This is a genomic window from Azospirillum argentinense (genome assembly GCF_000632475.1).
GTDB classification, from domain to species: Bacteria; Pseudomonadota; Alphaproteobacteria; order Azospirillales; family Azospirillaceae; genus Azospirillum; species Azospirillum baldaniorum.
The window spans coordinates 610459-663991 of record NZ_CP007793.1 but is presented as its reverse complement, the minus strand read 5'-3'; the positions used below and the strand labels follow the sequence as shown (position 1 = coordinate 663991).

Sequence of the window (53533 nt, the reverse complement as noted above, 5' to 3'; positions counted from 1 at the left end):
ACGCTGCGGGTCCCGCGGGCGGCCTCCTGGACGTTGCGGACGATCTCCTGGGTGGCGCTGGTCTGCTGCTCCACCGCGGCGGCGACCGTGATGACGATGTCGTTGATGCTGCCGATGGTGGCGCCGATCCCGCTCAGCGCCTCGGCGGAACCGCGCGCCACCTCCTGGATGCTGGCGATCTGGGAGGAGATGTCCTCGGTCGCCTTGGCCGTCTGGTTGGCGAGGTTCTTGACCTCCTGCGCGACCACGGCGAAGCCCTTGCCGGCCTCCCCGGCGCGAGCCGCCTCGATGGTTGCGTTCAACGCCAGCAGGTTGGTCTGCCCGGCGATGCTGTTGATGAGCTGAAGCACCGCGCCGATCTTCTGGGCGGCGTCGACCAGACCGTTCACCGTGGTGTTGGTCCGCTCCGCCTCGGCCACCGCGCCGCGGGCGATCTGCGAGGACTGGGCGACCTGCCGGCTGATCTCGCCGATGGAGCTGGTGAGCTGTTCCGACGCGGCGGCGACCGTCTGCACGTTGGCGGACGCCTGCTCGGCGGCGGCGGCCACGGCGAGCGACTGCCGGTTGGTGGCGGCGGCGATCTGCGCCATGCGCTGGGCGTTGCCCTTCATCTCGTCCGACGCGGCCACCGTGTTGTCGGCGATGCCGCTGACGCTCCCTTCCAGGCTGTCGGCGAGCTGGCTCAGGATGGCGCGCTTGCTCTCCTGCTCAGCCGCCGCGTAGGTCTCCAGCAGCACCTCGAGGTCGAGCCAGGCGACGCGGCCCAGCGTGTCGCGCAGGGCGGCGGCCTCCGCCGCCCTCTTCGCTCCGAACAGCGACCGTTGCCCCGCCGCCGCGTCGAGGCCCAGCTCGCGGACGATGCCGTTGGACACCGTGTGATGGCAGATGGCCACCGCATAGCCCGGCACGCCGTTGTCGTAGAAGGCCTTGGCCAGCCGGTGGGCGGATTCCAGGAAGCCCGCACCGAGGTCGCCCGAAACCACGCGGCTCCAATGGGCGACACGCGCGGCGTGGACGTCGGGCACGATCAGGGCGTCGCGGATTTCCGGCCACGCTGCGAAGGCGCTGTGCCACTGTTCCAGAAGCACGGGCAGACGGTGCTGCGCGAACTCCCGGTTGGCGCGCAGGCGCGCGATGTCCGCTTCGGTGATGTTGAAGGCCCGGAGCCGGTTTTCCTGGCCGTCACGTTCCTGTACGCCCGCCATGATGTTATCATCCCAAAATGTTGGAGACCGGCGCATTGCCCGCCTCCCTCGAAACTGCCAACGTTTCTACGCCACCAGGATAGCAGCGGATTGCTTCAAAATTATCATAATGGGTCGCAAAATCGTCATACCCTAGTATGCGAGCAAACCCCATACGGCCATCAGCCTTCCGGCAGGCACTAGCGCAAAGCCTTACCTCTGCCACAGCCCCCCGTGCTAAAGTGGTGGGGACCGCGGCCGGGAAACTTGGCCGCGTTGGTTTTGTCGGATGGCGTTTCGACCCGCATGCTTCAATCACTCTACCGCGGCTTGACGACCCTCGCCGGGCCGGCGGTTCGTCTGTACCTCGACCGACGGCTTGCCGCCGGCAAGGAGGACTCCGCCCGCCGGGGGGAACGGTTCGGCACGGCCGCGCGCCCGCGCCCGCCCGGACGGCTCGCCTGGATTCACGCGGCCAGCGTGGGGGAAGCCAACTCGGTTCTCGTCCTCATCGACCGCCTGCTCGACGAGACGCCGGACCTGACGGTCCTGATGACCACCGGCACGGTCACCTCGGCGGAGCTGATGGCCCGCCGCCTGCCGGAGCGCGCCTTTCACCAGTATGTGCCGGTGGACCTGCCGGCGGCGGTGGACCGCTTCCTCGACCATTGGCGTCCCGATCTGGTGCTGTGGACGGAATCGGAGATCTGGCCAAACCTGCTCGGCGCCGTACGGGCGCGCGGCATCCCGGCGGCGCTGGTCAACGCCCGCATGTCGGAGCGCTCCTTCAACCGCTGGCGTTGCGCGTCGGGCCTGATCACGCCGCTGCTCTCCACCTTCCAGGTCACGCTGGCCCAGTCGGAGGAGGACGCCGACCGCCTGCGCCGTCTCGGCGCTCGGGGCGTCGTCAGCGTCGGCAACCTGAAATTCTCCGCCGAGCCGCCACCTGCCGACCCCGCCGCGCTGGCGGCGCTGCGCACGGCCTGCGCCGGGCGCCCCGTCTGGCTGCTCGCCAGCACCCACCCCGGCGAGGACGAGCTGGCCGCCGCGGTGCATGAGGCGCTGGCCCCACGCCTGCCCGGCCTGCTGACCCTGCTGATCCCCCCATGGCGGGCGCGAGCGAGGGCCGCTGGCCGTCAATCTCGGCGTCCATGATTCCGCCGCGGTGGGCGACGAGGCGCTGCTGCTGGCCGCCCACGGCCGCTGCTGGGTGGCGCGCGACCGCGCCGCCGGGGCGCGGGCGGCCATCACCGCCGGCGCGCCCGTCCTGGTGATGGACGATGGCTTCCAGAATCCCGGTCTCGCCAAGGATTTCTCGCTGATCGTGGTGGACGGGGCGGTGGGCTTCGGCAACGGCCGTCTCATCCCCGCCGGCCCCCTGCGCGAACCGGTGGAGCGCGGCCTGGCCCGCGCCGGGGCCGTCGTGGTCGTGGGCGAGGACCGCAGCGGGGTGGAACGGCGCGTTGCCGACGCCCTGCCCGTCCTGCACGCCCGCCTGGAACCGGTGGAAAGCGCCCGCGCGCTGGCCGGACAAACGGTCCTCGCCTTCGCCGGCATCGGGCGGCCCGAGAAGTTCTTCGCGACGCTGGAGGCGCTGGGCGCCCGCGTGGTGGAGCGCGCCGCCTTCGCCGACCACCATCCCTACCGCCCCGAGGAGGTGATGGGGCTGGTCGACCGCGCCACCGCGCTGGGCGCCCTGCCGGTCACCACCGTGAAGGACGCCGTCCGCCTGCCGGAGCCTCTGCGCGCCCTGGTCCGGGCGGTGCCGGTGCGCGCCGTCTGGCGGGACCCCGCCGCCCTCGACCGCCTGCTCGCCCCTCTTCTGATCGGGCTTCCGACTGGAGTTCCCAATGGCTAAGCCGCGCGGCCCCCTGGTGTCCTGGCTGACCCGCCGGGTCGGCTACCCGCTGGAGGCCGTTCTCGTCCACGGCTTCTGCGGCCTGTTCCGCGCCCTTCCGGTCGACCGCGCCTCGGCGCTCGGCGGCTGGATCGGACGGACCGTCGGCCCGCGCCTTCGCAGCACCCGCACCGCCCGCCGCAACCTGGAGCGCGCCTTCCCCGAGAAATCCCCCGCGGAGATCGACGCGATCATCCTCGGCATGTGGGACAATCTGGGCCGCGTCATCGCCGAGTACCCGCATCTGGACGCCATCGGTGCCTATGGCCCCGGCGGGCGGACCGAGGTGATCGGGGCGGAGCACATCGACGCCCTGCGCGAGGACGGCAAGGCCGGCATCCTGGTGTCCGGCCATTTCGCCAACTGGGAAGTGAAGCCCGTCTGCTCCCGCAAGATGGGATTGGAACTGGCGGTGGTCTACCGCGCGCCCAACAATCCCTATGTCGACCGGCTGCTGACCGAACTGCGGGGGGCCGCCGGCGGCACGCACATTCCCAAGGGGCCTGAGGGCGCGCGCACGCTGATCCGGGTGCTGACCAAGGGCGGGCATGTCGGCATGCTGATCGACCAGAAGATGAACGACGGCATGCCCGTCCCCTTCTTCGGGCGCGACGCCATGACCGCCCCGGCGGCGGCACAGCTCGCCCTGCGGCTGGGCATCCCGCTGGTGCCGGCGCGCACCGAGCGTCTGGACGGCGCGCGCTTCCGCATCACCGTCCTGCCGCCGGTGGAGCCACCGAACAGCGGCGACCGCAACGCTGATGTGCGGATTTTGATGGAGCGTCTGAACGCCCTGTTGGAGCAATGGATTCGCGAGCGCCCCGCCGAATGGCTCTGGCTGCACCGGCGCTGGCCCGACTGACGGAGACTTCCATGCCCCTGCCGCTCGACCCGCATCTGCTTCAGCTCTACCTCGTCGCGGCGCTGGTCCTGACGCTGGCGCCGGGACCGGATTCGCTGCTCGTCCTGTCGCGCAGCGTGATGGAGGGGCGCAACGCCGGGGTGGTCGCCACCGCCGGCATCACGCTGGGCAACCTGATCCACGCGCTGCTCGCCGCCGCCGGCATCTCGGCGCTGGTCGCCGCCTCGCCGGCCCTGTTCGACGTGCTGCGCTACGCCGGCGGGGCCTATCTGGGCTGGATCGGCGGGCGTGCGCTGTGGAGCGCCCTGCGGACCGGCTTCGGCCGCCGCGGCGGCGAAGAGGCGACCACCGCCAAGCCCGAGTCGGCCCCGGCGCACCGTGTCTTCCTCCAGGCGTTGCTGACCAACCTGCTGAATCCGAAGGTCATCCTCTTCTATCTCGCCTTCGTGCCGCAATTCGTCGCACCGGCGCTCGGCCACGTCGCGTTGCAGATCTTCCTGCTCGGCTCGATCCTCGGCGTCATCGGCGGCCTCTACCTGCTGGGCGTCGCCGCCCTCAGCGCCGGGGCCGCACGCCGCGCCCTGTCGAGCGCGCGGGTGCGGGCGGTTCTGGACGGTGTCGCGGGGGTGCTGTTCCTGGGTTTCGCGCTGCGCCTGCTGCTGACCGACCGGCGCATCGCCTGACGGCAAATCCGTCAGGCGGGAAAAGACGTTGCGGAGTCAGTGGACGAGCGTGGCCGGGGGTGTCATAGTGCCGCCCGCGTTTAACCGGCCAGCCCGTCCGGCCGAATGGCTTACCGACCGCGAGCGACGATGAGCGAGAAGATCTCCCTGATCACCTGGATGGCGAACATCCACATCCGGTTTGTCACCTGGCGCCGGGGCAACAAGGTCGGCACCGACCGCTTCGGCAACACCTATTACCGCTCCCCGAGCGCGATCGCCGGCGTCAAGGAACGCCGCTGGGTGATCTATGCCGGCGAGCCGGATGCCTCCAAGGTGCCGCCGGAATGGCATTCCTGGCTGCACCACACCACCAAGGAGCCGCTGCCGGAAGGCAACAGCGCCTTCCACAAGCCGTGGCAGAAGGAACATCTCCCGAACCTGTCCGGCTCGCTCCAGGCCTACCGGCCGCCCGGGCACCAGTATGCGGGCGGGCAGCGCGTGCGCGCCACCGGCGATTACGAACCCTGGACTCCGGGCTGAGACGCCCACGCGGTCCCTTAGGAATCCCTCATGCGCCGCAATGTGATTGAAACCGTGCTCGGCGGGGTCGTCCTCGCCGTGGCCGGCTTTTTTCTGGCTTTCGCCTACACCAGCGCCGATTTGCGCAAGGTGAACGGCTACGCCCTCACCGCCAATTTCACCAGCATCTCCGGCCTGCAGAGCGGTGCGGACGTGCGGATCAGCGGCGTGAAGGTGGGGTCGGTCACCGAACTGACGCTCGACCCGAAGAGCTATCAGGCGGTCGTGCACATGTCGATCCACCCGGACATCAAGCTGCCCAAGGACACCGCGGCGGTCATCGCCTCGGAAAGCCTGCTGGGCGGCAAGTTCCTGTCGCTGGAGCCGGGCGGCGAAGAAGACATGCTCAAGCCGGACGGCCGCGTCGAATACACGCAGAGCACCCCCGGCATCGAGCAGCTCCTGGGCCAGGTCATCTTCTCACTGCAGAACATGAGCAAGCCCGGCCAGGAGGGCGGCGAGCCGCCCAAGCTGTAAACGCTGCACACAATTGAGACGACGAACGAAGGGGCCTCACGGCCCCTTTTTTCGTTTGCTCACCCACTTTTTCCCAACCCCCTTCGGAACAGCCGCGGCCACGCTGCCGTTTCCTTCCGCAGACCCAACACGGCACCCTCATCAAAGGAGATCAGCGATGAAAGCCCGTTTCCTGGTTCTCGGCCTCGCCCTGCTCGCCGCCGCCTGCGGCGTCAACACCGAGGAGAAGGCCGCCAGCGGCGCTCTGGGCGGGGCTGCGGCGGGCGCCGTGGTCGGCGGGCCAGTCGGCGCGGTGGTCGGTGGCGCCGCGGGCGCCGCGGGCGGCACCGCCACCCAGAAGGTCGAGGAGAAGGAGGGCACCGCCGGTCCGTCCACCACCAAGGCCCCCTATGGCGGCACCCGCCCCAGCGGCAGCATCACCCAGTAAGCGGCCCCGACAAAGCGGTCACGGAGTAGACGGGGAGACGCTTCCGGGCTAGAAGGCTGTCGGGTTTCGGCCCACGCCGTTCGACATCACGGAAGCGATCCCCAGTGACGACGATCCCAGTGACGACGACTCCGAAAAGCCTCATCGGCCCGGTCGGTGGCAAACGCGTTCGCGGCGTGGCCCTGGCGGCCGCGCTGCTCTGCCTTCCGGCCCTGGGCCTGACCAGCCTGACCGGCCCGGCCGCCGCCGCCCCGGTGCCGGAGGAGATGGTCAGCCGCTCCGCCGCCAAGCTGCAGGGGCTGGACAAGATCACCGCCCGCACCTCCACCTTCACCATCGCCGTCGGCGAGACCAAGGCGCTCGGCAGCCTGCGCATCACCCTGCGCGCCTGCAAGGAGAACCCGCCGATCGAGCCGCCGGAGACCGCCGCCTTCCTCGAAGTGATCGAGAGCAAGCCCGGCGAGCAGGCCGAGCCGGTGTTCAGCGGCTGGATGTTCGCCTCCAGCCCCGCCCTGTCGGCGATGGAGCACCCGATCTACGACGTCTGGGTCCTGTCCTGCGAGGGCGACTGAGGCCGGCCCAGCGCCCCGCCTTCAGCCCTCCGGGCCGAACAACGCCGTGATGGCCGCATCCTGGTCGACGCCGCCGAAGTCGGTCGGCACCGACAGGGCGGCGGCCAGCCGGCGGCGGTACTCGGCGCGCGGGATCTCCATGGCGCCGAACTGGCTCAGATGCTCCGTCACGAATTGCGCGTCCAGCAGCGTGTAACCCGCCGCCCGCAGCCGGGCGACCAGATGCACCAGCGCCACCTTGCTGGCGTCGGTGACGCGGCTGAACATGCTTTCCCCGAAGAAGGCGCCGCCCAGCGCGACGCCGTAAAGGCCACCGACGAGTTGGCCGCCGCTCCAGCATTCCACGCTGTGGGCGCAGCCGCGCTCGTGCAGTTCGGTGTAGAGCCGCAGGATGTCGCCGTTGATCCAGGTCTTCGGGCGGTCCGGGGTCGGCTCCGCGCAGGCCTCGATCACCGCGCGGAAGGCCGTGTCGAAGCGCAGAGCGAACGGACCGCGCCGCACCGTCTTGCGCAGCTTGCGCGGGACGTGGAAGCCCTCCAGCGGCAGGACGCCGCGCCGCTCCGGATCGAACCAGTACAGCTCCTCGGAGTCGGCGTTCTCCGCCATCGGGAAAATGCCGGCGGCGTAGGCGCGCAGAAGCAGCGATGCGGACAGTTCGATCATCGCGGACACTATAGCCGTTTGCCCCCTCACCCCCGCAACGTTATCTCAGCGCACCACTTCCGCGCGACAGGTGGCTCCCACCATGGTATGCAACGGAAAGAGGTGTTTATCGCAGGAGTTCCAACATGAAGACGGTTCTGTCAGCCATCGCCGTATCGGTGGTTGCGTTTCTCTCGATGACCGGCGCGTCATGGGCGCAGCGCAAGGCGGAGCCCGGCACCTTCGATTACTATGTGCTCAGCCTGTCCTGGTCGCCCACCCACTGCGCCAAGAATCAGGGCGATTCCGATCCCGACCAGTGCGGGGTGGAGCGCAAGTTCGGCTTCATCGTCCACGGCCTGTGGCCGCAATACAGCAACGGCGGCTACCCGGCCACCTGCACCCGCGACCGCACGGTCCCCCGCGCCGTGGTCGACGCCACCATGCCGGTGATGCCCAGCGTCGGGCTGATCGTGCACCAATGGACGAAGCACGGCACCTGCAGCGGCCTGCCCGTCACCGACTATTTCGCGCAGGTCCGCAAGGCCTTCGCCAAGGTGAATATCCCTGAGGCCCTCCAGGCCCCGAAGCCCGACCTGTCGATCCCGGCCACCCAGGTCGAGCGCCTGTTCGTGCAGGCCAATCCGGGGCTGGAACCGGAGTCGGTGGCGCTGGTCTGCTCCAAACGCGACGTGGCCGAAGTGCGGCTGTGCCTGAACAAGGACCTGTCCTTCATGCCCTGCGGCGCCAAGGTGGTCGACCGCTGCCGCCGCGACGCGTTGCTGACCGCGGCGCCGTGACATCCGAAATGAACGCTTTCGATGTTCCCTCTCCCCGGAAGGGAGAGGGTTAGAATCTGCCCCAAACGAAAAGAGCCCTTCCTCCCCACCAGGGAAGAAGGGCTCTTTTCATTGACCCGCTCGGCGAACCGTTCGACGGCTTACTTCTTCATGCCCATCAGCTGTTCGAGCCAGTGGATGTCGTAGTTGCCGTCGATGAAGGCCTGCTGCGCGATGATGCGCTGGTGCAGGGGCAGCGTGGTGTCGACGCCGCCGATCACATACTCCTCGATCGTCCGGCGCAGCCGCATCAGGCACTCGTTGCGGGTGGTGCCGTGGACGACCAGCTTGGCGATCAGGCTGTCGTAGTGGGGCGGGATGCGGTAGCCGTCGTAGAGAGCCGAGTCGACGCGCACGCCCAGGCCGCCCGGCGCGTGGTAGCCGTCGATCTTCCCCGGCGACGGGATGAAGGTCTCCGGATGCTCCGCGTTCACGCGGCACTCGATCGAATGGCCCTGGAACCGGATGTCCGCCTGGCCGTAGCCGAGCGGGGCGCCGGTCGCCACGCGGATCTGCTCGCGCACCAGGTCGATGCCGGTGATCATCTCGGTGATCGTGTGCTCGACCTGCAGGCGGGTGTTCATCTCGATGAAGTAGAACTGCCCGTCCTCGAACAGGAACTCCATCGTGCCGACGCCGCGGTAGCCGATGGCCGCTGCCGTCTTGGCCGCCAGATCGCCGATGAAGGCGCGCTGCTCGGCGTTCAGGGCCGGCGACGGGGCTTCCTCGATGACCTTCTGGTGACGGCGCTGCACGGAGCAGTCGCGCTCGCCGAAATGCACGCAGTTGCCGTGCTCGTCGCCGAGAAGCTGGATCTCGATGTGCCGGGGCTTGCCGAGATACTTCTCGATGTAGACCTCGTCATTGCCGAAGGCGGCGCGCGCCTCGCCACGGGCGAGCTGGTAGGCTTCCTTGAGCTGGTCGGGGTTGCGGGCGACCTTCATGCCCTTGCCGCCGCCGCCCGCCGCCGCCTTGATGAGGATCGGATAGCCGGTCTCGCGGCCGATCTTCTCCGCCTCCTCCAGCGTCGGCACAGGGCCGTCGGAACCGGGGACCACGGGCAGCCCCTGCTCCATCACCGTCTTCTTCGCGGTGACCTTGTCGCCCATGATGCGGATGTGCTCCGCGGTCGGGCCGATGAAGGTGAAGCCGTGCTCCTCCACCATCTCCGCGAACTGGGCGTTCTCCGACAGGAAGCCAATGCCGGGATGGATCGCGTCCGCCCCGGTGATCGACGCTGCCGACAGGATCGCCGGAATGTTCAGGTAGCTTTCGCGGGCCGACGCGGGGCCGATGCACACGCTTTCGTCCGCGAGGCGGACGTGCATGGCGTCGGCGTCGGCGGTGGAATGCACCGCCACGGTCTGGATTCCCATCTCACGGCAGGCGCGGTGGATGCGCAGAGCAATCTCACCGCGGTTCGCGATCAGGACCTTCTCGAACATCGCCAAGGGATGATCCCCGCTCACTCGATGATCATAAGGACTTCGCCGAACTCCACCGGCTGGCTGTCGGAGACCAGGACCTCGACAACCGTGCCGCCCCGCGGGGCCTTGATGGGGTTCATGACCTTCATCGCCTCGATGATGAGGACGGTCTGGCCGGCCTTCACCGTGTCGCCGACGCGGACGAAGGGCGTGCCGCCCGGCTCGGCGGCGGCGTAGGCCGTGCCGACCATCGGCGAGGTGACGGCGCCGGGATGGCTGGCGGGCTTGCCCGCCGGGACGGCGGCCGGAGCCGCAACGGGGGCGGGAGCGGCGACCGGAGCGTGCACGGCCACCGCCTGGGCGGCCGTCGGGCGGGTGACGCGGATCCGCTTCTCGCCCTCGGCAAACTCGATCTCGCTCAAGCCCGTCTCACGCAGGAGATCCGCGAGCTTGCGGACCAGATCGCCGTCGATGTCGAAGCTTGCCATGGTGTTCGTTTTTCCCGTGTTCCTTAGTCGCGCTCGAGGATATTCGCCATGGCGTCCAGCGCCAGCAGATACCCGTGAGGGCCGAAGCCGCAGATCATCCCCTTGGCCACCGCGGAAATGTGCGAGTGGTGGCGGATGGCCTCACGCTTGTAGATGTTGGAGAGATGCACCTCGACGATCGGCAGCTCGGACAGGATCAGCGCGTCCATGATGGCGACGGAGGTGTGGCTGTAGGCGCCGGCGTTGATGACGATGCCGTCATGCTCCGTCCGCGCCTGCTGAATCCAGGAAACGAGTTCGCCCTCGTGGTTCGACTGCCGGAAGTCGATGGCCAGCCCGAGCTGTTCGGCGCGTTCCTGGCACGCGCCTTCCAGATCGTCGAGCGTCATGGAGCCATAAATGTGCGGTTCGCGCACGCCCAGCATGTTCAGGTTCGGTCCGTTCAGGACCAGAACGGAAGCGTCGATGGCCACGGGCCACGCCCCTTTTCCAAGATCGAGTCCGCGCGTTTATAGCACTTTGCGTCGCGCTGGCAATGCCGCATGGCGCAAACGTTACGCCCATTCGGCGTGTTCTGCCCCCTTCGGCGCCAAACGCCTCACGGCGCGGCGGACAGATGGCGGCGCAGGATCTCCTCGAAGGCCCCGCCATCCTTTAATTTCCTCAATCCGGCGTTGAAGGCGGCCAGGATTGCCGCCGCCTCCGGCAACGAACGCGAGAGAATCAGGTGCTGCCCGGCGCGGGCGTAGGGCAAGGGGGCGACGCGGATCTCGTCCCCGACCATCGCCTTCGCCACTGCGCTCCGCCCGGTGAATTCGTCGATGACGAAGGCGTCCACCCGGCCCGAGGCGACCATCCGCACGCAGGCCGGCAGGTCCGCCGGGCTTTCCCGCGCCAGTACGCCCGCCGCGGCCAGTTCCGCCAGCTCCGTCGGCAGGGCGTAGCCGACCGGCGCGCAGACCGTGCGGCCCCGGAAATCCTGCGGCGTGTGAAACACCATGCCGCTGTGGGCGGACAGGTAGACGAGTTGGCGCACCTCCAGCAGCGGGTCGGAGAACAGCATCTCCATCTCGCGGTCCGGCGTGCGGACATAGGGAAAGGTGCCCAGGAACTTGCCCGCCAGGACGCCGTCGTAGCCGCGGCGCCAGGGCATGAAGCGCACCTCGTAACGCAGCCCGACCTCGCCGAAGGCGCGGCGCACGATCTCGGTCAGCAGACCGCCCTCCGGCAGATCCTCCCCGGTGAAGGGGGCGAAGTCGTTGCCGGTGACCAGATCCAGGGCCGAGTCGAGGGGAGCCGAGTCGAGGGGGGCCGAGCCAAGGAGCGCCGAATCGAGCGGGGCCGCCCGGACGGGGCCGACCGCCGCCAACAGCAGGAGCATGGCCAGAAGACACCGCCGCCCCGCCATCGCCTATCCCCTAACCCCTCTCCCGCAGACGCCCGCTCACTCCGCCGGGGCGCGGTTGCGCCGCCCGGCGGGGTCGGTGAACAGGTCGTTGATGCGCTGGACATGCTCCGCCACCGCCTCGCGGATGGAGAAGATGCGCTTTTCCGCACCGCCGCTCCAGCCCACCGGCTTCTTGCGGAAGATCGAGCGGAAGAAGCGGGTGTTGCGCAGGAAGCCCTGCTGGAGGTTCAGGTCCACGTCGCCGTAGCGCTCCGGCAGGCCGCGGGCGACCCGCCGGGCCATGAAGGAGCGCAGCCAGAAATGCCCCGCGCCGAACAGGCCGCCCAGCACCACCAGCGCCGCCAGAACCCCGACCGGCAGGCCGCCGGCCCAGGCCGGCTGCGACTGGGTCAGCCAAGTCAGGAACGCCGACACCGTGTCGCCGCCGGCGAGGCTGGCGATCCCGCCGAACAGCAGGGCGAGCAGGGCCAGCCACACCGCGTCGCCGATCAGCACCAGCTTGCGCCAGCGCTTCATCGCCGCGGCGAGCTGCGGGACGATCTCGCCCTTCAACTCCTTCACGAGGCTGTCGATCATGCCGACGATGCGGTAGGCGCGGGCGACCTCCACCTCGTTGATGCGCACCTGGAGTTCGGCAAGGTCGGAGTCGCGCCGCGCCTCGTAGCGGGCGCGCACCGCGTCGTCAGCGATGGCGACCGCCGACTTGCTGTCGTAGAGGGCGTAGAAGCGGCCGGACACCAGACCGGCCTGGGCGATGGCGCGCTGCCACGCGCCGAACACCGCCTCCAGATTGTCTTCCTTCGCCGTGGTGTCGATCTGGTTCAGGATGTAGCAGACCTTGCGCGCGTCGGCGCGGTCCACCGTCTTCGCCACCAGATGCTTCAGCGTGTCCTGCATCGCCCCCGGTTCCGGGTGACGCCCGTCGAAGAAGACCAGCACGAGGTCGGACAGCTCGACGATGTGATCGACCAGCCGCAGCACCGAGCGGCGCTGGTCGTCGGCATCGAAGCCCGGCGAGTCGATGAAGATCTTGCCGCGCGCCCGGTCGCCGGACAGCGTCTTGAGCTGCAGGTAGTTGTCGATGCGCTTGCCCTCACCCGCCGCGACCTTCTCGATCTCGTCGGCGATCCGGTAGAAGGGAAAGCGCGGGTCGGCGTTCAGCGCGGTGCCCGGCAGGGCCTCCCGCCGGGTGTCCGGGCCGTGGCAGATCACCGTGAACTTGTCGTCCACCGCCTGGTTGCCGGTGTTCTGCAGCGGCGCGCCGAGATAACCGTTGAGGAAGGTGGACTTGCCCGCGGAGAAGGTCCCCAGCACCGCGATCATCGGCCACCACGGAATGCGTGTGGTCAGCGACTCGTGCGGCCCCAGCAGGCCCAGCCGAACCAGCACCCGGTCGAAATTGCGGAAGGTCGGAATGACCGGGAGGAGGTTCGGGTTTTCCGCGCGGAGATGCGCGTCCAGGGCGGCGAGGCGCTGCTGGAGGGCTTGCCTGGGGGTCATGGCCGGCCGGGTCCCGTCTGCTGTGAAATGGGGTGACGTGTCGTGTCGGAGGCATTCTCTAGCACGAGGGGCCGTTGCGATGGACAGCGAAATCGCCGTGACCGGAAACGCCGTGACGGCGGCGCAGCATCGGTCCTATCCTGACGCCGTCGTCCTATTCCAAGCATGACCGCGAGGGGGCAGGCCAGTGACGCAGGGACCGCAGGGCCACGGTGCCCATGACCACGATCATGACCACGACCACCAGCATTATGACCATGATCATGAGCACGGGAATGGGCATGAGCACGGCCATGACCACGGACATGCCCACAGCCACGGCCATGCCCACACCGCGACGGTGACGGCCGACAGCGAGCGGCGGATTTTGCTGGTCCTGTTGTTGACCGCCAGCCTGATGGTGGTGGAGGTGGTGGGCGGCGTGCTGTCCGGGTCGCTCGCCCTGCTGGCCGACGCCGGGCACATGCTGACCGACGCGGCGGCGCTGGCGCTGGCTTGGCTGGCCTTCCGGCTGGGGCGGCGCCCGTCGGACCGGCGGCGCAGCTTCGGCTACCACCGGCTCCAGGTCCTCGCCGCTTTCGTCAACGGCCTCAGCCTGTTCCTGCTCTCCGCCTGGATCCTGTGGGAGGCGGCGCAGCGGCTGATGGAACCCCAGCCGGTCCTGGGCGGCACCATGATGGCGGTGGCGGTGCTGGGCGGGCTGGGCAACCTCGCCGGCCTCTACATCCTGCACCGCGGCGACCGGGAGAACCTGAACGTCCGCGGCGCCGCCCTGCACGTGCTGGGCGACCTGCTCGGCTCGGTGGCGGCGGTCGTGGCGGCGGGCATCATCCTGGCGACCGGCTGGACACCCATCGACCCGATCCTGTCGGTGCTGGTCGCCCTGCTGATCCTGCGCGGCGCCTGGGAGGTGGTGCGGCAGAGCGCCCACATCCTGGTGGAGGGCACGCCGGTCGGCATCGACGTGGACGAGCTGCGCAGCGCCCTGCACGAGGCTGTGCCGGCGGTCACCGACATCCATCACGTCCATGTCTGGTCGCTGACGGCGGAACGGCCGCTGCTGACCATGCACGCCGTGGTGCCGCCGGGAACCGACCGCGACGCGGTGTTGCGCGATCTGGTCGAGACCCTGCGCGGACGCTTCGGCATCGGCCACGCCACGGTCCAGGTCGAAACCGGCCCCTGCCCGGACGGCCGGGAGATGCACCACGCGGCCTGACGCGTTCCCCGAACTGTGACCTTCTTTGGTGGTATGGATCGGAACCGGCGCCCGAAACGTTGCTTTCGGCATGACTGCCGAAAACGACCCCGACACCGACTCCCTGCGCCTGACCGCGGAGGAGCTGGCCTTCCTGCTCAGCGATCCGCAGAGCCACGCGGATCGGGAGGAGCGCAACGCCCGCGCCAACCGGGCCCGCACCGAGCGGCGGCGCAGCGACCCCGCCTATGCGGAGCGCCTGCGCAACGACGACCGGCTGCGCCAGCGGCGGCACCGCGCCAAGGCGGCCATCGGCCGGCCCGAGCGGGAACCCGAGCCGCCCGTTCCCCTGCCCGCCCTGTCGGCGGCGGACGCCCTGCGCCGCCTGGAAGCCCATCTGGAGGGGGCCGCCACCCCGCAGGCGGCCCAGTTGCGCCGCCGCCCGGACGCCTTGCAACGCTACGCCGCGGCGTTCGAACTGTACCGCACCCTGTCGGACCGGGGGGAGCGCCCGACGCGCGGCGCGCTGGCCGCCGCCTTCGCCGCGCGTCTTGGCCTCACCCTCACCCCGTCGCAAATCCAGAAGCTGCGCGATCAGGTGGAGGGCTTCGCCCGCCCCGGAGGCCCCTGGCACGCCGGCTGACCGGCAGAGCGGAAAGGCCGATACAGCGCGTCACGCAGACCGCCCCGTGCGGCCTCTGTTCGGCCCGCAAACGGTCGTTAACCTACCGTTAACTATGAATTAAGGGAGCGTTAAGGCTGCTTGGAGGCTTCGCCACGCATCGAAGACCACGCCGGCGCGCTGCGTGACACGCTGTATCGGGCTTCGCCGCTGGCCTTAAAGGTCGGTCGGTGCGTTTGGCACCGGCGGTTCGGACTTCGGTGGTTCGGACTTCGGCGGCGCCGGTTCGGCCGGCCCAGGGTTGGGAGGTGCCGGACGGGAACGGTCGAGCCGCCGGATGACGATGTCGCCCTCCGGCGTGACTTCGGGGGGAGCGAACATCGGCACCTGCCGCACCCACCCCTCCAGAGCCTTCATCAGCAATTCCACGCCCTGGCGGGCCTGCTCGCCCGGCGTGCTGGGCATGCCGGGGGCCGGAGGCGTGGCGCCGGGCGGGGGCGGCGTGTCGGCGGCGCCCGCCGGCACCGTCCACAGGGCGCCGGCAAGGAACAGAGGCGCCATGAGACTTACGGGGATGGGGCGGCGCGCGGTCATGGGTTCGTCACTCCCGGTTGGTGGATGAGGCCGGTGTGATGGCCTACCCTGACAAACGTCCGCGCCGCCCTTTCCATCGCACGCTTTTTTCAGCGCAGCTCGACTCAGAACTCCTTCCAATCGTCCTCATCGGCGGAAGCGCGTTGCAAGGTCGCCGAAGCCGCCTTGCCCGCCGCCACCGGACGGGCCGGAGCCGCCGCCTTGCGCACCGCGGGCTTGGCGGGGGCTGGCTTGGTCGGAGCAATGCTGCGCCGCAAAGCCGGCGACGCCCCGCCATGGTGGACGGCGGGCGCCGCCGCAAGGGCCGCCGCGTCCAGCTTGAAGAAGCTGACCAGCGACCGCAGGTCCGTCGCCTGGTTGGCGAGCGACTGGGCCGCCGCGGTGGTTTCCTCGACGAGCGCGGCGTTCTTCTGGGTCATCTCGTCCATTTGCGAGACGGTGGCGTTGATCTCGTCGAGCGCCGCCGCCTGCTCCGAAGAGGCCGAGGCCATCTCGGCGATCAGCCCGGCAACCTGCTGGACGCCGGACACGATGCCCTCCAGCGCGTCGCCGGCCTTCTTGACCAGTTCCACCCCGTCCTTCACCTGACTGTCGCTGTCGAGGATCAGGCCCTTGATCTCCTTGGACGCCTGGGCGGAGCGCTGGGCGAGATTGCGCACCTCCTGCGCCACCACCGCGAAGCCGCGCCCGGCGTCGCCGGCCCGCGCCGCCTCGACCGCCGCGTTCAGCGCCAGCAGGTTGGTCTGGAAGGCGATCTCGTCGATCACCCCGATGATGTCGGTGATCTTGCGGCTCGACGCCTCGATGCGCTTCATCGCGTCGATGGCCGAATCCGCCACCGTCCCGCCGGACTCCGCAGCGGTGCGGGCGTCGGCGGCCATGCCGTTGGCGCGCTGGGCGTTGTCAGCGTTGGAGCGCACGGTTGCCCCCAGCTCCTCCATGCTCGCCGCCGTCTCCTCCAGCGAGGAAGCCTGCTGCTCCGTCCGCTCCGCGAGGTCGCTCGACCCCAGCGAGACTTCGGAGGCCGCGCCGGAAATCGCGTCGGTGGCGCGCAGGATCTGGCCGACGATCTCGCCGAGCTTGGCGGAGGTCGTGTTGACGTCGGTCTTCAGCGTCTGGAAGGCGCCCTGGTAGTCGCGCTCCACCCGCTTGTTGAGGTCACCCTGGGCAAGCGCGCTGAGCACCGCGCCGAGGTCGGCGATGACCGCCTCGACCGTGTCGGTCAGGCGGTTGATGCCCTCCGACATGGTCTTGTAGAAGCCGTCCTTGCCGGTCAGCTCCAGGCGGCGCGACAGGTCGCCCTTCGACACGCCGTCGATCAGCGCGGCGATCTCCTCGCCGATGGCGGTCTCGCGGGCGCGCTGCGCCTCGTCGGCGCGGCGTTCGGCCTCCAGACGTTCGCGCTCGGCCTCGTCCATCGCCTTCTTCTGGATGGCGTTGTCCTTGAACACCTGCACCGCCTGCGCCATCTGCCCGATCTCGTCGCGGTTGGCCAGCGCCGGGATGGTCACCGTCAAGTCGCCGCCGGCGAGGTTGGTCATCGTCTCGGTCATCGACACGACCGGCTTCACGATGGACCGCGCCACCGCCCAGGCCAGCAGCAGGCCGAACAGGAAGGCGCCGGCCGCGATCGTCACGTTGGCCGACAGGGTGCGGTCCATGCTGCCGGTGGTTTCGGCCAGAACGCCCTCGCGGTCCTTGCCCTCGATCGCGACGGTGCGGTCGGAGAGGTCCGCAAACTCGACGCCGCGGGCGCCCATCACGTCGACCAGCCGGGTGTTCTCCAGCATGACGGCGGAGGTTTCGCGGAACAGCGAGACGTAGCGGTCGGCCAGCTGGTCGGCGGCCAGCGCCGCAGCCCGGCGCGCCGGGTTGTTCAGCCGCTCCGTCGCCCGGCGGATGGCCTCGCCGAAGGCGTCGTCACGGGCCGACACCTCCGTGATAATCGACTCGTTCGGGCTGGTGAAGAAGCGCGACGCGGCCAGCCGCGCCAGCAGAAGCTGCTCCTGCGCGAGGGCGGCGTTGGCCGCGGCCTCGTGCTCGCCGTCGGCGATCAGGGTGGAGACGAGCTGCGACACGGTCTCGCGCGCCTTCTCGCCCGCCGGGACGAGCTGCTCGGTGTACAGGCGGTCGCGGCGCAGGCGAAGCTCCGCCAGCGTGTTGAAGTCGGTCACATAGTTGGCGAAGACCTGATTCATCCGCTCCAGCAGGGCGCGGCGTTCGCCGGTCGTGCCATCCAGGGCGCTCCGCAGATCCTTGACGAGGGTCGCCTGGACGGCGCGCACCTGATCCGCCACCTTCGGGTCGCCGAACGTGTTGAAGGTCAGGGCGAGGCGGCGCATCTGGGCGACCTGCGCGTCGATGGAACTGACCTGGATCGAGTGGTTGCTCACCGCCGCATAGGATTCGAAGCCGTCCCGCGCCACCCCGAGGCCCCGCACGCCGATGGCGACCACCACCGCCAGCAGCAGCAACACCACGAGGAAACCAAAGTAAATGCGGGTCCCGACCTTGAAGCGTCCCGCCAGACTGCTTGTCTGCATCGACCTGATCCTTTGATTGCGACGCGGCAGCGCAAGGAAACTCGCTGCCGACCGTCGCAGCCGACCGTCGCAGCCACCCCTCCCCGCCGGTCCGGCACCCGGACCCGGCGCAGCCTGTGGCGCGAATTCTATCTCATCCGGCCTATCCGAATTTGATTATCAAAGTGTTTCCACACCAGGACGAGGCGGCAAAATCACCATAAATTAAAATATTATTTTTATATGGCGCGCGATTTTGCGCCATTTATTTCCATTTCAACGCCCTGTGGAAGCGTGCAACCGTCACGCGCGACGCAGGCAAAGCGCCGCAATCAGTGCCTTCAACACACCGGACCGCAAGGGACCAGGGAATTCATATGCCCTCATTCATGCCTAAACAACAACCATAGCGCAGTAATTTCAGAGATTCCGCTTGCGCACCGGAAAGTTCTGTGTGAACAATCTCTTTAACATTCTCAAATCCTACATATTTATTCGCAAGCATTGGAGTTCCGGGTCCATGAGCGAACCTGCGGTGCGCAAAAGGGGGCGGCGCGGATCGCCCGAATCCTGGTCGGTCGATGCACATGTCGGGCAGCGCGTTCGCATGCGCCGCACCTTGATGGGCATGAGCCAGGAAAAGCTGGGCGAAGCCATTGGCCTGACGTTTCAACAGGTCCAGAAATACGAGCGCGGCTCCAACCGGATCTCGGCCGGAACGTTGTATCGCCTGGGGCAGGTACTTGATGTCCCCGTCAGCTTCTTCTTCGATTGCTACGACGACCCGCAAGCCTCCGTCACGAGGACGCCCAGCGCGGACAACGCGCGAATCAGCGACAGTTCCATCAGCCGCCGCGAGGCGCGCATGCTGCGCTTGTGGCGGGCCGCACCGGACAGTGTTGGCGATGAACTCCTGTCGCTCCTCAGCTCCCTGTCGCCTCACCTGCAGGAGGCGCGGGATGAGGAGGAGAGTGGACTGGCGAGCGCCGCGCTCATGGGAAGCGCGCCGAACGGCTTCCCGGGAGAGAGGAGTACGCTGACGGTCCCGACGGCGTCGAACACACTGGTGGGAAAGGCACCCGGGGGAAAGACGCCGGTGGGAAAGATGGCAGCGAAAGCGCCCGCCAAGTCCCGCATCAAGGTCGAGACGACCGGCGGAAAGCGGCGGCGCCATGGCGCGGTATGGGATCCGGCCGACATTTACCACGCCGGCAAGCCCAGCAAGGCGTCCACCTGACGGCGAAACGCCGGTGGGGCGGCGCCCCACAGGACACCGCCCCACACACCGAACGACTCTTGGTATCGGCGATCAGAAGCGCAGGATCGCCGCGGTCGAGGCGCCGGAGGGCAGTTCCTCCTTGGTCACCACATGCACCTCGCCGCCGCGCAGCAGCGTTTCGGTGGCGGCCTCCTCGACGAGGTCGATGGCGCCGTCCGTTTCGTGGTGCAACGGGAAGGCCCGGTGATAGTCCTCCCGGAAATGCCCCCAGACCTTCTCGTTCCCGGCCACCAGAAGAACCCCGACCCGTCCCTCGCGCGCCGCCACCATCACATCCTCGGCCCGCGTCGTCGTCCGTTCCGCCGTGTTGCGGTCGCCATACAGGGCGTTGAAGCGCTCCACGGCCGTCCGCCGGGTCGACTCGAACATCGGCTGGACCACCGCGTAGGCGCGACGGTGCAATTCCTCCACATCCAGCGCATCGGGGTTCGTGACCACCCCCTGCTCCAGCAGTCCCTGAAGATGCGCGTCCTTGCGCAAATGCCCCTGGATCTCCTCGTCCGCCACCAGGACGAGCGGGCCGCGGAAAGGCTTCAGGTGATCGCGCACGCGACCACCGACCCGACCGAGATACTCGATGAGATGGGCCTTGCGCAGTTCCTCGGGGTCTTCGCCGAAATTGTGCGTCTTGACCATCGACACGCCGCCGCGGTCCGTGCGGTCGGCATGGCGGGCCGGCGGGGCTGAGTGCAGGTTGTTTTCGTAATTGGTTTCGGCATGGATTTCCGCGACACCCTGAGGCAACCCGGCATCCTCCTCCGCGATGCCGTGGCGGGTCGCGCAGAACAGCCGGGCCCGCCCGGCGGTGACGGCCAGGATCATGAAGGTTCCGTCATCCGCCAACAGCGGCAGCAAAGGCCGCAGCGTGAAGCGCGCATTGACGACGACCTCCTCCGGCAGTTCAACGGGCACGCGGTGGATGGCCGACACGCCCTTGGCCAGGAAAATTGCCAGCCCACGGTCCATATGGCGCCAGAACTCGTTCTGCACCAGCAGGTCGGAGGCCGGCTTTAGGAACGCTTCGGCGTCGGGCCGGCGCAGGCCGTGCTTCTCGCACAGCTGGTCCTGGGCCTTGGCGAGCAGGTTGCGCAGCCGGATCACGTCTTGGCGGATGTCGCGCCCGGCGATGTGGGTGGGCAGGAAGATGGACACCGCCGGGGCGGCATCGACGGTCAGGAGTCGTCCCAGATCGTGTTTGCAGAACATCGCCTTCGTCGCCCTCCATGTTGCTCGTTCGGGGAATTCCGATTGGAGCAACCGGCGCGTCGGGCCATGGTTCCGGGGTGCCTACCGACTGGGCAGGCGCCCGGAACAGGGCGTACGGCAACCCGGCCTATGACGCCCGCGACGAGGATCGCGGCCGACCACAGGCCCACCCCAGGCCCCACCCCAGGCCCGACGTCACCAGGTGCGGACGGGCCCGGTGTCGATGTGCACGAAGCCGCTACGCGGGTAGTAGCCGACGCCGCCGGCTTCCATGCCGCGGGCCGCGGTGGCGATGGCCTTCAACTCGACATCCGGCAGCATCACGTCGATGGCCATGCCGCGGGTGTGGTAGCTTTCCTTCGCCACCCCGCGCGAGCGGCGGCGGGCCATGGCGTTGGTGCGGCGCGAGCGGTAGCCGCAGATGACCCGGAAGGGCTCGTCGCTGTCCAGCGTCTGATGCAGACGGGCCAGCACGTCGAACAGGCGGGGGTCGTAGCGGCCGACCTGCTTGGCCCGATGATCGCGCAGCAGCACGTCCAGCCTCTTCAGCGCGTCCGGTCGGTAGGCGCCATCGGCCCAATAGACGCCGCTGAACTGTTCGTTGGTGTTGATGTTGTGCAGGGCCAGTCGGCGGACGCCACCGGCCAGGGGGGCCGCAAGGGCCGGCGCGGCGGGCACCAGGACCGGAACGGCCAGGGCGGTCAGGGTCGCGGCGGCGAAGGTCAGAAACCCACGGCGGCCAGTCTCGCGCCCATTCATCGGCGCGGCACGGTCGTCACTCCCCAAAAGCATCACTCCCTATGCATTTTGGTGATCGGGCCGCACCGTTCCAGCGCCGGCCGGCCCCCTAGGGATTGTTCGGATAGGACCAAAATATTGTGGTCATAGCGAACGACTATTCCCTATAGGCTAGGGCTTGGCCGGGATCAACCCGAAAATGGCCCGAATCGGTCACAAATCGGCCCTCGGCGCCCTCACCCGCACTGGTTGCCCCCTGGCCGGAGGCCGTACGCCGATTTCCCGACCCCTGGAACGCGCGTCCCCGCCTCGCCGGACGGGGCTTCACGTACTACATTCGATAGAAAGGACAGGGGATCGGACCACCTGCCAGCCGAGGACGGATCATGCACACATCCCAGACGCTTACCGACCAACGACGCCGCCCGGCGCCGGTCCTGGCCGCGCTGACGCTGGCGCTGTCCGTGATCGCCGGCACGGCCGCCACCCCGGCCACCGCCGAGGCGGCCCCCTACCGCGACACGCTGACCGGCTGGGCCGACCGGCTGGACGCCGCCGCCACGGTGCTGGAGGCGGAACCGGAGCGTCCCATCACCCGCATCGGGTCCGGCCCGCTTCTCAAGAGGGGCAGCAGCGGCGAACGCGTGGAGCGGCTGACGCAGCGTTTGGCCGAACTGGGTTTCCTCGACCGGCTGCGCAGGGGCGATCTGTACGACGAGGAGGTGGACACCGCGGTGCGCGCCTTCCAGTTCAGCCAGCGCATGAAGGTCGACGGGCTGGTCGGCGGCGGCACGCGGGTGGCGCTGGACCGCAGCCCGCAGGAGTCGGCCGCCCAGATGCGGCGCAGCGCGCTGTCCATGCGCGCCTTCCGCGACACCGCGCCGGACACCGTGATCCTGGTGAACCTGCCCAGCCAGACCACCACGCTGGTCCGCGACGGGGAGGAGGCGCTGACCATGCGCTCCATCGTCGGTCGTCCGTCGCGCGAGACGCCGCTGCTTCAGGACCAGATCACCCACGTCATCGTCAACCCGACCTGGACCGTGCCGCCCACCGTCCTGAAGGAGGACAAGCTGCCCCTGCTGCGGGCCAAGGGCACGCCGGGCATCGCCAACGCGGTGGTCTATCTGGACGGCGCCCCGGTCGAACCGGGCGTCGTGGACTGGCGCAACGTCTCGCCGCGCCGCGTGCGGATCGTCCAGCAGCCGGGCGACCACAACGCGCTGGGCCGGTACCGGTTCAACATGACCAACCCCTACAACATCTACCTGCACGGCACCAACGAGCCGCGGCTGTTCGACCGCGAGATCCGCACCGTCAGCTCCGGTTGCGTCCGCCTGGAGGACGCGCGCGGCATGGCCGAGGCGCTTCTGGCGACCGAGCATGTGTCCACGGCGCGGCTCGACCGCATGCTGGACCGGCAGGAACCGCAATGGATCAAGCTTTCCCAGCCGGTGCCGGTGCGCTTCGTCTACTGGACCGCGACGGTGGACGACCGCGACGCCGTCCGCCTGCACCCGGACATCTATGACCTGAACGAGGACACCGTTCCAGCCGCGGCACCGGACCCGAGCGGTCCGACCTCGGCCGACCCGATGCCTCCAGCCCAAAGAGCCTGAATTCAAGGAAAACCCTTCCAAGAAAAAGCCCCCGCCGGTTGGCGGGGGCTTTTTCGTCAGGTGGCCCGCAATTCAGTGTCGGACCCGGACGCCCGCCACACCTTGGCGGCGGTCGGGCCGGTGTCGCCCGTCGCCTCCACATACTTCACCGGGTCGCCGGTCTTGAGCTGGTCCATGTCCACGTTCAGGCAGCTGTTCCGGTGGAAATAGAGCTGCGTCCCGGTGTTGGTCGTGATGAAGCCGTGGTCCTCGGTCGGGTTGAGCTGCGAGACGCGGCCGGGCTGCTCCGGATCATGGACCTTCACGTCGCGGCGCATCTTGTCCTTGTACTCCTTCAACTGCCGCTCCGCGGCTTCGAAGGCGTCGCGGATCGAGGTGCGGGCGTCGGGGTTGGCGTAGCGCTCCTTCGCCTTGTTCGGCTTGCGGCTGACCACGATGTCCTGGCCCGGCACCATCAGCTCGATGTGGACGTCGAAGACGTTGCCGGTCTTGTGCTGGCGATGCTGGGCTTCCACGGCGACCCGCATGCCGACCAGCCGGTCGAACAGCTTTTCCGTCTTCTCCGCCCGTTCGCGGATGTAGGCCTCCAGCTCGGGCTGGGAGTCCATGTTGTGGAAGGCGATTTCCAGGTTCGTGTCCATGGGGGTCCTCTCTAAGCACGACGTGAGGAAAGCGGTGGGAGCCGCCGTCAGGAGTCGCGGGCCTGGCCGGGAATGCGGAATTCTTCGCCCTGGTCGGCGATGCCGGGCATCTCGCCCTGGCTCTCCATGCTCAGCACGGGTTCGACCGGCTCGGTCCGTTCCGCGGTGTCGTCGGGGCCGCGCGCCGGATTCGGGCGCAACGTGTCCCGGTAATTGTCCTCGATGGCGATTTCCTCGCTCGCCAGCTTCCAATGGTCTTCGGCGCGATCCTCCGGACGGCCTTCACGCTCCCAGATCTGGTGAGCGCGCGCTCTGATCCGGCTTTCCAAATCATCCGCCATCCGGGCTGCCTCCTGTCCGTTCTTGTTCCGCGCCGCCCACACCCCGCTGCCGGATGGGCCTTTGGGCCGGGCGCGCTTCCCGTCAACCGCGCCGGAACACCGAAGGTTCCTCCCGAAGGGATAATCGGAGCGGGCAAACCGACGGAGACCGCGCCGTTTGAATTAATCCCGAAGGGGTGGTATTCGACGACGGCGACGATCCGGAGGAGAAACGTGTGAATCGGCCTGAACACGGACGCTCCCTCACGTCCTCCCTCCTCATGGGCATGCGCCGCTTCCGCTCTTCCCTGTTCGCGTTGCCGCTGGCCGCGGGAGTGCTGATGGCGCTCCCAAACACCGCCGCCCGCGCCGCGGATGGGCCGTCGCTGCTGCAACTCGGCCTCTTCCAAAGGGAAGGGGATGCCTGGTGGGCGTGGGACAGCCTGCGCCGCCGCTCCCCCGATTTGGCGGACGGCCTCAGCCCGGCGGTCGTTCCGCTCGACGCGCGGCGCCAGGGCGAGGGCGTCGCCCTGCGGGCCACCGCCCCGGTGGGGCTGGACGTGACGGCGCTGTGCCGCCGCATGCTCGGCGCCGGGTTCGGCTGCCTCGTCCTCGACGCGCCTCCGCCCGCACCTCCGGCCGCGCCTCCGCCCGCCCCTCCCTTGCCCGCGCCGCCTCAGGCATCGCCCCAAGCACCGGAGATCAGGCCGCCCGCCGACAGCGCGCAACTCGCCCCGCCCCGCCCCGGCGGGGACGGCAAGGCCGACGTCGCCCTCACCTACCCGCCGGAAGCCGCCCGGACCATGGCCGCCATCGAGAAGTCCGGGCGCCGCAAGGGCCGGCTGGGCGCGGTGGTTCCCGACACGACGCTCGACGTCATGCCGGCGACGCTGAAGGAGGAGGGCTGGAATCTCTGCGCCCTCACCTTCGACGACGGGCCGCACCGGGTGGTCACCCGCCAGATCCTGGACGTGCTGAACCGCGAGAAGATCCCCGCAACCTATTTTCCGGTCGCCAGCGTCGCCGAGAACCAGGGCGAGGTGATCCGCGACTTCATCGCCGCCGGGCACGAGATCGGCAACCACAGCCTGACGCACGCCGACCTGCGCGCCATGGACCCCGAGGCGCAGCGCCACGAGATTGCCGAGGCCAACCGCATCCTGCGCGGATTCGGCGCCAACCCGGTGCTGTTCCGGCCGCCCTATGGGCGCTACACGCCGGACCTGCTGGCCATCGCCCGCGAGGAGAGCATGAGCCCGGTGCTGTGGACCGTGGACACCCGGGACTGGCAGGTCCGCGACCCCGACCGCATCGTGCAGCATGTGAAGACCGAGGCGGGAACCGGCAGCGTGCTTCTGCTGCACTCCACCTACCCATCCACCCTCAACGCCCTGCCCCGCGTGATCGCCGCGATGCGCGCGAAGGGCTGCGAATTCGTCACCCTGTCGGAATGGATCGAGCGGATGCACCAGCTCGCCACGCCGGCCATGGCCCCGACCCTGGTGAACGCTGGGGTGAACGCCGGGGTGAACGCCGCTGTCAAGGCCGGGGGAAAAGCCGGCGACGCGGCGCTCCGCGCCGCCAACTGAACGGCGGTCGCCCGGTCAAGACCGTGCCTCTTACTTTCCGGTCTTCTGCTTGCGGATCTGCAGGTACTTGCGGATGGTCGTCTCGACCTCCGGCGGCAGCATGTTCCAGGCGCCGGACACCGACCCGCCCTTGACCTCCTCGATGGTCACGGTGGCGGCGAAGGTGAACTTCCCGCAGGCGTCGTCGATCCGCACCGTGATCCGCGCGGTCTGGCTGGGAATGAGCGAGCCGTCGAAGCCGGTCGCCACGAAGCCCTTGTGGCTGACCCCGGCCAACGGAAAGCTCTTGCCGTCGAACTCGATCACATTCGACGGGCCACCGGGTGGATTGGGCCGGCGCGGTGCCGCCTTCTTCTCATCCTTGACGGTGACCTTCAGAAAATCGAACAACCCCATGCACAGCCCCCGCCGAACAGCGCCGTTCATCGCCACGGCGTCATCACTTTATGCGCGGACTTACAAAAGGGGGCAACCGGGATTTCCCCGACCGGCGCCGCTTCAACCTTGCGGCGAGGCCGTCCTCCCGCGGCGATCCGAGCCGGCCGCCAGCGCTTCCTGAGCCCGCCGGACGCACAGCAGGGCAAAGGGAAGCAAGACCACCAGCACCGCCGCCATGCCCACCGCCACCGCCAGCACCCCAGCCATGTCGGCCCCGCCCAGATGAGCGGCGAGCGTCAGCAGGAGATGGAGGATCAACGCGGACAGCATCACCGCCGCCAAAGCCGGAGCGGCAAATCCCTGCACGCGTCGGCCGCGTGTTTCACCGGTCGCCGCGCGCCATGACCAGCGTGGACGCGCCGCCGGGCAAGACGTCCCATAGACATCCAGCATGGGCACTCCTTCCGTCACTGCTCATCCGGTGCCGGTTGGATTGGAGCAACACGGTGGGATGAGGCGCGACCACTATAGCGGCAAAAATGCGCGAAGCCTAAAATCTGAAGTACTTATTCTGATTGGACGGTCCTCCCGCCAAAGGTTATGGGCCGGGCGGCACGTCCCTTCACCTCCCGCGTAGGCTCTCCACAGAGTCTGTGGATAACTGTGTTGACAAGGCCCGGCTTTTCCCGATTCGAGTCAAGCGCGACAAGGCCATAGCGCGATTTGCCCATTTTTTGAGCATGTCACACAAACCATTGAAATGCATTGCCTTTCCCGATTCCGAAGGGTGTTGCAGCGCTCACGCCTGTCAATTGGATTCTGACGCCGGACTCCCGGCGCGGCGATTTCGCGCGGGTCTGTGCCCTGTTGACAACTGAATGTTCGGATTCCCCGCATGGGGCACCCCGATCCCGCCGCCGCTCACCCCGGGCGGAGGAAACGGTTCGTACGACCATCCGTTTGCCGGTGTTACAATCCGGCGCAAGCCCCTTGGGTCAGGGTCACGGTGACCGCGGTTCCGCCGCCCGCCTTGCTGAAGACGCGGATGCCGCCGCCCATGCGCTCGACCAGCGCCTTGCAGATCAGCAGGCCAAGGCCGCTCCCCACCTCGCCGTCGGCGCCGGGGGCGGCGTGGTGCGGGTCGATGCGGAACAGATGGGGCTGCAGATCCTCCGGAATGCCCATCCCGTTGTCCTGGACCCGCACGGTCACCCGCCCGTCCGCCAGAGCGGCGGACAGCATGACCATGCTCCCCGAGGGGGAGAAGCGCACCGCGTTCTCGACCAGATGCTTCAGCACGGTGCTCAGCGCGGACAGGTCGCCCAGCACCGGGGTGGCGACGATGCGGTTGACGATCAGGATGTCGCGGGCGCGGGCGCGTGGCGCCAGCTCCTCCAGCACGTCCTGAAGCAGGCCGCCCAGCTCATAGCTCCGCAGATCGAGCGGCACCTGATTCAACTGCAGGCGGGACCACAGCGACAGGTTCTCGATGGTCCGCATCATCTGCCGCCCGGCGTCGCTGCACAGCGCGGCGTAGGCGTCGAGATGCGCGCTCCCCACCGCCGAACCGCCGCCCGCCGGGTCGGGGAGTGCCGCGTCGGAGGAGATCATCTGCGTCGCGCCGAGGATGGCGCTCAGCGGGTCCTTCAGCTCCTGGCAGATCTGCCCCAGGAAGCGGTTCATGCGCGCGACCGCGTCCGCCAACTGGTCCACCCGCAGGGCGCGCTGCGTCTCCTCCTCGACACGGCGGGTGATGTCGGTGACGAAGATGCAGAAGCCCGGCGCCGGCCCCTCGTCCGAGTCGGCGTCGCCGTCCAGCCACGAGTCGTTGAAGATCACACGGAGCGACATCCCGTCGGAGCGGATCAGGGTGACGTCGTAGCTGCGGTGCGGGGTCAGGTCGCGGATGGCCGCCTGCCGCTCCAGGACGCTCCGGCTTTCCTCGGCCACATAAGCCAGAAGGTGGGTTCCCACCAGCTCCCCGGCCCGGTAGCCGAGCAAGGCGCACAGCGCCGGGTTGACGCCGATGGTGACCAGTTCGCGATCCACCACCCAGCAGGCCTGCGCGCTCCGATCCAGAATCCGTCGGCTCAAGCGGTCCCAATCGACCGCCGGGCGCGTGGGCTTCGACAGCAGTGCCAGCATGACCCCTCCCGTCCTCATCCTGGGCGGGTCGGTTACACGGCCGTGTGTTCGTCCGTTTTCTTTTCGACCCGCTACCAATGATAGGCACGGGCGGCAGAAACCTTCAACAAAATGTGGGTTTCGCGAATGTTATAGCGCCGTCATCGATTCGCGCTTTATCCACCCCGCCGCTTTCTGTTCAGTAACCAAACGGCTTTCGTACCCTCTCTGCTTAAGTTCTTATGACGCTTTTCATAGGCGTTGTGTTGGGAAGACCGGCGTCAGCGATCCTCCGCCGTCGCCGCCCAGCAGCGCAGGACTTCCGCCACGCTCCAGGCCTGCGAGATGCAACCGCGCGGGCTGAAGGGCGGTTCGGCGTCGAAGATCTCCGAGATGGTGCCGATCCCCGCCTGATCGAGATGCGGCAGAAAGCCCTGGAGCAGCTCCCGCGCCCCCGCCTTGTCGTCCGGATGCAGCTTCAGCCACGCATCGACGTAGGGACCGATCAGCCACCCCCAGACCGTGCCCTGGTGGTAGGCGGCGTCGCGGGCGCGCAGATCGCCGAAGTATTTCGGCTTGTAGTCGCGCTGCCCCGGCGCCAGCGAGCGCAGCCCGACCGGGGTCAGCAGCCGCTGCCGCACCGTCTCCACCACCGGCTCCCAGCGGGCGCGGTCGAGCACCGGGTTGTCGAGCGAGACGGCGAAGATCTGGTTGGGCCGGCAGGCGTCGTCGTCCCCCCGCTCCCCGTCCACCACGTCGTAGAGATGCCCGGCGTGGGCGCACCAGAAGCGCGCGTTGAAGGAAGCGCGGGCCTGCTCCGCCAGCTCCGCCAGCGGGCGGGCGGCCTGGGCGTCCCCCTCCTCGGTCAGCCAGCCGGCGGTCAGGCACAGGGCGTTGTACCAGAGCGCGTTGATCTCCACCGCCTTGCCCCGGCGCGGCGTGACCACCCAGTCCTCGACCTTCGCGTCCATCCAGGTGAGCTGGTAGCCCTCCCGCCCCTGGCGCAGCAGCCCGTCGCCGGGGTCCACGGCGATGCCGAAGCGGGTGCCGCGCCGGTGATGGTCGATCACCTCGACCAGCCGGGGCAGCAGCAATTGCAGCGTGTGGCGGTCCCCGGTCGCCTGGACGTAGCGGTTCAGCGCGTGGAAGAACCACAGGGTGGCGTCGGCGGTGTGGTACAGCCCTTCGTCCTTGCCGTCGGGGAACATGTTGGGAATCAGCCCGTCGCGGATGTAGTGCGCGAAGGTGCGCAGGATCCAGCCGGCCTCCATGTGGCGCCCGGTGGTCAGGGTCAGCCCCTCCAGGCTGATCATGGTGTCGCGGCCCCAGTCGGTGAACCAGTGGTAGCCGGCGATCACCGTGCGCACCTCGTCGCCCTCGGCGCGGGCGCGCATCTGGTCGGCGACGCGGCCCGCCGGCACGAACAGGAAGCTGTCCGCCGACAGCACCAGCTCCGCCATCGCCCCCTCGCGCAGCGACGGATGGGCCGTCCCGACGATGCGCCGCCGCCGCTCCTTCTCGAAGCGCAGGACGTCGGCGGGCGGCAGCGCCCACAGCCGCTGCCACGGCTCGGTCGCCGCGACGAAGCTCAGCGTCTGGCCCTGGCTGAGGGGGCCGCTGAAATAGCCGGGCGTCCACAGCGAGCCGCGCGATTCATAGCCGCGCTCCGCCTCCACCGGATAGACGATGTCGCGCCGCGCCCCGCCGTCCAGCGTCAGCGGAAGCTCCGCCCCCTCGATGGTCATGCGCAGCACCGGCAGTTCCGGCCCGGCCCATATCTCATACTCGTGGCCGCGGGCGGTGACGCGGTAGTCGCGGGCCAACGGCTCGTCCACCGCGGATTCCAGTTTGCGGAAGGCCATCACCGGGCGGAGGCGAAGGCAGATCGGCTGCGGCGCCTTCACCACCCGGTAGGTGACATGGACGATGTTCTGCAGGTGCGGTAGCACGATCTGCTTTTCGATCACCACGTCGCCGATCTCGTAGCGCCAGACCGGCAGGCCGGATTCCATGCGGAACTCGGCGAGGCCGGAGGGCGCGGCATCGGACGGGTAGTTCGGGTCGGGCCACTGGTCCGCCTGCGGGTTGTGGCCGGTCAGCCGCCGCTCGGTCCCGTCGCGCTCGATCAGCACGTCGTTGAGCTGGCTCAGCATCACCACCCGGCCCAGCGGCGCCGGCAAAGCCGCCACCAGAAGCCCGTGATAGCGCCGCGTCACCGCCCCCGACAGGGAGGAGGAGGCGTAGCCGCCCAGCCCGTTGGCGACCAGCCATTCGCGGGACAGCGCGGCGTCCGGCGCGGATCGCAGGGCGTCGCGGGTGATCTTGCGGATGAAATCAGCCATGGGTCTCCTGAGCGCTCGTACCGTTGCCTTCGCCCCGTTCCTGGTCCGGAACAATGTCCGTGGCGGCCAGGACGACCGCAGCGTGGCCGGGGAGCCGCCAGCCGCCGTCCGAGGATTCCAGCGGGGCGATGCCGCAGCCGCCGTAGCGGGGGTCCTCGCTGGACCACAAGGGCGTCCAGTCCCTGCCAACCGGCGGCGCCAGCAGCGGTTCCGGCAGGATGTCCAGCCGCAGGTCGCGGCCCAGATTGACCAGCAGCAGCCGGTCGTCCCCCGCCCCACCCTCCTTCGCGCCGAAGAAGCGCAGGACGAACGCCTCCTCCGCCAGCACGGCGCCGTCCAGCCCGCCGTCGCCCTGGGCGCGGAACACCGGGTCCTCGCGGCGCAGGCGCAGAAGGTCGCGGTGCAGCGCCCAGACCTCGGTGTGGGCCTCCCGCTCCGTGTGGTCGAGCTTGCAGTGCCGGAAGGTCTCCGCGTCCTGCGGGCGCGTCAGATGGGCGCGCATGGCGGGGGTGGCGAGGCTGGGAAACTGGGACAGGAACTCCGCCCGTCCCGTCTCCACCTTGGCGGCCAGATCGGGTTCGTGGTCGGCGAAGTAGTAGAAGGGCGCGCTCGCCGCGAATTCCTGCCCCTGGAACAGCATCGGCGTGCCGGGACCCAGCAGCGTCAGCGCGGTCAGCGCCCGGAAGCGCCCCGGCGTGGTCAGGGCGTGGATCCGCTGGCCACGGCCGGAATTGGCGATCTGGTCGTGGTTCTGGAGGAAGGTGACGAAGGCCGGGCGCGGCAACCCGTAAGCCGGCAAGCCCCGCCGCTTGCCCTGCCAGCGGTACCATTGCCCCTGGTAGAGGAAGCCGTGCTTGACGGCCGACAGCAGTTCCTGCGGCGTGCCGCGGTAGTCGGTGTAGTAGGCCTCGTTCCGCCCGGTCAGCGCGACCCGGGCCGTATGGTGGAAATCGTCGTTCCACAGGGCGTCCAGCCCGCAACCACCCTGTTCCACCGGTGTGGCCATGGTGGCCAGTTGGGGTTCGTTCTCCCCGATCAGCAGGGTGCCGCGCCCGCGCGCCGCCTGACGGACGGCCTGCCCGAACTCCTGGATGATGTGCGGGGTGGAGCGGTCGAAGATTTGCTGGGTGGCGTCCAGACGCAGCCCGTCCAGATGATACTCGTTGACCCAGAAGGCGGCGTTCGCCCGGAAGAACTCCCGCACCGGGCCGCAGTTCGGACCGTCGAAATTGAGCGCGTCCCCCCACTCGTTCTTGTAACGGGTGGTGAAGTAGTCCGGGGAGAAGCGGGACAGGAAATTCCCGCTGGGACCGAGGTGGTTGTAGACCACGTCGAGGATCACCGCGAGGCCCAGCGCGTGGGCGCGGTCCACGAAGCGCCGCATGTCGTCCGGTCCGCCGTAGAGCCGGGTCGGCGCGAACAGGTCCACCCCGTCGTAGCCCCAGCCGAAGCGCCCCGGAAACTCCGCCACCGGCATCAGTTCGAGGACCGTTATCCCCAGCTCCGCCAGGCTTGGCAGTTCGCGCGCCGCCGCCTCCCAGGTGCCCTCCGCCGTAAAGGTGCCGATGTGCATCTCGTAGATCACCTGTCCGCGCAGACCGCATCCCGCCCAGCCGGCGTCGGTCCAGGCGAAGGCGGAGGGGTCCACCACCTGCGACGGCCCCTCCGGCCCGTCGGGCTGGAAGCGGGACGCCGGATCGGGGAAGGTCGGGCCGTTGTCGAGCTGGAACCGGTAGAGGCTGCCCACCGGCACCCCTTCGACCATCGCGGAGAAGTAGCCGTCACCCTCCGCGTCCAGCGCCACCGCGCGCTCCTCCGGCCCGACCAGCAGGTGGACGCCGCGGCAGGCGGGCGCCCAGACCCGCGCCAGCACCCGGTCGCCGGGCGCCGGTTCCACGCCTATGGAACAGCGGCGGAGGGTAAAAGCCGAACCGCCGACCTGCGCTGCATCGGGAGGACTCGACACGGAACGCTCCCACCGCAATGTTTCGATCAACGGCCCACCAACAGACGCCGCCTGCCTTCGTCCCATGGGCGATTCCATTGGAGCCGCCGCCATCCCCTTGAAAAGGTTTCCCGCCATGCCGCTCCAGTCGCCGCGCGTCCTGATTTGGAACGAGTTCCTTCACGAACGCCGGGACGAGACGGTGAGGTCCCACTATCCCCAGGGCATCCACGAGGCGCTTGCGGCCCCTCTGCGCGCCGCCGGTCTGACCGTGGAGACCGCCACTTTGGACGAGCCGGAGCACGGCCTCACCGAGGAGCGGCTGAACGCCGCCGACACGCTGGTCTGGTGGGGCCACCGCGCCCACGCCGAGGTTTCGGACACGGCGGTGGAGCGGGTGAAGCGGCGGGTGACCGAGCAGGGGATGGGCCTCGTGGCGCTCCATTCCAGCCATTTCTCCAAGCCCTTCCTGGCGCTGATGGGCACCGGCTGCTTCCTGAAATACCGTGTCGCGGCGGAGAAGGAGCGGCTGTGGGTCGTCGATCCCGGTCACCCTGTGGCGGCGGGCATCGCGGATTGCATCGAGCTGGACCATGAGGAGATGTACGGCGAGCCCTTCGACGTCCCGCCACCGGACGATCTGGTCTTCCTGAGCTGGTTCCAGGGCGGCGAGGTGTTCCGCAGCGGCTGCGGCTGGCGGCGGGGGCTTGGCCGCGTCTTCTACTTCCGGCCCGGCCACGAGACCTACCCCACCTACCACCACCCGCAGATCCAGCGCGTGATCCTCAACGCCGTCCGCTGGGCGGCGCGGCCGGAGGGGCTGGAGGCGCCGGTGCGAGGACGGCGGACCACCCCGCTGGAGCCGATCCCGCCGCGATCATGAAGGGGTCAGACCCGTTCCCCGAAGCTCTCCGCCGCCGCGTCGATCACCGCGGGGTGGGCGCGCAGCCTGTTGAGGGCGGTGTCCTGCTGGGAATCGTCCAGTTCCAGCGTGACGATGACATCGACGGCGCTGCCGCGCTCCGCGTCGCGCTCCTCGCGTGCGGTCTGGACGACGTGGCCGCAGCGGTCGCGCAAGCCTCCGACGATCTCCGCCTCGACGCCGCGCCCTTTCTCGGCCGGATAGGCGTAAACGATCTTCATGGCCTTCCATCCCTTGTTTTGGCCCGCCGTCACGGCGCGAAGACGACCCGCATGCAGTCGTCGGCCTTCTCCTTGAACATGCGGTAGCCCTGGGGCGCGTCGTCCAACGCCCATTTATGGGTCAACAGGTAGGCGGGATCGAGATCGCCCTTCTCGATGTGCTCGAACAGGCGCTTGACGTAGCGCTGGCCGTGCTGCTGGCCCATGCGGAAGGTCAGCGCCTTGTTCATCGCCGCGCCCATGGGGAACTTGTCGAGAAGACCGCCATAGACGCCGACAATGGACAGGGTGCCGCCCTTGCGGCAGCACTGGATCATCTGGCGCAGGACGGCGGGCCGGTCGCTCTCCAGCCGCAGGACCTGCTTGCCGCGGTCGTACAGATCCTCGATGGCCGAGGCGCCGCTGTCCGCCTCCATCCCCACCGCGTCGATGCAGACGTCCGGGCCACGCCCGCCGGTCATCGCCAGCAGGGCGTCGTAGATGTCCACGCGGCTGTAATCCAGCGTCTCTGCCCCCGCCTTCATCTGGGCGGCGCGCAGCCGGTCGGGAAAGCGGTCGATGCCGATCACCCGCTCCGCCCCCATCAGGAAGGCGCTCTTCATCGCCATCTGGCCGACGCCGCCGCAGCCCCAGACGGCCACCACGTCTCCCGGCTTGATGTTGCCCATGTCGGCGGCCATGTAGCCGGTCGGCACGGCGTCGGAGACGAAGACCGCCTGCTCGTCCGTCACCCCCTCCGGCACGCGAAAGCAGTTGGTGTCGGCGAAGGGGACGCGGATGTATTCGGCGTGGCTTCCGGCGTAGCCGCCAAAGGCGTGGCTGTAGCCGAAGATGCCGGCGGTGCAATGCCCGTAGGCCGCCTCCTCGAAGGCCGGTTGCGGGTTGGAGTTGTCGCAGAGCGAAAACTCCTCGTGCTGGCAGTGCCAGCATTTGCCGCAGCCGATGATCGAGACGGTGATCACCCGGTCGCCGCGGTTCAGCCGCGTCACCTCCGGCCCCTTCTCGACCACCTCGCCCAGGAATTCATGGCCGATGATGTCGCCGGCCCGCATGGTTGGGACGTAGCCGCCGATCAGATGCAGGTCCGACCCGCAGACCGAGGACAGGCTGACCTTGATGATCGCGTCCTGCGGGGCGAGGATCGTGGGGTCCGGTACCCGCTCCACCCGCAGGTCGTTCACGCCGTTCCAGCAGAGCGCCCTCATCCCGTCACCTCCCGCAATCGCGCGTCGACCCCGCCCCGTTCAGCCCGCCCGCTCGGCTGGCCCTCGATGGTGGGAAGCTCGCCGACCTCCATGATCCGCTTCAGGCGGCGCAACGCCTCGCGCGCCTGCTGCTCCGGCGCGGCGCCGAACAGGCGGGACACGGCGTTTCCGCCGACACCGCCCGGCGGGTGGTAGGCCAGCGTCAGGCTGACCTCCGTCCCTCGGCCGCCCGGCGCCGGACGGAACAGGACGGTGCCGCGGTGCGGCAGGTCGGCCCCCTCCAGCGTGTGCCAGGTGATGAGTTCGTTTTCCCGGATCTTGTCGAGCCGGCTGTTCCAGACCACCGGAACGCCGCCGGGGCCATGGGCCTTCCAGCGGCTTTCCGTGTCGGACAGGATCTCCACGGCGTCGAGGTGGGGGAACAGCGCCGCCAGATGGCGGACGTTGCGCCAGTGGCGGAACAGCTTCTCGGCCGGGACCGCGATGGTGACGTTCGCCTGGGTGGTCGTCGGCTCCCGGCGCAGCGCCGGCAGCGCGGCCTGCCGCAGCGGGCTGGACAGCGGAACCCCCGCCGCCCCGGCGAGGAACAGCCCGCCGCCGAGCGCGCCCAGCGCCCAGCTTCCCCGCCGCACCCCGGCGAAACCCAGCGCCGTGCCGCCGAGGATGGCGGCCCAGCGTTCGAGCGTCCCGGCGGAGCCCTCCTGGCGCCGCCTGCCGTCCCGGCCCCTGGTCATTGCCCGTCCTTCTTCTTCAGCAGGTCCAGCTCGTACAGCCCCTTCATCAGGTCGCGGTGCAGGTCGATGCGCTCCGCGATGTCGGTGTAGTGGGTGGCGTCCGGGGCCCGCCCGGCCTCGTCCAGCGCGCGGTCCCACTGGTTTCCGGCGAAATCGCCGCGCCCGACGAACATGACGGCGCGCAGTTCCATCCGTTGTTCGGGGGTCAGGTCCTCCAGCATCCGGTTTAACTGGCTCAGCGCGCCGCTGGCGTCGGAGGACAGGATGCTGAGGGCGTCGAGATCGGTCGGGTTCCGCGAACCGCGTTCGCTGGTCTGCTCCCCGAGGTCGATGTTGCGCATTCCCGCGAGGAAACGCTGGCGGTCGGCCACGGCCTCGTACGCGAGGTCGGCGGCCTGCTTCACGGTATCGACCGAAATCTGTTTGAGCATGTGTCGCACTTCTTTTCAGTTGCACGGCTTTGCCCGACGCCAACAGCCGGGCTGGGGGTTCGTCGCGGAGGGACCCCGGTCACCCGTCCCGCTTGCGCTGCTCGTCGGAGGCGCCGCGGGACCCGCCGGAGCCCGAGCCACGCTCGCGCCCCTGCCCGCTGGACTGGTTCTGGCCGGGCTTGTTGCCGGCGGCCTTGTCCGGGTCCTCATGGCCGGACTTGGCGGCCTTTCCGGCACCGCCGGACTGGTGCTTTTCCTGCTCGGTGTCGCGGTTGCTGCGGGACATGGGGTTTCTCCCGGTGTGGTTTGTCGGTTTGGCGGCCTTGGCGCAGCGGGGCGTTGCCCGCACCCCTTGTCGCGGAGCCCGTGTCGCGAACCGCCTCTCGGCACAACCGGAGACGGTGCGGCGAGGTTCCGAAGCAACACAGATGCCCGGTGACCTGTTAATCCCCGCAAGACCTTGGCAAGCCGGAGAACACCCATGCCGCTCCTGTCGGCGCAGATCGGTGACACCCTGGACGAGGGGTTCGCCCCCGTGCGCCTGGAGACCGACCGCGGCCCCGTGGACGCCCGCCTCTACGCCGCCCCGGACGGGCATAAGGCGGCGGGAACGCTGGGCGTCATCTGGCTGGGCGGCGTCGGCGGCGGCTTCGACTCGCCGGCCCATGGGCTGTATCCGCGGCTGGCGGAGGATCTCAGGCCCGACGGCATCGCCTCGCTGCGTGTCCGCTACCGCAACCCCCGCGCGCTGGACGAGGCGGTGTACGACACGCTGTGCGGCCTGACCTTCCTCGGCCGGATGGGCATCCACCATGTCGCCCTGGTCGGCCACTCCTTCGGCGGGGCGGTGGCGATCCAGGCCGCGGCCTCGAACCGTGGCGCAGTCTGCACGGTGGTGACGCTGGCGACCCAGGGGCTGGGCACCGACGCGGTGGCGGACCTGAGCTGCCCGGTGCTGCTGGTCCATGGCGAGGCCGACGAGGTGCTGACGCCCATGTGCTCCATCCACGTCCACCGCATGGCGCGCGAGCCGAAAAAGCTGGTCCTGATGCCCGGCGCCGGCCATTGCCTGGACGAGACCGCCGAGGCCGTCTGCCGCGAGGTGCGCGACTGGCTCAAGGCTCAACTGCTGGCGCGGTAGGGCATATCCTCTCCCCCACGGCGTCCTCCGGGATTAGGCTGCGGCCACCTCCCCGAAAAGCCCGGAGCCTGCCGATGCTCGGCACCCTGACCCTTCTTCTCTCCTGCCAGCTGGCGGGGGAACTGACCGCCCGCCTGCTGCATCTGCCCGTGCCGGGGCCGGTGCTCGGCATGGTCCTGCTGTTCGTCGGCCTGCTGGTCCGCGGCGGCGTGCCGGAGCCGTTGCAGGAGACGGCGGGCGGCATCCTGCGCCACCTGTCCCTTCTCTTCGTTCCGGCGGGCGTCGGGGTGATGGCGCACCTGAACCGGCTGGAGGAGGAGGCCCTGCCCATCGCCGCCGCCCTGCTGGGCAGCACGCTGATCGGCGTCGCGCTGACCGCCTGGGTGATGAGCGTGCTGAGCCGCCGCGGCCCCGACGCCGAAGCCGGCAATGAGAAGAGTTCAGTCGGGAGGGACGCGCCGTGAGCCCCGATTTCCACGAAATCTGGGTCTATCTGTCGGCCAGCCCGCTCGCCGGCCTGACCCTGACTTTGGCCGCCTATCAGGCGGGAATGTGGGTGTTCGAACGGTTCGGCCGGCGGCCCGCGCTGAACCCGGTGATGATCGCGGTGCTGCTGATCGCCGCAACGTTGATGGTCGCTGGGATCGACTACCGCACCTATTTCGACGGCGCGCAGTTCGTGCATTTCCTGCTCGGCCCGGCCACGGTGGCGCTGGCGGTCCCGCTCTACCGCCAGTTCCAGCAGGTCCGCCGCTCCGCCGTGGCGCTGCTGGTCGCCCTGCTGACCGGTTCCGCCGCGTCGGCGCTGAGTGCCGTCGCCATCGCCTGGGCGCTGGGCGCGTCGGAGCGCACCATGCTGTCGCTGGCGCCGAAGTCGGTGACCTCCCCCATCGCCATGGGCGTGTCGGAACAGATCGGCGGCCTGCCCTCCCTCACCGCGGTCTTCGTGATCCTGACCGGGATCATCGCCGCCTCCTTCGGCACCTGGGTGCTGAACCTCGTCCGGGTGACGGACTGGCGGGCGCGCGGCTTCGGCCTGGGGGTGGCCGCCCACGGCATCGGCACCGCCCGCGCGCTCCAGGTCAACGAGGTGGCGGGGGCCTTCGCCGGGCTGGGGATGGGGCTGAACGGGCTGGTGACGGCGATCCTTCTGCCGGTCCTCTACCGCCTGTTCTTCACGTGAAGCCCCGTTCCGCGACAGAAGATTTCATGGAATCGTGGCTTGACAGAGCAAGCCTGCCTGCGCAGAGTGTGCCCCATGACCCGCATCGACCACACGAACGCCCTTCTGCGACTTATCACCCCGGCGCTTTGAGCGTCCGGGTCGTCTGCGTTCGTCTGCCCTGTTCCCTGGTCGAAGTGTCTGTTTTCCCATGAGCACCTATTGCACGCGTCCTTTCGGCACGCGCCCTTGCGGGGTGAAGCGTGTCTCCCGGCTGGGGCCGGGGCTGCGACTTAGGAACGGTCGCTGAGCCGTCCGGCAGCTCGGCGACCGTAATCCCGCCGGTCCCCACACCACACGAGACAACGCCCCGCTGCACAAACCGGGGCTCCCAAGGGATCACGAAGCGTCATGAACCACATCGCCACCCCCGCCGCCGCCACCTCTGCCAAGCATGAGAAGTACGTCCCCTTCGCCCCGGTGAAGCTGACCGACCGCCAGTGGCCCAACCGGACCATCGAGAAGGCGCCGGTCTGGTGCTCGGTGGACCTGCGCGACGGCAACCAGGCGCTGATCGAGCCGATGGGTCCGGACCGCAAGCGCGCGATGTTCGACGCGCTGCTGAAGATGGGCTTCAAGGAGATCGAGATCGGCTTCCCCGCCGCCTCGCAGACCGATTTCGACTTCTGCCGCGAGATCATCGAGGGCGGCAAGATCCCCGACGGCGTGACCATCCAGGTCCTGACGCAGGCCCGTGAGGAACTGATCCGCCGCACCTTCGAGGGCATCAAGGGCGCCAAGCGCGCCATCGTCCACCTGTACAACTCGACCTCGGAGCTGCAGCGCCGCGTCGTCTTCGGGCTGGACCGCCAGGGCATCGTCGACATCGCCGTCGCCGGCACCAAGCTGATCAAGCAGCTGGCCGCCGAGCATCCGGAGACCGAGATCGTCCTGCAATACTCGCCGGAGAGCTTCACCGGAACCGAGCTGGAGTTCGCCCTGGAGATCTGTGAAGCGGTGATGGAGACCTGGGGCGCCGACGCCGGCAACAAGGTCATCCTGAACCTGCCGGCGACGGTGGAGATGTCCACCCCGAACATCCACGCCGACCAGATCGAGTGGTTCTGCCGCAACATGAAGAACCGCGACGCGGCGATCATCTCCCTGCACCCGCACAACGACCGCGGCACCGGCGTCGCGGCGGCGGAGCTGGGCATGCTGGCCGGCGCCGACCGCGTGGAAGGCACCCTGTTCGGCAACGGCGAGCGCACCGGCAACGTGGACGTCATCACGCTGGCGCTGAACCTGCTGACCCAGGGCGTCGATCCGGAGCTGCGCATCGACGACATCAACGAGATCGTCCGCGTCGCCGAATACTGCACGCAGCTGCCCGTCCACCCGCGCCACCCCTACGCCGGCGAGCTGGTCTTCACGGCCTTCTCCGGCTCGCACCAGGACGCCATCAACAAGGGCCTGAAGGCGCTGGCCAAGTCCAACCACGGCACCTGGGAGGTTCCGTATCTGCCCATCGACCCGCAGGACCTGGGCCGCAGCTACGAGGCGGTGATCCGCATCAACAGCCAGTCGGGCAAGGGCGGCATCGCCTATGTGCTGGAGAAGGATTACGGCATCCAGATCCCGCGCCGCCTGCAGATCGAGTTCTCCAAGACGGTGCAGCGCATCGCCGACGAGACCGGCAAGGAGCTGGCCCCCGCCGACATCCACAACGCCTTCAAGGCGGAGTATCTGGACATCGACGCCCCGCTGGCCCTGATCGAGCATTCGACCGAGCCGCGCGGCCCGAACTCCGGCGCCCGCGTGCTGAACGTGGTGGTGTCGCGCGACGGCGTGGTCAGCACGCTGAAGGGGTCGGGCAAGGGTCCGATCGACGCCTTCCTGGACGCGCTGCGCCAGGGTGCCGGCATCGACCTGCATGTGGTGGACTACCGCGAGCACGCCGTCGGCGAGGGCGAGGACGCCCAAGCCTGCGCCTATGTCGAGGTCAAGACCAACGACGACCGCACGCTGTTCGGCGTCGGCATGGACGCGGACATCGTGACCGCCTCGCTGCGCGCCTTGGTCAGCGCCGCGAACCGCGCCGCGCGGTAAGGGGTTCGGGGACATGAGAAAGGGGCGCCCGGTGGGGCGCCCCTTTTTTGTTGGAGGGAGTGCTGGCGCTGTGCCCCCTCCCTAACCCTCCCCCGCCTGCGGCGAGGGAGGGGACTTTGGAACTTTCCCCTCTCCAGGGACCCACGCGCAAGCGTGGGAGGGTGGGGGCACCACAACGGCACCCCCTCCCCATCACCCCTCGATGCGCGAGAAGTCCGCGACCGCGTTCAGCGTCGCCCGGATCTGGCTGAGCAGGCGCAGGCGGTTGGCGCGCAGGTCGGCCTGCTCGGCGTTCACCGTCACCTTGTCGAAGAAGGCGTCCACCGGGCCGCGCAGGCGGGCCAGAGCCGCCATGGTGCCGGTGAAGTCCTCCTGCGCCAGTAGCGGCCGGGCCGTCTCGCCGGCACCGGACAGGGCGCCGTAGAGGTCCTTTTCCTCCGCGAGCGTCAGCAGGGCCGGATCGACCGGCTGGTCGTAGGCCTTGCCGTCCTTCTTCTCCTCGATGCGGACGATGTTGCTGGCGCGCTTGTAGGCGGCGAGCAGGTTCGCCCCCTCCTCCGACCCGACGAAGGTCTGGAGCGCCTTCACGCGGGCCAGCAGACGGACGAGATCGTCCTCGCCGCCCAGCGCGAACACTGCGTCCACCAGATCGTGCCGCACGCCCTGGTCGCGCAGCGTGACCTTCAGGCGGTCGGCGAAGAAGGCCATCAAGTCGGTGGCGACGCCGTCGGCAGCGGCGAAACCGCCGACCGTGTAAGCGCCGTGCGCCGCCTTGAACAGCTGCGTCAGGTTCAACCGCAGCCCGTTCTCCAGGATCAGCCGGATGATGCCCAGCGCGGCGCGGCGCAGCGCGTAGGGGTCCTTGGAGCCCGTGGGCTTCTCGTCGATGGCGAAAAAGCCGACCAGCGTGTCGAGCTTGTCGGCCAGCGCCACGGCGACCGACACCGGCGCCGTCGGGCAGCTGTCGGAGGGCCCGAGCGGCTTGTAGTGCTCGGCGATCGCCTCGGCCACCGCCGGGTTCTCGCCTTCGCCCAGCGCGTAGTAGCGGCCCATGATGCCCTGGACCTCGGGGAACTCGCCGACCACCTCGGTCACGAGGTCCGCCTTGGACAGCAGGGCGGCGCGGGTCGCGGCGTCCGCGTCGGCGCCGATGGCACGGGCGATCTCGGCGGCCAGGACCTGGACGCGGGTGACCTTCTCCGCCACCGTGCCGAGCTTGGCGTGGAAGGTGATGGCGCCCAGCTTGGACACGCGGTCTTCCAGCTTGGTCTTGCGGTCCTGGTCCCAGAAGAACTTGGCGTCGGACAGACGGGCGCGCAGAACGCGCTCGTTGCCAGCGACGATGGCCTTGCCCTCGTCCGCCGTCACCGTGTTGGCGACCACGACGAAGCGCGGCGCCATCTTCCCGGCCTTGTCCAGCAGCGCGAAATACTTCTGGTGCGTGCGCATGGAGGTGATGAGGACCTCCGACGGCACGTCCATGAACTTCTCGTCGATGGTGCCGACCAGGGCGACCGGCCATTCGACGAGGCCGGCGACCTCCTCCAGCAGCCCGTCGTCGGGGGAGAGGGTCAGTCCCTCCTGCGCGGCCAGCGCCTCGGCGTCGGCCTTGATCTTGGCCTTGCGCTCCGCGCGGTCGAGCACGACGTGGGCGGCCCGCAGCTTGGCCTTGTAGTCGGCGAAGCCGGTGACCGTGAAGGCGTCCGGCGACAGGAAGCGGTGGCCGCGGGTGCTGTTGCCGAAGGCCAGCTTGCCCTGCGACCCGCCCAGGTCGAACGAGCCCTCCAGCACGGCGCCGCCGAACAGCGCGATGATCGAGTGCAGCGGGCGCACCCAGCGCACCGTGCCGGTGCCCCAGCGCATCGACTTCGGCCAGGGGAAGTCGCCCATGACCGCCGGGATGATCTCGGCCAGCACCTCCGCGGTGGCACGGCCCTTCTTCTCCGTCACGGCGAAGTAGAAAATGCCCTTTCCGGTGTCGCGCTGCTCGCACTGGTCGAGGCTGGTCAGGCCGGCGGACTTCAGGAAGCCGGCGACCGCCTGCTCGGGCGAGCCGACGCGCGGCCCCTTCTTCTCCTCGCGGACGTCGGCGGTGCGCTCGGGCAGGCCTTCGATCACCAGCGCGAGGCGGCGGGGGGTGGAATGGGCCTCGGCCGACGCGAAGGTCAGGCCGTTGGCGGCCAGCTTCTCGGTGACAAGGCGCTTGAGGTCGTCCGCCGCGCGCGCCTGCATGCGGGCCGGGATTTCCTCGGAGAAGAACTCGATCAGAAGTTCGGGCATGTTGACCGACATGTTACTTGGCCCCCCCGGCGATCCACGCCTCGCAGCAGGCTTTCGCCAGCGCGCGCACGCGGCCGATGTAGGCGGCGCGCTCCACGACGCTGATGACGCCGCGCGCGTCCAGCAGGTTGAAGAGGTGCGACGCCTTGATGCACTGGTCGTAGGCCGGCAGCGCGACGCCCTTGGCGATCAGCGACTGGCACTCCGCCTCGGCGTCCTTGAAATGCTGGAGCAGCATGTCGGTGTTGGCGTGCTCGAAGTTGTGGGCCGAATACTCGACCTCGGCGCGCTTGAACACGTCGCCGTACTTCACACCCTGGCCGTTGAAGTCCAGGTCGTAGACGTTCTCCACGCCCTGCACATACATGGCCAGACGCTCCAGCCCGTAGGTCAGCTCGACCGCGACCGGGTCGCACTCGATGCCGCCGACCTGCTGGAAGTAGGTGTACTGGGTGACCTCCATGCCGTCGCACCAGACCTCCCAGCCGAGGCCCCAGGCGCCCAGCGTCGGGCTTTCCCAGTCGTCCTCGACGAATCGGATGTCGTGCAGCGACGGGTCGATGCCCAGCACCTTCAGGCTTTCCAGATACAGCTCCTGCGGGTTGGCCGGCGAGGGCTTCAGGATCACCTGATACTGGTAGTAGTGCTGGAGCCGGTTCGGGTTCTCGCCGTAGCGGCCATCCTTCGGGCGGCGCGAGGGCTGCACATAGGCCGCCTTCCACGGCTGCGGGCCAAGCGCGCGCAGCGTCGTCGCCGGGTGGAAGGTGCCCGCACCCACCTCCATGTCGTAGGGCTGGAGGATCACGCAGCCCTGCTCCGACCAGAACTGGTGGAGCTTGAGGATCAGGGCCTGAAAGGACAGGCCGCGGCTGTCTTGGGAAGACCCGCTCGGGGAGGCCATCGGCGGTCACTTATGATTGGTGTGGAAAAACGCGCCGCACGATACGCGGCGGAATCCCCGGAATCAAGCGCCCGCCTGGGTTTAAGGTTCAACGACCGTAAGGGCAGACCGGGCGGCCGCAGGCCACGGCGGAGCGCGGGGCGACGTAGGCGCCGCATTCCGGGCACTTCTCCATGTCCTCGGCGCCCACCTGGGGCGAGCCACCGCCGCTGGTGGAGGTGGGCTTTCCGGAGCCGCGACGCTCCCGCTCGCGCAGGCGCTCCCGACCGACCGCGCCGACGCGGTTGTACCAGCGCCAGCCGAACCACACGGCGCCGATCACCAGGGCCAGGAACAGGATCTTGGAGAGACTGAACATGGGAGGAGGATTAGGGGGTGCGGGGCCGCCCGGTCAAGAGCGGCCTTCACCCCGAACGCACCTCGAACGGTTGAACCATCGAAAATGGATCGAACATCGAAAGAAGCGCCCGTCCAGTGCAAAGAATCCTTGTCGTCCGCAGCGGAAGCGGCACCTAATGGATGAAAACCGTGCGCAGAGGAGACGCAACGTCATGAACGCCAGCGCCTATCCGGTCATCGTCCGCCCCCTGCCCCCGGAACAGGGTGTCGGCTATGTGGCCGAGGTGCCCGACCTGCCGGGCTGCACCGCGGGCGGCGCCACCCCCGCCGACGCCAGCACGGCGGCGCTCGACGCCATCGCCGCCTGGATCGAGAACGCCCGCCGCACCGGCGCGCCGGTCCCGCCTCCGTCCGAACGCCTGCGCGAGGTCACCCAGTGAGAGTCCGGAGCCCCGGTAAGAGGGAATGAGCCCTCGAACCGGGCCTCACGGCGACCACAAACGGAAAACTCAGAGGCCGTAGCGCGACCAGAGCGCGCGCTCCTCGACGGCGGACAGAGCCGCCGCGGGAAGGTCCGCCGCAAGACGGTCCAGCGCGGCCGTGCCCACCGGCGCATCCACGCGGAAGCCCATGCGGCGGAACCAGCGCCGGTCCTCCTGCACCACGCGCAGCCGGACCTTCTCGCCGAAGCGGCCGCGCAGCACGGTGCGCAGGTCGCCGATGCCGTCGATCAGCCCCAGTTCCAGAGCGCGCCGCCCCGCCCAGAAGGCACCGGAGAACAGCTCCTCCTCCGCCCCGGACAGGCGGGCGCCGCGGCGGTCGCGCACCATCGCCTTGAAGGCGTCGTGGATCTCCGCCTGGATCGCCTTCAGATGGGCCACCCCGTCCTCCCGCTCGGGCGAGAAGGGGTCGAGAATCACCTTCTTGTCGCCCGCGGTGTAGAGCCGCCGCTCGATGCCGTAGCGCTCTATGAACTCGTGCGCGCCGAAGCCGGCGGACACCACGCCGATGGACCCCAGGATGCTGCTCTCGTCCGCCCAGATCTCGTCCGCGGCGCAGGCCAGCCAATAGCCGCCGGACGCCGCCGCGTCCTCGCAGAAGGCGAAGACGGGAACCTTCTTCTCGGTGGCGAGGTCGCGGATGCGCTTGGCGATCAGCGCCGACTGCACCGGCGACCCGCCCGGCGAGTTGACGACCAACGCCACCGCCGCCTGACCCTTCGGCGCAAAGGCGCGTTCGATCAGCCCGGCCATGTTGGCCATGGTCAGGCCCTGGCGGAAGGCTCCGGCCTGACCGATGACACCGGACAGGCGGAGGACGGACACGATCGGCCCGGCGTCGCGCCAGGGGCCGAACGGGAGTTTGGCGAGCAGCTTCGTCATGTTCATCGCCGGTTGAAATGGTGGCGCTGACGCCGGATTGAAAGCGTTGGCTTAAGCGATCAGCGGTTCCATGTCGCGCAGAATCCGCTGCGCCTGCCCGCCATAGGCACCATCGGGGCCATGCAGCACCAGCCCGGCGGTGAATCGCGCCGGTGATCGCCCCCCCTTCTGCACCGCCAGCAGGATGCGCCGCGCCTCCTCCCCCGCCTTCGGCCAGAGTGGGACGAGCGTCAGGGAGCCGAATCGGGCGCCGTGCAGGGCGGCCAGGATCTCGTCCACCCGGTCGGCCCGATGGACCATGGTCAGCGTGCCGCGCGGCTTCAGCATCGCGGCGGCGAAGCGCACCCAGTCGGTCAGCCCCGCCTCCCCCTCCACGTTCGCCGCGGCCTTCCAGGGGTCGGGCGGCACGCTGGCCGCCCCGGCGCGCAGATAGGGTGGATTCATCATCACCCGGTCGAAGGTTCCGGGAACCAGCTCCGGCGGCGGGGCCAGCAAGTCGCCCTCAAGGATGCCCACCCGGCTTTCCAGCCCGTTGAGGGCGGCGTTACGCCGGGCGAACGCCGCCGCCTCCGCCCGCTTCTCCAGCCCGACGACCACGACACCCGGCACGCGGGCGGCGAGGCACAGCGCCGCCGCCCCGGTGCCGGTGCCGACGTCCAGCACCCGCTCCCCCGCCCCGGCGGCGGTGAAGGCGGCGAGCAGCACCGGGTCGATGGCGGCGCGGTAGCCGGCCTGCGGCTGGTGCAGGCGGACGCGCCCGTCGAGAAGCGTGTCGAACGCCGCGTCGCTCTCCATCGTCACGCCCCCAGCTCCTCCCCGGCGTCGCGCAGCAGGCGGCAGGCGGCCGCATGATCCTCCTCCGCCACCATCAGGCGGCGGGGGATGGCGCCGATGGAGCCCTCCAGGATGCTGGTGTGGGTGTCCAGCACGATCCCCTCGATTCCCGCGTCGGTCAGCAGGGCGAGAAGCCAGCTCAGACGGACCGGATCGGTGGTGCGCAGCAGTTCCTTCATGAAATCCCGGCTGTTCTGTGCCCTTATTCGCCTTGCGGACTTGACCGAAGAGGCTATGCCGTTATGCTCCCTGCCGGAATTCGTCACGTCAATCATCATTGGAGTCGACCTTGGCGGTCGTGACCAACCTCGAGCCGAAACGGCGGAAGTCCACCCCGCTCGACGATCTGACCGCCCTGGTGGCCGATGACCTGAGCGCGGTGAACGAGATCATCGTCCAGCGGATGCACTCATCCGTCGATATGATCCCGCAGCTTGCCGGCTATCTCATCGCCGCCGGCGGCAAGCGCCTGCGCCCCGTCCTCACCCTCGCCGCCGCCGAGTTGTGCGGCTACAAGGGCGAGGATCACAAGATGCTGGCCGCGGTGGTGGAGTTCATCCACACCGCCACCCTGCTGCACGACGACGTCGTGGACGAGAGCGACCTGCGCCGCGGCCTCGCCTCGGCCAACGCGGTGTTCGGCAACAAGGCCAGCGTGCTGGTCGGCGACTTCCTGTTCTCCCGCAGCTTCGAGCTGATGGTGGAGGTCGGGTCGCTGGACGTGCTGCGCATCCTGTCCAAGGCGTCCGCGGTGATCGCCGAGGGCGAGGTGCTGCAACTGCGCACCACCAACGACACCGAGACCAGCGAGCAGGCCTATCTGGAGGTCATCAAGGCCAAGACGGCGGAGCTGTTCGCCGCCGCCTGCCGCGTCGGCGCCGTGGTGGCCGCCCGCCCGCAGGCGGAGGAGCTGGCCCTCTACGACTACGGCATGAACCTGGGCATCGCCTTCCAGCTCGTCGACGACGTGCTGGACTATTCGGCCAAGCAGGCGAAGCTGGGCAAGACGGTCGGCGACGACTTCCGCGAGGGCAAGATCACCCTCCCCGTCGTGCTGGCCTTCCGCCGCGGCAACGACGAGGAGCGGGCCTTCTGGCGCCGCACCATGGAGGAGCTGGACCAGCAGGAGGGCGACCTGGAGCGCGCCCAGGAGCTGATGGCCAAGCACAACGCGCTGAAGGACACCGTGGAGCGCGCACGCCACTACGGCTCCATCGCGCGCGACGCGCTGGGCCTGTTCCCGGACACGCCGGTGAAGGCCGCCCTGCTGGAGGTGCTGGATTTCGTGATCGAGCGCGATTTCTAAGCTTCGGGAACTTTTTCGCCGCCGGGGGTGATTTTCACGTTGCAGCCCCCGGATCGAGCGGCTATATACGCGGCCCACGGTGACGCTGGCGACGGCGCCACCGACGGACCGGAGAGTAGCTCAGCCTGGTAGAGCACTGCTTTCGGGAGGCAGGGGCCGGAGGTTCGAATCCTCTCTCTCCGACCAACACGAAAAGGGCCGATGCGGCAACGCATCGGCCCTTTCGCTTTTCCGGCCCGGCCAACCAGCCGTTGCAGCGGCCTGCGCACCGGCTTTCGCGGCCCCGACAAAAAAACATTCCGCAAATGCCGCTTATTCCCATTGCAGCCCGCGGGCAATGGGTCTATACACCCGCTCCACGGCGACGCTGGCAACGGCGGCACCGACTGGACCGGAGAGTAGCTCAGCCTGGTAGAGCACTGCTTTCGGGAGGCAGGGGCCGGAGGTTCGAATCCTCTCTCTCCGACCAATACGAAAAGGGCCGATGCGGCAACGCATCGGCCCTTTCGCGTTTCCGCTCCGCCGCCGCGGCACAGGCCGCGCTCCCGCCTGTTGTCCCTGGTAAGCGACACAAGACGGGGAGCGGACCCATGGAACAGGCGATCGGACAGGAACCCCAGGCGGCGGGCGGCCCGGTGGGGACCGAAATCGACCCCAAGGCCGTGGTGGTGTCCCGCGCGGTGCGTGACCTGCTCCAGCCCCACGGCTTCCGTCCCCGCGACATCGGCAGCGGCCTGGGCGGCGGCATGGCCTGGAACCGGCGCGGCGGCGACGACACCCACGAGATGATCACTTGCAACGGACGGTTGTCCGGCGACCCCGACCGGGCGGAATGGACCGCCGGGCGCTACGGCAACCGCGGCGGCTTCGTCGAGGTCACCGGCCTGACGCTGCGCGGCGCGCTGGACGCCGTGGCGGTCCTGCCCCGGCCGGTGCGGGTGGACGGCTCGCTGGCCGAGGGCATCTACCCGTCGCTGGAGGACGCCCTCGACGACATCGCGTGACGCGCTACTTCAGCGCCTCGTCGATCTCCACCTGATAGCCCTTGGCGAGGCGGTTGGTCTCGTTGGCCATGCCGATGACGGCCATCAGCTCGCCGAACTGGGCGTCGGTCATGCCGGCGCGCCGCGCCGCCGCCTCGTGCGAGCGGATGCAATAGTCGCAGCCATTGGTCACGCTGACCGCGACGAAGATCATCTCCTTGACCAGCGGGTCCAGCGCGCCGGGGGCCATCACCTCCCTCAGGCTCTCCCAGGTGCGCTTCAGCGTGGGCGGGTGATGGGCGGCCATCTTCCAGAAATTGTTGACGTCCGGCACGTTGCGGGCCGCCTTGATGTCGTCGTAGACGGCGCGCACCTCGGGAGCGGCGTCGGCGTGCTCGATGGGCTTCAGGGGCATGGTGGATGGTCTCCGCGGCAGCGTTGGCATCGGTGGGGGCACCGGCTTCGCAGCATTCTCGCCGCTTCCGCACGGCGGGGCCACGGGGAATGGCTTAGGCCCTACCCCCAACCACGCTGAAAGTCATAGGGATGCCGGAAAGTTCAGGTTGCCCCGGTTGTCCCGGACCGGCATAGCTTCCTGACCGCGCTGGCCCGCGCATGGTGTCCCGCCCCACCGCCGCCCGCGATCGCCCTCCCCCCATCGCCACACAGCTCCGCAGCTCCGCAGCCCATGCCTCTTCGCTACCTCGATGCCCTGGCAACCGAATCGGCGGGAATGGTGCGTCTTCTGCGCATCCTGCTGGTGGCCGCCATCCTGGTCCCCGCCCTGCTGTTCACGGCCATCGCCTGGCACGACTATCACGAGGCCGAAGCCGAGGCGGAGCGCAACATCCGCAAGACCGTGCTGATCCTGCACGAGCACATGCAGAAGGTCTTCGACACGGTCGAACAGGTTCTCGACCGGCTGAACGAGCGCAGCGCCGGCATGAGCTGGGACGAGATCGGCCGTTCCGACGATCTGCACGGCTATCTGCGCACCTTGATCGAAGAGCTTCCGCAAATCGGCGTCGTCGGGCTGATCGATCCCAACGGCGCTGTGCGCAACGACAACCGCCTGTTCCCCACCTCGTCGATCAACGTCGGCGACCGCGAGTATTTCCGCACGCAGGCGGCCGCGGACGCCGGCATCTTCGTCAGCGAGGCGATCACGGGGCGCGGCTCGGGCAAGCGGCAGTTCAACGTCACGCGCCGCCGCACCGCCGCGGGTGGACCGGAGGGGCCGTTCAACGGCGTCCTGCTGACCGCGGTGCTGACCGATTATCTGGTGGATTTCTACCAGCTCGTCGTTTCCGATCCGAAGGAGTCGATCTCCCTCGTCCGCCAAGACGGCTCGGTCCTGGTCCGCTTCCCCTCGATGGGCGACCGGCAGGCCCGCCACGCCGCGGACAGCATTCTGCTCAGCGCCATGGCGACCGGGCGGACCGAGGGCGTGTTCCGCTCTCGGGGCCGCATGGACGGCATGCCGAGGCTCAACGGCTTCATGCACGTCACCCCCTACCCGATCTACGTCACCTACGGCATCCCGATCTCCGAGATCCGGGCCGGCTGGGCGCGCAACATCCTTCTGTACGCCAGCTTCGCCGTGCCGGCGATGCTGGCTCTGGTCGGCATCACCCTGCTGGCGCTGCGCCGCGCGCAGAGCGAGATGCGGGCGGTCCGCCGCTGGACCGAGGAGGCCCGTGCCCGCGAGTCCTTGGAGAACACGCTGCGCCAGTCGCAGAAGTTGGAGGCGCTGGGCCAGTTGACGGGTGGCGTCGCCCACGACTTCAACAACCTTCTGACCGCCGCCCTGACCAACCTGCATCTGATGGAACGGCACCTGCCGGCGGAAGGCACGCGCTATCTGGACGGCACCCGCACCGCGCTGGAGCGCGCCCGGACGCTGACCGGGCAATTGCTGGCCTTCTCGCGCCAGGAGGCGGTGGACCCCAAGGTGATCGATCTGGGGGATGCCCTGCGCGCCATGGCCGATCTGCTGGAACGCTCCATCCGCGCCGACATCGCGCTGGACTGGGCGTTATCCAGCGCCCCGCTGCGGGTGGAGGTGGACCCGGTCCAGCTGGAGCTGGCGGTGCTGAACCTCGTGGTGAACGCCCGCGACGCGATGCCGTCGGGCGGGCGCATCCGCATCGCCGTCCGGCAGGAGGAAACGCCCGACGGCCCGCTGGCCGTTCTGGAGATCACCGACACCGGCGGCGGCATGCCCCCGGAGGTCGCCGCCCGAGCCTTCGAGCCCTTCTTCACCACCAAGCCGCACGGCAAGGGGACGGGCCTGGGCCTGTCGATGGTCTACGGCTTCGCCCGGCAGTCGGGCGGCAACGCGACCATTTCCAGCGCGCCGCGCCGCGGCACGGTCGTCCGCGTTTCCTTGCCGGTGTCCGGCCGGGCGCCGGAGCCGGAAGCCATGCCGGATGCCGCGGAGTCAGCGCCGAGCGGCCCGGTCCGCCTGCTGGTGGTCGAGGACAACGCGCTGGTCCTGATGGCCACCGTGGAGGGGCTGACCCAGGAGGGCTTCGAGGTGGAGACCGCCGACCACGGCGCCGCCGCGCTGGAGATCCTGGAGCAGGACGCGGCCTTCGACGTGATCGTGACCGACGTGGTGATGCCCTACGGCGTGTCGGGAATCGATCTGGCGCGGCGGGTCCAGGAGCGCTGGCCCGGCATCCGGGTCCTGCTGATTTCCGGCTACAGCCCCGAATCGCTGAGCGGGCTCAAGGCCGATGCCGCCGTCCTGCCCAAGCCCTTCACCCCGGACCAGCTCGCCGCCCGCGTCCGCGCCCTGCTCCGCACCGCGAAGACCGCCTGACGGCTGGAAGGGTCAGAGCAGAACGCTGATGAACATCGGCGCCCACAGCACCGCCGACCAGATCAGCCCCAGGAAGATGCCGTGAGTGAGGTCGGTGAAGGTCGGTTCCGACAGGCAGTGCATGCGCCAGAACGCTTCGCGGTCGTTCATGCCCTGACGCTGCCCCTGACGCTGCGGGGTGTGGTTCTGAGCGTCCTTCATGACCGTTTCCTTGCTGGGGGCCAAAAGGAAGGAACCGGCGAAGGGCGCAGCGGTTCCGCACCGCGACGGGAACAATGGTGGGACAGGATGGGGGCATGCCGAAAAGGAAAAGGCCTCCCTGTCCTTTCGGACGGGAGGCCCTCCGGTCGGATGGGACGAGCCGCTTACTTGGTGCGGATCATCGGGGTGAGCTGGTCGCCCCAGTTGCCCGTCGCGTTGTGATAGCGGGCCGTGCGCATCAGCTCGACCGTCACGCCGGCTTCCACGGCCTTGACGACGGCGTCGTTCAGGCGGTGCAGGCTGTTGGCGAGGACGCGGATGGCGCTTTCCTGCTCGTCCGTGAGGTTCGAACGCTCGTCCGGCGGCGCATCCTGGAAACCCGACTGATTCGTCATGCGGCTATCCTTCCCTTGTTCTCCGGCCCGGGTCTTGCGGCCCCGGCTCTGCCCTGGTTCACCGGCGCCGTTGCGCCGGCATGGCCGGGTGCTGCGCTGCAAACCCGGCATTCAACGTCTTAACACATCACGCGCCGGTAGCAAGGGCGCGGCAAGACAACCTCGTTCGAAAGAGTCATGCCTCCCGCGGCAGAGTGCCGCTGCCCGGGGATGCCGGATGGGGGAAGGATCCCGTCGCGCTTCAATCGCGCTGCGTTCGACGGACGGCGTTTGATCGGGGCGCGCTCCCGGCCTAGCTTGGCGGTCCAAGGGCAGACGCCGACAAAAAGGCGGTCGCCGACAAAAAACGATCCGCAGCCGATACAACGAAGAAAGACAGGACCATGGCCGACACCGCGACCGATTCCCGCTCCGTCGCCTTTCTGGGGCTTGGCACGATGGGCTTTCCCATGGCCGGCCATCTGGCCGTCCGGGGCGGCCACCGGGTGACCGTCTTCAACCGCACCGCCGCCAAGGCCGACGCCTGGACCGCCCGCTTCGGCGGCGCCGGCGCCGCCACCCCGGCCGAGGCCGCCCGCGACGCCGAGGTGGTCTTCCTCTGCGTCGGCGGTGACGACGACGTGCGGGCGGTGGCCGGCGAGGCGATTGGCGCCATGAAGCCCGGCACAATCATCGCCGACCATTCCACCGTCTCCGCCACCGTCTCGCGCGAGGTGGCCGAACTGGCCCGCGCGCGCGGCCTGTTCTTCCTCGACGCGCCGGTGTCCGGCGGGCAGGCCGGGGCGGAGAACGGGGTGCTCACGGTGATGGTGGGCGGCGACGCCGACGCCTTCGCCCGCGTCCAGCCGCTGATGGCCTGCTACGGCCGCTCCGTCACCCACATGGGGCCGGCGGGAGCCGGTCAGCTGACCAAGATGGTCAACCAAATCTGCATCGCCGGGCTGCTGCAGGGGTTGGCCGAGGGCATGGCCTTCGCGCAGAAGGCGGGTCTGGACGGGCACAAGGTCGTGGACGTGATCGGAAAGGGGGCGGCGCAGTCCTGGCAGATGGACAACCGCGCCAAGACGATGCTGGACGGCAAGTTCGACTTCGGCTTCGCCGTGGACTGGATGCGCAAGGACCTGGGCATCGTGCTGGACGAGGCGCGCAACAACGGCGCCACCCTGCCCGTCACCGCCCTGGTCGACCAGTTCTACGCCGAGGTCCAGGGGATGGGCGGCAATCGGCTGGACACCTCCAGCCTGATGACGCGGCTGACGCGCTGAGGGAAAGGAGATGGGGAGCGCCGCGGCGCTCCCCTTTTTTTGTCCTCAGATGCGGACGACCTTGCCGGGGTTCATCCGGTTCTCCGGGTCGAAGGCGCGCTTCAGCTCGCCCATCACGGCGAAGGCATCGCCGGCCTCCTTCTCCAGGAACTCCATCTTGCCGTAGCCGATGCCGTGCTCGCCGGTGCAGGTGCCGCCCATGGCGAGCGCCCGGTCGACCATGCGGTCGTTCAGGCGCTTGGCCTCGGCCATCTCCTCCGGCTTGTCGGGGTCGATGACGTAGACGAGGTGGAAGTTGCCGTCGCCGACATGGCCGACCAGCGGGGCCAGCATCGAGGATTCGGCGATGTCCTTCTTGGTCTCCAGGATGCAGTCGGCCAGCCGCGAGATCGGCACGCAGACGTCGGTCGGCCAGCCCTTGGAACCGGGGCGCAGCGCCAGCGCCGCGTAATAGCCGTCGTGGCGGGCCTGCCAGAGCTTGGAGCGGTCCTCCGGACGGGTCGCCCAGGTGAATTCGCTGCCGCCAAACTCCGCAGCGATGGCCGAGACCATCTCCGCCTGCTCCTTCACCCCGGCGGCCGTGCCGTGGAACTCGAAGAACAGGGTCGGGGCGACCTTGTAGTCCAGCTTGGAATACTTGTTCACCGCGTCCATCTGGACCTCGTCCAGCAGCTCGATGCGGGCGACCGGGATGCCCGACTGGATGGTCTGGATCACGGTGTCCACGGCGCCGCGGATGTCGTTGAACGGGCAGACCGCCGACGAGATCGCCTCCGGAATGCCGTAGAGGCGCAGCGTCACCTCGGTGATGATG

General features: G+C 69.0%; 57 protein-coding genes and 2 tRNA genes (2 of these 59 running past the window's edge). 26 read left to right on the top strand and 33 right to left on the bottom strand.

Going from position 1 to position 53533, the window contains the following annotated elements; translation table 11 throughout:
- Positions 1-1205, bottom strand: partial view of a globin-coupled sensor protein gene (locus ABAZ39_RS03125; RefSeq protein WP_038526654.1) — the 5' portion only. It extends 151 nt beyond the left edge of the window; only the first 1205 of its 1356 coding nucleotides appear in the window; the start codon lies at positions 1203-1205; the stop codon falls past the left edge of the window.
- A gap of 285 nt (positions 1206-1490) precedes the next feature.
- Here ABAZ39_RS03125 and ABAZ39_RS03120 point away from each other — a divergent pair, with 285 nt between their 5' ends.
- From ABAZ39_RS03120 to ABAZ39_RS03085, 8 genes are all read left to right on the top strand, one after another.
- Complete coding sequence (locus tag ABAZ39_RS03120; protein WP_247881618.1) at positions 1491-2339, top strand: 3-deoxy-D-manno-octulosonic acid transferase; 849 nt, start codon at positions 1491-1493, stop codon at positions 2337-2339.
- 10 nt (positions 2340-2349) lie between these two features.
- Entirely contained in the window at positions 2350-3042 is a 693-nt protein-coding gene (gene lpxK, locus ABAZ39_RS03115) for a tetraacyldisaccharide 4'-kinase (protein WP_051657772.1), read from the top strand.
- On the top strand, positions 3035-3943 hold the full coding sequence (locus ABAZ39_RS03110; protein WP_038526651.1) for a lipid A biosynthesis lauroyl acyltransferase: 909 nt from the start codon (positions 3035-3037) through the stop codon (positions 3941-3943). Before lpxK ends, ABAZ39_RS03110 begins: the two co-directional genes overlap by 8 nt.
- An 11-nt stretch (positions 3944-3954) precedes the next feature.
- Positions 3955-4626 (top strand): LysE family translocator, encoded by a 672-nt coding sequence (locus ABAZ39_RS03105; RefSeq protein ID WP_038526648.1) that lies wholly within the window; start codon positions 3955-3957, stop codon positions 4624-4626.
- Between the two features lie 129 nt (positions 4627-4755).
- Positions 4756-5148, top strand: coding sequence for an NADH:ubiquinone oxidoreductase subunit NDUFA12 (locus ABAZ39_RS03100; protein WP_038526645.1), 393 nt, complete (start codon positions 4756-4758; stop codon positions 5146-5148).
- Between the two features lie 30 nt (positions 5149-5178).
- Positions 5179-5664 carry an outer membrane lipid asymmetry maintenance protein MlaD gene (mlaD, locus tag ABAZ39_RS03095; RefSeq protein WP_014241151.1) on the top strand — a complete coding sequence of 162 codons (486 nt, stop codon included), beginning with the start codon at positions 5179-5181 and terminating at the stop codon, positions 5662-5664.
- A gap of 157 nt (positions 5665-5821) precedes the next feature.
- Complete coding sequence (locus ABAZ39_RS03090) at positions 5822-6091, top strand: YMGG-like glycine zipper-containing protein (protein WP_038526642.1); 270 nt, start codon at positions 5822-5824, stop codon at positions 6089-6091.
- Positions 6092-6195: 104 nt separating this feature from the next.
- Positions 6196-6663, top strand: coding sequence for a DUF2155 domain-containing protein (locus tag ABAZ39_RS03085; RefSeq protein WP_247881617.1), 468 nt, complete (start codon positions 6196-6198; stop codon positions 6661-6663).
- A 21-nt stretch (positions 6664-6684) separates the two neighbouring features.
- On the opposite strand, the gene aat is transcribed toward ABAZ39_RS03085, so the two are convergent.
- Complete coding sequence (aat, locus tag ABAZ39_RS03080; protein ID WP_038526639.1) at positions 6685-7326, bottom strand: leucyl/phenylalanyl-tRNA--protein transferase; 642 nt, start codon at positions 7324-7326, stop codon at positions 6685-6687.
- Between the two features lie 125 nt (positions 7327-7451).
- On the opposite strand from aat, the gene ABAZ39_RS03075 reads away from it, so the two are divergent.
- Positions 7452-8105: a ribonuclease T2 family protein gene (locus ABAZ39_RS03075; protein ID WP_038526637.1), complete on the top strand. Its 654-nt coding sequence runs from the start codon at positions 7452-7454 to the stop codon at positions 8103-8105.
- A gap of 140 nt (positions 8106-8245) precedes the next feature.
- Here ABAZ39_RS03075 and accC read toward each other — a convergent pair whose 3' ends face one another.
- From accC to ABAZ39_RS03050, 5 genes are all read right to left on the bottom strand, one after another.
- A complete protein-coding gene (accC, locus tag ABAZ39_RS03070) occupies positions 8246-9589 on the bottom strand; it encodes an acetyl-CoA carboxylase biotin carboxylase subunit (RefSeq protein WP_014241156.1) in 1344 nt (447 codons plus the stop codon).
- A 20-nt stretch (positions 9590-9609) separates the two neighbouring features.
- Positions 9610-10059, bottom strand: a complete 450-nt coding sequence (gene accB, locus ABAZ39_RS03065; protein ID WP_038526633.1) for an acetyl-CoA carboxylase biotin carboxyl carrier protein — start codon at positions 10057-10059, stop codon at positions 9610-9612.
- A 23-nt stretch (positions 10060-10082) separates the two neighbouring features.
- Positions 10083-10532 carry a type II 3-dehydroquinate dehydratase gene (gene aroQ, locus ABAZ39_RS03060; protein ID WP_014241158.1) on the bottom strand — a complete coding sequence of 150 codons (450 nt, stop codon included), beginning with the start codon at positions 10530-10532 and terminating at the stop codon, positions 10083-10085.
- Between the two features lie 125 nt (positions 10533-10657).
- On the bottom strand, positions 10658-11440 hold the full coding sequence (locus tag ABAZ39_RS03055) for a substrate-binding periplasmic protein (RefSeq protein WP_247881616.1): 783 nt from the start codon (positions 11438-11440) through the stop codon (positions 10658-10660).
- Between the two features lie 63 nt (positions 11441-11503).
- Positions 11504-12967 (bottom strand): dynamin family protein, encoded by a 1464-nt coding sequence (locus tag ABAZ39_RS03050; RefSeq protein ID WP_038526625.1) that lies wholly within the window; start codon positions 12965-12967, stop codon positions 11504-11506.
- Positions 12968-13154: 187 nt separating this feature from the next.
- On the opposite strand from ABAZ39_RS03050, the gene ABAZ39_RS03045 reads away from it, so the two are divergent.
- Both ABAZ39_RS03045 and ABAZ39_RS03040 read left to right on the top strand, forming a co-directional pair.
- Positions 13155-14186, top strand: coding sequence for a cation diffusion facilitator family transporter (locus ABAZ39_RS03045; protein ID WP_081862865.1), 1032 nt, complete (start codon positions 13155-13157; stop codon positions 14184-14186).
- Between the two features lie 70 nt (positions 14187-14256).
- Positions 14257-14808 carry a hypothetical protein gene (locus ABAZ39_RS03040; protein WP_038526619.1) on the top strand — a complete coding sequence of 184 codons (552 nt, stop codon included), beginning with the start codon at positions 14257-14259 and terminating at the stop codon, positions 14806-14808.
- A 195-nt stretch (positions 14809-15003) separates the two neighbouring features.
- Here ABAZ39_RS03040 and ABAZ39_RS03035 read toward each other — a convergent pair whose 3' ends face one another.
- Both ABAZ39_RS03035 and ABAZ39_RS03030 read right to left on the bottom strand, forming a co-directional pair.
- The gene (locus tag ABAZ39_RS03035; protein ID WP_144243453.1) at positions 15004-15381 is read right to left on the bottom strand and encodes a hypothetical protein; all 378 of its coding nucleotides are present in this window, start codon (positions 15379-15381) and stop codon (positions 15004-15006) included.
- A 104-nt stretch (positions 15382-15485) separates the two neighbouring features.
- The gene (locus ABAZ39_RS03030; RefSeq protein WP_038526613.1) at positions 15486-17924 is read right to left on the bottom strand and encodes a methyl-accepting chemotaxis protein; all 2439 of its coding nucleotides are present in this window, start codon (positions 17922-17924) and stop codon (positions 15486-15488) included.
- Between the two features lie 499 nt (positions 17925-18423).
- Here ABAZ39_RS03030 and ABAZ39_RS37640 point away from each other — a divergent pair, with 499 nt between their 5' ends.
- Positions 18424-19140, top strand: a complete 717-nt coding sequence (locus ABAZ39_RS37640; protein ID WP_081863022.1) for a helix-turn-helix domain-containing protein — start codon at positions 18424-18426, stop codon at positions 19138-19140.
- A gap of 72 nt (positions 19141-19212) precedes the next feature.
- On the opposite strand, the gene ABAZ39_RS03020 is transcribed toward ABAZ39_RS37640, so the two are convergent.
- The gene (locus ABAZ39_RS03020) at positions 19213-20388 is read right to left on the bottom strand and encodes a baeRF3 domain-containing protein (protein WP_038526610.1); all 1176 of its coding nucleotides are present in this window, start codon (positions 20386-20388) and stop codon (positions 19213-19215) included.
- Positions 20389-20583: 195 nt separating this feature from the next.
- Positions 20584-21180, bottom strand: coding sequence for a peptidoglycan L,D-endopeptidase MepK (mepK, locus tag ABAZ39_RS03015; RefSeq protein WP_051657771.1), 597 nt, complete (start codon positions 21178-21180; stop codon positions 20584-20586).
- A gap of 332 nt (positions 21181-21512) precedes the next feature.
- On the opposite strand from mepK, the gene ABAZ39_RS03010 reads away from it, so the two are divergent.
- Positions 21513-22745, top strand: a complete 1233-nt coding sequence (locus ABAZ39_RS03010; RefSeq protein WP_038526607.1) for a L,D-transpeptidase family protein — start codon at positions 21513-21515, stop codon at positions 22743-22745.
- A 56-nt stretch (positions 22746-22801) separates the two neighbouring features.
- Here ABAZ39_RS03010 and ABAZ39_RS03005 read toward each other — a convergent pair whose 3' ends face one another.
- Both ABAZ39_RS03005 and ABAZ39_RS03000 read right to left on the bottom strand, forming a co-directional pair.
- Positions 22802-23386, bottom strand: coding sequence for an HPF/RaiA family ribosome-associated protein (locus tag ABAZ39_RS03005; protein WP_051657770.1), 585 nt, complete (start codon positions 23384-23386; stop codon positions 22802-22804).
- Between the two features lie 47 nt (positions 23387-23433).
- Entirely contained in the window at positions 23434-23727 is a 294-nt protein-coding gene (locus tag ABAZ39_RS03000) for a DUF2934 domain-containing protein (protein WP_038526604.1), read from the bottom strand.
- A 320-nt stretch (positions 23728-24047) separates the two neighbouring features.
- On the opposite strand from ABAZ39_RS03000, the gene ABAZ39_RS32795 reads away from it, so the two are divergent.
- Positions 24048-25295 (top strand): polysaccharide deacetylase family protein, encoded by a 1248-nt coding sequence (locus ABAZ39_RS32795; protein WP_247881615.1) that lies wholly within the window; start codon positions 24048-24050, stop codon positions 25293-25295.
- Between the two features lie 30 nt (positions 25296-25325).
- On the opposite strand, the gene ABAZ39_RS02990 is transcribed toward ABAZ39_RS32795, so the two are convergent.
- The 5 genes from ABAZ39_RS02990 to treZ form a co-directional block, all read right to left on the bottom strand.
- Complete coding sequence (locus ABAZ39_RS02990) at positions 25326-25691, bottom strand: hypothetical protein (RefSeq protein ID WP_038526601.1); 366 nt, start codon at positions 25689-25691, stop codon at positions 25326-25328.
- Between the two features lie 102 nt (positions 25692-25793).
- Positions 25794-26126, bottom strand: a complete 333-nt coding sequence (locus tag ABAZ39_RS35395) for a hypothetical protein (protein ID WP_144243452.1) — start codon at positions 26124-26126, stop codon at positions 25794-25796.
- Between the two features lie 516 nt (positions 26127-26642).
- A complete protein-coding gene (locus ABAZ39_RS02980) occupies positions 26643-27818 on the bottom strand; it encodes a PAS domain-containing sensor histidine kinase (RefSeq protein ID WP_038526595.1) in 1176 nt (391 codons plus the stop codon).
- A 260-nt stretch (positions 27819-28078) separates the two neighbouring features.
- A complete protein-coding gene (locus ABAZ39_RS02975; protein ID WP_038526592.1) occupies positions 28079-30139 on the bottom strand; it encodes an amylo-alpha-1,6-glucosidase in 2061 nt (686 codons plus the stop codon).
- On the bottom strand, positions 30132-32105 hold the full coding sequence (gene treZ / locus ABAZ39_RS02970; RefSeq protein ID WP_247881614.1) for a malto-oligosyltrehalose trehalohydrolase: 1974 nt from the start codon (positions 32103-32105) through the stop codon (positions 30132-30134). Before treZ ends, ABAZ39_RS02975 begins: the two co-directional genes overlap by 8 nt.
- Before the next feature lie 115 nt (positions 32106-32220).
- Here treZ and ABAZ39_RS02965 point away from each other — a divergent pair, with 115 nt between their 5' ends.
- Positions 32221-32967 (top strand): ThuA domain-containing protein, encoded by a 747-nt coding sequence (locus tag ABAZ39_RS02965; RefSeq protein ID WP_038526589.1) that lies wholly within the window; start codon positions 32221-32223, stop codon positions 32965-32967.
- A gap of 5 nt (positions 32968-32972) precedes the next feature.
- On the opposite strand, the gene ABAZ39_RS02960 is transcribed toward ABAZ39_RS02965, so the two are convergent.
- The 5 genes from ABAZ39_RS02960 to ABAZ39_RS02940 all read right to left on the bottom strand — a co-directional run bounded on the left by ABAZ39_RS02960 (position 32973) and on the right by ABAZ39_RS02940 (position 35883).
- Positions 32973-33227: a hypothetical protein gene (locus ABAZ39_RS02960; protein WP_038530585.1), complete on the bottom strand. Its 255-nt coding sequence runs from the start codon at positions 33225-33227 to the stop codon at positions 32973-32975.
- Between the two features lie 29 nt (positions 33228-33256).
- Positions 33257-34432, bottom strand: coding sequence for a zinc-dependent alcohol dehydrogenase (locus ABAZ39_RS02955; protein WP_038526586.1), 1176 nt, complete (start codon positions 34430-34432; stop codon positions 33257-33259).
- On the bottom strand, positions 34429-35166 hold the full coding sequence (locus ABAZ39_RS02950) for an SRPBCC family protein (protein ID WP_051657767.1): 738 nt from the start codon (positions 35164-35166) through the stop codon (positions 34429-34431). Before ABAZ39_RS02950 ends, ABAZ39_RS02955 begins: the two co-directional genes overlap by 4 nt.
- On the bottom strand, positions 35163-35597 hold the full coding sequence (locus tag ABAZ39_RS02945; protein ID WP_038526583.1) for a DUF3775 domain-containing protein: 435 nt from the start codon (positions 35595-35597) through the stop codon (positions 35163-35165). The genes ABAZ39_RS02950 and ABAZ39_RS02945 overlap by 4 nt, the downstream gene beginning before the upstream one ends.
- A gap of 79 nt (positions 35598-35676) precedes the next feature.
- Positions 35677-35883 (bottom strand): hypothetical protein, encoded by a 207-nt coding sequence (locus tag ABAZ39_RS02940; protein WP_038526580.1) that lies wholly within the window; start codon positions 35881-35883, stop codon positions 35677-35679.
- A 195-nt stretch (positions 35884-36078) separates the two neighbouring features.
- Between ABAZ39_RS02940 and ABAZ39_RS02935 the strand changes: the two genes are divergently transcribed.
- The 4 genes from ABAZ39_RS02935 (at position 36079) to leuA (ending at position 40009) form a co-directional block, all read left to right on the top strand.
- On the top strand, positions 36079-36738 hold the full coding sequence (locus ABAZ39_RS02935) for an alpha/beta hydrolase (protein ID WP_038526577.1): 660 nt from the start codon (positions 36079-36081) through the stop codon (positions 36736-36738).
- Between the two features lie 74 nt (positions 36739-36812).
- The gene (locus ABAZ39_RS02930; protein WP_038526574.1) at positions 36813-37202 is read left to right on the top strand and encodes a CidA/LrgA family protein; all 390 of its coding nucleotides are present in this window, start codon (positions 36813-36815) and stop codon (positions 37200-37202) included.
- Positions 37199-37921: an LrgB family protein gene (locus ABAZ39_RS02925; protein ID WP_038526571.1), complete on the top strand. Its 723-nt coding sequence runs from the start codon at positions 37199-37201 to the stop codon at positions 37919-37921. Before ABAZ39_RS02930 ends, ABAZ39_RS02925 begins: the two co-directional genes overlap by 4 nt.
- Positions 37922-38311: 390 nt before the next feature.
- The gene (gene leuA, locus ABAZ39_RS02920; RefSeq protein ID WP_038526568.1) at positions 38312-40009 is read left to right on the top strand and encodes a 2-isopropylmalate synthase; all 1698 of its coding nucleotides are present in this window, start codon (positions 38312-38314) and stop codon (positions 40007-40009) included.
- A 192-nt stretch (positions 40010-40201) separates the two neighbouring features.
- Here leuA and glyS read toward each other — a convergent pair whose 3' ends face one another.
- From glyS to ABAZ39_RS02905, 3 genes are all read right to left on the bottom strand, one after another.
- Positions 40202-42289 carry a glycine--tRNA ligase subunit beta gene (gene glyS / locus ABAZ39_RS02915; protein ID WP_038530581.1) on the bottom strand — a complete coding sequence of 696 codons (2088 nt, stop codon included), beginning with the start codon at positions 42287-42289 and terminating at the stop codon, positions 40202-40204.
- 13 nt (positions 42290-42302) lie between these two features.
- The gene (locus ABAZ39_RS02910; RefSeq protein WP_014241189.1) at positions 42303-43190 is read right to left on the bottom strand and encodes a glycine--tRNA ligase subunit alpha; all 888 of its coding nucleotides are present in this window, start codon (positions 43188-43190) and stop codon (positions 42303-42305) included.
- Between the two features lie 88 nt (positions 43191-43278).
- A complete protein-coding gene (locus tag ABAZ39_RS02905) occupies positions 43279-43548 on the bottom strand; it encodes a hypothetical protein (protein ID WP_038526565.1) in 270 nt (89 codons plus the stop codon).
- A 193-nt stretch (positions 43549-43741) separates the two neighbouring features.
- Here ABAZ39_RS02905 and ABAZ39_RS02900 point away from each other — a divergent pair, with 193 nt between their 5' ends.
- The gene (locus tag ABAZ39_RS02900; RefSeq protein WP_038526563.1) at positions 43742-43969 is read left to right on the top strand and encodes a type II toxin-antitoxin system HicB family antitoxin; all 228 of its coding nucleotides are present in this window, start codon (positions 43742-43744) and stop codon (positions 43967-43969) included.
- Between the two features lie 69 nt (positions 43970-44038).
- Here ABAZ39_RS02900 and ABAZ39_RS02895 read toward each other — a convergent pair whose 3' ends face one another.
- From ABAZ39_RS02895 to ABAZ39_RS02885, 3 genes are read right to left on the bottom strand one after another with little or no spacing between them, the layout of a single operon-like run.
- Entirely contained in the window at positions 44039-44911 is an 873-nt protein-coding gene (locus ABAZ39_RS02895) for a S49 family peptidase (RefSeq protein WP_308217002.1), read from the bottom strand.
- Positions 44912-44962: 51 nt separating this feature from the next.
- Positions 44963-45706 carry a tRNA1(Val) (adenine(37)-N6)-methyltransferase gene (locus ABAZ39_RS02890; protein ID WP_038526557.1) on the bottom strand — a complete coding sequence of 248 codons (744 nt, stop codon included), beginning with the start codon at positions 45704-45706 and terminating at the stop codon, positions 44963-44965.
- A gap of 2 nt (positions 45707-45708) precedes the next feature.
- Positions 45709-45924 carry a putative signal transducing protein gene (locus ABAZ39_RS02885; RefSeq protein WP_014241194.1) on the bottom strand — a complete coding sequence of 72 codons (216 nt, stop codon included), beginning with the start codon at positions 45922-45924 and terminating at the stop codon, positions 45709-45711.
- Between the two features lie 110 nt (positions 45925-46034).
- Here ABAZ39_RS02885 and ABAZ39_RS02880 point away from each other — a divergent pair, with 110 nt between their 5' ends.
- The 4 genes from ABAZ39_RS02880 (at position 46035) to ABAZ39_RS02865 (ending at position 48055) form a co-directional block, all read left to right on the top strand.
- A complete protein-coding gene (locus ABAZ39_RS02880; RefSeq protein WP_014241195.1) occupies positions 46035-47051 on the top strand; it encodes a polyprenyl synthetase family protein in 1017 nt (338 codons plus the stop codon).
- A gap of 109 nt (positions 47052-47160) precedes the next feature.
- Positions 47161-47237: transfer RNA gene (locus tag ABAZ39_RS02875), tRNA-Pro, on the top strand.
- A 206-nt stretch (positions 47238-47443) separates the two neighbouring features.
- Positions 47444-47520 (top strand) — tRNA-Pro (locus tag ABAZ39_RS02870).
- Positions 47521-47641: 121 nt separating this feature from the next.
- The gene (locus ABAZ39_RS02865; RefSeq protein ID WP_038526553.1) at positions 47642-48055 is read left to right on the top strand and encodes a hypothetical protein; all 414 of its coding nucleotides are present in this window, start codon (positions 47642-47644) and stop codon (positions 48053-48055) included.
- 4 nt (positions 48056-48059) lie between these two features.
- Here the strand turns inward: ABAZ39_RS02865 and ABAZ39_RS02860 are convergent, their stop codons facing one another.
- On the bottom strand, positions 48060-48449 hold the full coding sequence (locus tag ABAZ39_RS02860) for a carboxymuconolactone decarboxylase family protein (RefSeq protein WP_038526550.1): 390 nt from the start codon (positions 48447-48449) through the stop codon (positions 48060-48062).
- A gap of 318 nt (positions 48450-48767) precedes the next feature.
- Between ABAZ39_RS02860 and ABAZ39_RS02855 the strand changes: the two genes are divergently transcribed.
- On the top strand, positions 48768-50858 hold the full coding sequence (locus ABAZ39_RS02855) for a hybrid sensor histidine kinase/response regulator family protein (RefSeq protein ID WP_247881613.1): 2091 nt from the start codon (positions 48768-48770) through the stop codon (positions 50856-50858).
- A 12-nt stretch (positions 50859-50870) separates the two neighbouring features.
- On the opposite strand, the gene ABAZ39_RS02850 is transcribed toward ABAZ39_RS02855, so the two are convergent.
- Entirely contained in the window at positions 50871-51059 is a 189-nt protein-coding gene (locus tag ABAZ39_RS02850) for a hypothetical protein (RefSeq protein WP_014241200.1), read from the bottom strand.
- Positions 51060-51223: 164 nt separating this feature from the next.
- Positions 51224-51454, bottom strand: a complete 231-nt coding sequence (locus ABAZ39_RS02845) for an SMc00767 family acetate metabolism repressor (RefSeq protein WP_014241201.1) — start codon at positions 51452-51454, stop codon at positions 51224-51226.
- A gap of 383 nt (positions 51455-51837) precedes the next feature.
- Between ABAZ39_RS02845 and ABAZ39_RS02840 the strand changes: the two genes are divergently transcribed.
- Complete coding sequence (locus tag ABAZ39_RS02840) at positions 51838-52719, top strand: NAD(P)-dependent oxidoreductase (protein ID WP_038526544.1); 882 nt, start codon at positions 51838-51840, stop codon at positions 52717-52719.
- A 45-nt stretch (positions 52720-52764) separates the two neighbouring features.
- Here ABAZ39_RS02840 and ABAZ39_RS02835 read toward each other — a convergent pair whose 3' ends face one another.
- Positions 52765-53533 carry the 3' portion of an FAD-linked oxidase C-terminal domain-containing protein gene (locus ABAZ39_RS02835; protein WP_038526541.1) on the bottom strand. 635 nt of this gene lie beyond the right edge of the window, so the window shows 769 of its 1404 coding nt (coding positions 636-1404); the start codon falls outside the window, past its right edge; it ends in the stop codon at positions 52765-52767.

What these genes read in the sequence shown, in the direction of transcription:
- ABAZ39_RS03075 (WP_038526637.1), top strand. Translation starts at nt 7,452, where the DNA reads ATGAAGACGGTTCTGTCAGCCATCGCCGTATCGGTGGTTGCGTTTCTC.
- ABAZ39_RS02855 (WP_247881613.1), top strand. Translation starts at nt 48,768, where the DNA reads ATGGTGCGTCTTCTGCGCATCCTGCTGGTGGCCGCCATCCTGGTCCCC.
- ABAZ39_RS03120 (WP_247881618.1), top strand. Translation starts at nt 1,491, where the DNA reads ATGCTTCAATCACTCTACCGCGGCTTGACGACCCTCGCCGGGCCGGCG.
- ABAZ39_RS03050 (WP_038526625.1), bottom strand. Translation starts at nt 12,967, where the DNA reads ATGACCCCCAGGCAAGCCCTCCAGCAGCGCCTCGCCGCCCTGGACGCG.
- ABAZ39_RS02900 (WP_038526563.1), top strand. Translation starts at nt 43,742, where the DNA reads ATGAACGCCAGCGCCTATCCGGTCATCGTCCGCCCCCTGCCCCCGGAA.
- ABAZ39_RS03110 (WP_038526651.1), top strand. Translation starts at nt 3,035, where the DNA reads ATGGCTAAGCCGCGCGGCCCCCTGGTGTCCTGGCTGACCCGCCGGGTC.
- ABAZ39_RS02975 (WP_038526592.1), bottom strand. Translation starts at nt 30,139, where the DNA reads ATGGCTGATTTCATCCGCAAGATCACCCGCGACGCCCTGCGATCCGCG.
- ABAZ39_RS02955 (WP_038526586.1), bottom strand. Translation starts at nt 34,432, where the DNA reads ATGAGGGCGCTCTGCTGGAACGGCGTGAACGACCTGCGGGTGGAGCGG.
- ABAZ39_RS02865 (WP_038526553.1), top strand. Translation starts at nt 47,642, where the DNA reads ATGGAACAGGCGATCGGACAGGAACCCCAGGCGGCGGGCGGCCCGGTG.
- ABAZ39_RS32795 (WP_247881615.1), top strand. Translation starts at nt 24,048, where the DNA reads ATGGCGCTCCCAAACACCGCCGCCCGCGCCGCGGATGGGCCGTCGCTG.
- ABAZ39_RS03090 (WP_038526642.1), top strand. Translation starts at nt 5,822, where the DNA reads ATGAAAGCCCGTTTCCTGGTTCTCGGCCTCGCCCTGCTCGCCGCCGCC.
- ABAZ39_RS02885 (WP_014241194.1), bottom strand. Translation starts at nt 45,924, where the DNA reads ATGAAGGAACTGCTGCGCACCACCGATCCGGTCCGTCTGAGCTGGCTT.
- leuA (WP_038526568.1), top strand. Translation starts at nt 38,312, where the DNA reads ATGAACCACATCGCCACCCCCGCCGCCGCCACCTCTGCCAAGCATGAG.
- ABAZ39_RS02910 (WP_014241189.1), bottom strand. Translation starts at nt 43,190, where the DNA reads ATGGCCTCCCCGAGCGGGTCTTCCCAAGACAGCCGCGGCCTGTCCTTT.
- ABAZ39_RS03030 (WP_038526613.1), bottom strand. Translation starts at nt 17,924, where the DNA reads ATGCAGACAAGCAGTCTGGCGGGACGCTTCAAGGTCGGGACCCGCATT.
- ABAZ39_RS03055 (WP_247881616.1), bottom strand. Translation starts at nt 11,440, where the DNA reads ATGCTCCTGCTGTTGGCGGCGGTCGGCCCCGTCCGGGCGGCCCCGCTC.
- ABAZ39_RS03100 (WP_038526645.1), top strand. Translation starts at nt 4,756, where the DNA reads ATGAGCGAGAAGATCTCCCTGATCACCTGGATGGCGAACATCCACATC.
- ABAZ39_RS02845 (WP_014241201.1), bottom strand. Translation starts at nt 51,454, where the DNA reads ATGACGAATCAGTCGGGTTTCCAGGATGCGCCGCCGGACGAGCGTTCG.
- ABAZ39_RS02895 (WP_308217002.1), bottom strand. Translation starts at nt 44,911, where the DNA reads ATGACGAAGCTGCTCGCCAAACTCCCGTTCGGCCCCTGGCGCGACGCC.
- ABAZ39_RS35395 (WP_144243452.1), bottom strand. Translation starts at nt 26,126, where the DNA reads ATGCTGGATGTCTATGGGACGTCTTGCCCGGCGGCGCGTCCACGCTGG.
- accC (WP_014241156.1), bottom strand. Translation starts at nt 9,589, where the DNA reads ATGTTCGAGAAGGTCCTGATCGCGAACCGCGGTGAGATTGCTCTGCGC.
- ABAZ39_RS03010 (WP_038526607.1), top strand. Translation starts at nt 21,513, where the DNA reads ATGCACACATCCCAGACGCTTACCGACCAACGACGCCGCCCGGCGCCG.
- ABAZ39_RS02990 (WP_038526601.1), bottom strand. Translation starts at nt 25,691, where the DNA reads ATGGGGTTGTTCGATTTTCTGAAGGTCACCGTCAAGGATGAGAAGAAG.
- ABAZ39_RS02940 (WP_038526580.1), bottom strand. Translation starts at nt 35,883, where the DNA reads ATGTCCCGCAGCAACCGCGACACCGAGCAGGAAAAGCACCAGTCCGGC.
- ABAZ39_RS03005 (WP_051657770.1), bottom strand. Translation starts at nt 23,386, where the DNA reads ATGGACACGAACCTGGAAATCGCCTTCCACAACATGGACTCCCAGCCC.
- ABAZ39_RS03000 (WP_038526604.1), bottom strand. Translation starts at nt 23,727, where the DNA reads ATGGCGGATGATTTGGAAAGCCGGATCAGAGCGCGCGCTCACCAGATC.
- ABAZ39_RS02890 (WP_038526557.1), bottom strand. Translation starts at nt 45,706, where the DNA reads ATGGAGAGCGACGCGGCGTTCGACACGCTTCTCGACGGGCGCGTCCGC.
- ABAZ39_RS02850 (WP_014241200.1), bottom strand. Translation starts at nt 51,059, where the DNA reads ATGAAGGACGCTCAGAACCACACCCCGCAGCGTCAGGGGCAGCGTCAG.
- ABAZ39_RS37640 (WP_081863022.1), top strand. Translation starts at nt 18,424, where the DNA reads ATGAGCGAACCTGCGGTGCGCAAAAGGGGGCGGCGCGGATCGCCCGAA.
- ABAZ39_RS02930 (WP_038526574.1), top strand. Translation starts at nt 36,813, where the DNA reads ATGCTCGGCACCCTGACCCTTCTTCTCTCCTGCCAGCTGGCGGGGGAA.
- ABAZ39_RS03020 (WP_038526610.1), bottom strand. Translation starts at nt 20,388, where the DNA reads ATGTTCTGCAAACACGATCTGGGACGACTCCTGACCGTCGATGCCGCC.
- mepK (WP_051657771.1), bottom strand. Translation starts at nt 21,180, where the DNA reads ATGCTTTTGGGGAGTGACGACCGTGCCGCGCCGATGAATGGGCGCGAG.
- ABAZ39_RS03040 (WP_038526619.1), top strand. Translation starts at nt 14,257, where the DNA reads ATGACTGCCGAAAACGACCCCGACACCGACTCCCTGCGCCTGACCGCG.
- ABAZ39_RS02860 (WP_038526550.1), bottom strand. Translation starts at nt 48,449, where the DNA reads ATGCCCCTGAAGCCCATCGAGCACGCCGACGCCGCTCCCGAGGTGCGC.
- ABAZ39_RS02960 (WP_038530585.1), bottom strand. Translation starts at nt 33,227, where the DNA reads ATGAAGATCGTTTACGCCTATCCGGCCGAGAAAGGGCGCGGCGTCGAG.
- ABAZ39_RS02945 (WP_038526583.1), bottom strand. Translation starts at nt 35,597, where the DNA reads ATGCTCAAACAGATTTCGGTCGATACCGTGAAGCAGGCCGCCGACCTC.
- ABAZ39_RS02950 (WP_051657767.1), bottom strand. Translation starts at nt 35,166, where the DNA reads ATGACCAGGGGCCGGGACGGCAGGCGGCGCCAGGAGGGCTCCGCCGGG.
- ABAZ39_RS03035 (WP_144243453.1), bottom strand. Translation starts at nt 15,381, where the DNA reads ATGACCGCGCGCCGCCCCATCCCCGTAAGTCTCATGGCGCCTCTGTTC.
- ABAZ39_RS02935 (WP_038526577.1), top strand. Translation starts at nt 36,079, where the DNA reads ATGCCGCTCCTGTCGGCGCAGATCGGTGACACCCTGGACGAGGGGTTC.
- ABAZ39_RS02965 (WP_038526589.1), top strand. Translation starts at nt 32,221, where the DNA reads ATGCCGCTCCAGTCGCCGCGCGTCCTGATTTGGAACGAGTTCCTTCAC.
- aat (WP_038526639.1), bottom strand. Translation starts at nt 7,326, where the DNA reads ATGATCGAACTGTCCGCATCGCTGCTTCTGCGCGCCTACGCCGCCGGC.
- ABAZ39_RS02980 (WP_038526595.1), bottom strand. Translation starts at nt 27,818, where the DNA reads ATGCTGGCACTGCTGTCGAAGCCCACGCGCCCGGCGGTCGATTGGGAC.
- glyS (WP_038530581.1), bottom strand. Translation starts at nt 42,289, where the DNA reads ATGCCCGAACTTCTGATCGAGTTCTTCTCCGAGGAAATCCCGGCCCGC.
- ABAZ39_RS02840 (WP_038526544.1), top strand. Translation starts at nt 51,838, where the DNA reads ATGGCCGACACCGCGACCGATTCCCGCTCCGTCGCCTTTCTGGGGCTT.
- accB (WP_038526633.1), bottom strand. Translation starts at nt 10,059, where the DNA reads ATGGCAAGCTTCGACATCGACGGCGATCTGGTCCGCAAGCTCGCGGAT.
- ABAZ39_RS02905 (WP_038526565.1), bottom strand. Translation starts at nt 43,548, where the DNA reads ATGTTCAGTCTCTCCAAGATCCTGTTCCTGGCCCTGGTGATCGGCGCC.
- mlaD (WP_014241151.1), top strand. Translation starts at nt 5,179, where the DNA reads ATGCGCCGCAATGTGATTGAAACCGTGCTCGGCGGGGTCGTCCTCGCC.
- ABAZ39_RS03105 (WP_038526648.1), top strand. Translation starts at nt 3,955, where the DNA reads ATGCCCCTGCCGCTCGACCCGCATCTGCTTCAGCTCTACCTCGTCGCG.